This window comes from Butyribacter sp., assembly GCF_056818865.1.
On record NZ_DBLYGC010000014.1, the window covers coordinates 1 to 57,671 of the forward strand.

The following is a 57,671-nucleotide window of genomic DNA, read 5'->3' on the forward strand; positions in this document are numbered from 1 at the left end:
AGTTGTCAACTTTTCAGCTTAGAATTTGTGCTTTTCACAAATTCATCCCTATTTTCAGTTAAGATTGCAAACAAGCTTAGCGAGTTTCGCAATTACCTATTGTTATTATTACTTTATCGAATGCAGCAAAGTATTTTTCCAATCCGGTAATTCCCCTTATACTTGTTTGCAACATCCATAATATTTTGAGTTTTGCCTTTATAAATAACATTACGGTTCTTTTTGAAACGGATCACAAACTTTTCATTAACATCTTATCAATACTATAGGCTCCACCAAATGTAAAGAAGCGTGTCCCATCTATCTCAAAAACCTGTCCTCTCATCAAATGGATTATTTCATTCTCAATAAAGTGGACTTTACCGCCATTCCATATGTCAACATCATATGCATTGAGTTGTTTAAAATTTTCATGATTCCCATCCACAAATTAATGTAGTAACAGGAAGACTTCTAAATACACTCCTGGTTTCAGCCTCTTCTGATGTTGAAAAACCACATACACCTATGTCACCGCATACCACAAGATAGTCTTCCGATGTATATTCATCCTCATGCTCATCAAAGAATTTAACAATCTTGCCTATATCAATAGTTCCGTGCGTATCTCCAGATATAATAAAGCTCATAATTTTCCTCCTTCCTTTTCATTGGATGTTGAATAATACTCTGCCAAATCGAAAACCTACGCTATCGTATGATATCTCAATTATTTTAGCAGCAAATCTACTCTCCCATTCCTTTGCTATATAATACATTTCGTTTGAAGTCGGAGTCGAGTTCCATCCTCCCCAATAATTTCCAAGCAACAAAAACAATTCATATGTGTGCTGAATATTTTTAAATTCAACTTCCACACCCGGATTGCCATATGTTACAGCTTCTCCATTACAATAAAACTCGTTTTTTTCTGTTTGATGCACATATTTTTTAAAAACATCTCAATATGAAAACCTTTTTTAATGCTATGAACATGTCGTATTGTCCATCTCTTCCCTGTTTTTACGCAACTCTACATTGGTCATAGGTCTGTGATGTGAATTTACAAATGATACTGCCCTCTTTATTGCTTTAATCATTTGAATCTCCTGTTCTGAATATTCACCATAGTCCGTCACTATATCTACGTGTTCCGGATCTTTCAAAACAATAGCTAACACACCAGCAAATCCATGGACGTAATCCATCTCTCCATTATACATGAAATGGTATGTTAAGCCCATGCCAGAGAACTCCGCTGCAATACAATCAACCTCTCCACTTTCAAAACCATGTCCCGTCTGCACACACCAAATACCTGAAGCATCATCTCGAACCGGAATATACTTATCAAGATATCTTTGCTCTAATAAATCATCTGAGCCTCCTGTATATTCAGGCTTATCACCTACTTCAATCATAATATTCTTTTTACTGTAAAGATTCGTTAGATAGTTGAGATACGCCCTTCTTTCATCTTTTTCATTCAAAGTCATACGTTCTATATATATTGGATTAATGTGTTCATGTTCAAACTCTCCCTGATAAGCTACTCCGTCAAATTTTATATCTACGCAAACCTGAACATCTGAATAGTCCCCTTTAAGCTTTTTATAAAGCTCATATTCCTTATCAGAATAACAGAGTATTATTCCTACTTTTTCACATAACTTGTTTGTATTCCAGCCTCCATAAAGACTTCTCACTATATCGCCATGTCTGAAATCGTGTGGAATAAATACAAAGTCAAACAGTGATTCATTATAAGCCAATGCCCCTGATGCAGTATTACTCTTTCTGTAATACTTCCTGTCCTTTTTAATCTGAATTAATGCCTTTGATATTCTTTCTTTTAATGTGGCATCAGATAAATTTCCCATAAATTCATTTAACCATTTTACTTTTTTCTCATATGAAATCATAATGTGATTTGCAACTATAGTAGCCTTTTCCAAGTCCGTGAATTCATAATGTATGCTATGAAGGTACGCTCTTGTATCTTTTGACGGAATAAATTCATCAATAAAATTATTTTTTTCCATTTTGTCCTCCTTTGGTAACTCCACACTTGTCAAACTTTCTAATCGTCTATTCCCAATATTGGTTTTCCCATAAGTTCATGATCTATTGCCACTTTTGTAGCAAGATAATAATTTATGCCTCCATAAATATACATAATTACAGCATTACAGGTTTGCTTTCTTCATACAGAAACCTATATTCAATAAAGTTCTTCTTAAAATATTCTATAATTTTCTTTTTTGCTTGTATCTTATTCATAGTTGCTCCTTATCTTGTAACAATCTCTTTATCTTTTCTTCTGCGCCACTAACTACCAATTCATAGTATCTCACTCTTTACCGTCTCCTAACTGCTCGAACACAACATTTTTTATTCGCCTTTGTCATAAATCCTTCATAAAACCATTAAGCCTTCAAATATGTCCTCCCTTCATCTCTATCCTATCAGAACATTGCAAATTATCATATACTCAATCATGAGTATATGATAATTCACTTTTTCTTTACTTTAAAGCATTATTGTGATATACTTTTCAAAAAGGAGATGTAAGAGAATATGCGAAATTCAAAAAAAACCTTTCTAATTTTTCATTGCGATTGAAAGAGGCAAGAGCTGAAATATATACTCAACAACAATTAGCCGAAAAAAGTGGTGTTAGTCTAAAAACCATTCAAAGATTAGAAAACTTTGAAAGCCTTGTTGCCATGGTCAGAAACATTGCCGGAACATATCCGAAAGCCTGTTAAAGGAACTGACAAATAGGATGGTCAAAAAAGTGACCATCCTTATTTGTCAAGGTACTTATGTTCTACCGTTTACTTTTTTGCTCCTTCATTGTAACAGCCATCCCAACAAAAACAACATTTACATTTTATATATAGATTTAATTTTTGTATGATATTAAACAAAAAACTGCCTCATCCATAGACTGAGACAGTTTTTTATTAACTCTTATATTTATTTACTTCCGCACTACTCCATACTATTTATATTGTCAATAATGCTCTTATAATCATCAGCCGACATACTCGTTCCGACTACGACTACCATAACCAACATAACGATAGCTATAATAATACCGATTGCAGCACATACAAGACCGGCTATTGCCATGCCTCTTCCGGGCTTATTTTTTGTGAGTACAATTATTGCAAATGCTATTGAAAGAATCGCAAATATTCCTGAAATATACCATGCACAGCAGCATACTATTGATAAAATACCAAGCACAAGAGATGCTATTGCAAATCCTGACGGACTAAAAGTGCTATTGCTTGACTGCTGCCCATTTACATTCTGATATCCGGCATTATTCCATGAACCATTCTGATTTCCCATACCGTCAAAATTATTTTGATTTAAATTCTGACCATCATTGTATGGATTGTCAGACTGATTTAAATTATCCTGATTCGGATTTCCGTTGTAAGCATTATTATACGAACCGGCATTTTCGTTATTAGTTACTTCGTTATCATTTTTTTCCAAAGAAACCTTGTTGTTTTCATTATCCATTATATATAATCCTCATTTCTGCACACATTCTTTATGCATAGCAAAATTCTTTACACATAACAATTTGTGTCAGGTGTGCACAGACACAAACTTATTTTAATAAATCTATTCCACAAACTATCAAAAGATAGTTCTTGACTAAAAACTGTACCAAAAGCACAGCCACTCCGACATACACATACCACATTCTAAATTTCATATATCCTTTGTTTTGATTAAATATGTATGCCCATGTTCCTTTTACCATAAATAATATGTAAAAACATATACAATATAACACAAAAGGATGAAAACGAAAAGACCTTAATATCTCTCCTTTAAACAAATACACAACTGCTCTCGTCCCGCCGCACCCCGGGCAGTAAAGTCCGGTCAGTGCATGAAATGAACACCTTATAATATGCAGAATATCAATATGCAAAACCTTTATTATACATAGCAGCAATATGACACCTGCACCTATTAACAGCCCGGCTTTATACAGCCGTTTTTCAAATAATTCATTCATTTTCCACTGACATTATCCTCTCAGCAAGTTCACGCTCCTTTGGTGTAAGCTCAGCTTTTTCTATTAAATCAGGTCTTCTTTTTGCTGTTCTGATAACAGACTGTTCTCTGTACCACTCGGCAAGTTTCTTATGATTTCCCGATAAAAGCACAGGCGGTACAAGTTTTCCCTCCCAGTTTTCAGGTCTTGTATATTGAGGATATTCTAAAAGATTGTCCGTGAATGACTCTGTCTGCGCCGACATGTCATTATTTAAAACACCCGGAACAAGTCTCGATATTGTGTCCATCATAACAAGTGCCGGAAGTTCCCCACCCGTAAGCACATAGTCTCCTATTGAGACATAGTCAGTAACTATCTCCTCAAGAACTCTCTCGTCTATGCCCTCATAATGGCCACAAAGAAATATAAGATTTTCTTCTTTTGCGAACCCTTTTGCCATTTCCTGATTAAATGTTTTTCCCTGTGGTGACAGGTATATTACTCTCGTTTTATTTTCATCTGCTAAGTCTTCACCAGCATTTACAACACTTCCGGTCGAAATCTCTTCTTCTATAGCCTTATAGCACCTGTAAACCGGACCTGCCTGCATAACCATCCCGGCTCCTCCGCCATAAGGATAATCATCGACCCTGTTGTGCTTATTTTCTGAAAAGTCTCTTATGTTTACGGCATTTACAGCTATATGCCCCGCTTTTATTGCTCTTCCTGTTATACTTTCTGACATAGCATTATTTATCATATCAGGAAATAATGTCATTACATGAAAATTCATCATAAATCAAGCAATCCTTTCATTATATGAACTGTTATTATTTTATTCTCGTCATCCACTTCTTTTACACAATCCGGAATATCCGGCAAAAGAACTTCTTTTCCATCATGTTTGACAACAAACACAAGATTTGCACCTGTTTCAAGTATATCCACAAGTTCTCCGAATTCTTCTCCGTCTTCCGTTACAACTTTTGAGTTCATAATATCGGCAAGATAAACCTCACCTTCTTCTAAAGGTATTGCATTTTCCCTTGTCACATAAAGGTCACAGCCTTTATATTTTTCTATATCATTTATATTATCAATTCCCTTGAATTTTACAATAACAAGATTTTTGAAAAATCTCACACTTTTAACTTCAAGATCTATTTTTTCTTTTCCGGTATCCAAAATAACATCTTTTAATTTTTTAAATCTTTCCGGTTCCTGTGTAGTCGGGAAAACTTTTACCTCTCCCCTGACACCATGCGTATTCGCTATAACTCCTACTCTGAATAAATCTGTCATATTTCCTCCATATGATTTTACACTTTCCACAAAGATGATGTTGGTGCAAAAAGTATTTTTACCCCAACTAATGCCACGGATTGCTTCATTGCTTTTGACCCTTGCATCATAAAGATTACTATACAAAATAAGCCCATACCCAAGATGGTACAGGCTAATATCTATTACTGTATTATTGTTCTATCTCAACAATAACTTTCTTATCAGTACGTGAAGCCGCCGCTTTCACCATAGCACGTATTGCTTTTGCAATGCGTCCCTGTTTTCCAATAACTTTTCCCATATCTTCTGAAGCAACCTTCAAAGTCAAAAGGATTTCATTATCCTGCTCAGTCTCTGTAACAGTTACCTGCTCCGGATGGTCAACGAGGGATTTTGCAAGAACCTCTACTAATTCTTTCATAAACCTGAAACCTCCTCTTTTTGGCAATCAGTTTATAAACGACGAAAAGACAGTCTTAAAACTGCCTGTCCGTCATGAAACTATATCAGGAAATTACTCCATGATACCTGCCTCTTTTAAAAGCTTGCCTACTGTCTCAGTTGGCTTTGCGCCATTTGCGAGCCATTTCTTAGCGCTCTCCTCATCAAACTTGAATACGCTAGGATCCTGATTTGGATCATAAGTACCGATTTCCTCGATGAACTTACCGTCTCTAGGACTTCTTGAATCAGCAACAACTACTCTATAGAAAGGTGCTTTCTTCTTACCCATTCTTCTTAATCTGATCTTTACTGCCATGTTTTCACCTCCTTAAAATAATTCATCTATATCAAATTCCACATATCTTAGCTTGTGCACAGCACAAATGTAAAATCTGAAAACAATTTAAAAGCCAAAAGGTAATTTCGGCATTGAAAATTTACCTTTTTTCTTTCCCTTGCCACCCATCATTCCTGACATTTGTTTCATCATCTTCTTTGACTGTTCATACTGCTTCATAAGTTTATTTACCTCTGCAATATTTACACCTGCACCCTTTGCAATACGGCGCTTTCTTGATGGATTTATAATAGCCGGGTTTCCTCTTTCCTCAGGTGTCATAGAATAAATAATAGCTTCTATCCCCTTAAAAATGTCATCATCTATCTCAAGATCAGCAGGCAGTCCCATTCCGGGAAGCATGCTCAAAATGCTTTGAATGCCGCCCATTTTTTTCATCTGCGCCATCTGATCAAGGAAATCATTAAAATCAAATTCAGCTTTACGGAACTTACGCTCCATCTCCTTAGCTTTGTCCTGATCTATCTCCGCCTCTGCCTTCTCAATAAGTGTAAGTACATCACCCATACCAAGAATTCTTGAAGCCATACGGTCGGGGTAAAATTGTTCCAAATCTGACAACTTTTCACCCATACCTACATAAAGAATAGGTTTTCCTGTAACCGCTCTGATTGAAAGAGCCGCACCACCTCTTGTATCACCGTCAAGCTTTGTAAGAATAACTCCGTCAACACCAATCTTTTCATTGAACGTAGTTGCAACATTTACCGCATCCTGTCCTGTCATGGCATCAACTACAAGAATAGTATCATCTATCTCTATGTTCTCTTTTATCTCCTGAAGCTCAGCCATCATATCCTCATCTATATGAAGACGACCTGCCGTATCAAGAATAACAACATTAAGATTGTTTTTTGATGCATGTTCTATAGCCGCTTTCGCAATATCAACAGGCTTGTGGTTTGTTCCCATTGTGAACACTTCAACTTCCTGCTTTGCACCGTTTTTCTGCAACTGCTCAATAGCTGCCGGGCGATAAATATCACATGCGGCAAGCAGAGGTCTTCTGCCTTTTTTCTTAAGCTTACCTGCAATCTTTGCTGTCGTCGTTGTTTTACCTGCACCCTGTAAACCACACATAAGTATAACTGAAATCTCACTTGATGGTTTAAGAGTAATCTCGGTAGTATCACTTCCCATAAGATTAACAAGCTCTTCATTAACCAGCTTGACTACCATCTGTCCGGGTGTAAGACTGTTTAGTACATCCTGTCCCACAGCTCTTTCCTGAACTGTCTTGACAAAATTCTTTACTACTTTAAAGTTAACATCGGCCTCCAAAAGAGCCATTTTAACTTCTTTTAAAGCAGCTTTTACATCTGCCTCTGTAAGTCGTCCCTTACTACGAAGGTTCTTAAAAACATTTTGTAATTTTTCTGTTAAACTATCGAATGCCATAATAACCTCCTCTTGACTAATATTTGTCAGATATCATAAAAAGAACACTTTCTCTCTGACACCTTGAATAGTATATTACAGCGAAAAACATTTGTCAAGTTTTTTTCTTGACAAATGTTTCGTTTTTTATTCTTCATCTAATATTTCATCAATAATAGAAAAAACTTCTTTAAGTTCCCCATCATCTGTATTCATCTCTTTCAGAATAACATGTAACCTTTTTACGAGTTCCTTTTGTTTCTCAAATTTTGCAACAAGACCAAGTTTTTCCTCATATCCACGAAGCTGTTTACATGCCCTCTTTATCGCGTCATGCACACCTTGTCTCGTAATATTTTCATCCTCTGCAATTTCTGAAAGATTATAATCGTCAAGTATACTTGCTTCAAACATGCGGCGCTGATTATCCTTTAACAGTGCGCCATAAAAATCATATAAAAGAGAGAGTTCAACTCTCTCTTCAATACTGTGTCCGTTCTCCGCCATATTATTTTTCTGCCTTTTGCGGATTTATCTTAAATGAAAAATCCGGGTCATTTATATTAACCTGGATTTCCTTGCCGCTTTCACCTATAATCCTTACATGATCATTCTCTACATGACTGCACTTATAAACCTTTCCTTTCATGTATCCGTCACCGTCAACATAACTTAATGCAAGATTTATAAATGTATTTGATGCCATTAAGGTTCCGGTTGCTTTATTAAATCTTGAACCCTCTGTTTTTTGACTCTGTGTTTCATTGAACGCTTCCGCAAGTCCGTTTATCAATTCACCCTTCAAAGCTGAGTTGTCCATTACATCCTCCATTTTCATATTTCAATCTTTAAATTTATATCTTTAATTCTTTACAAAAATATTTTCACTTTGTAAAATTTATTTATATACCTGTATTTATATTATCAAGTCTTATAGCAATATGTCAATCAACATTTCCGACATATTCCTGCCCAATGTATCAAAAGTTTAATTTACGTTGTACTAATCATCATTTCTTCTTCCGAAAAGCAGCACAAGTCTTAGAAGCTGAAGAAGTGTTGAAACAGTTGCCGTAATATAGGTCATCGCTGCTGCTGTAAGCACTCTTCTGGCTCCTCTGACTTCATCTTTATACAACATTCCACTTTTGTCAAGAATTTTTAGTGCACGTGATGAAGCATTAAATTCAACCGGCAATGTAACTATCTGAAAAACAAGTGTCAAAGCAAAAAGCAAAATTCCAATATTTAACATATTAAATGACCCCAATATAACACCCAATATTATAACAGGCCATGAAAGCTTTGAGCCTAAATTGACTACTGGGACAATCGCCCCTCTTATCTTAATAGGTATATAACCTACATTGTGCTGTATCGCATGACCGCATTCATGTGCTGCAACACCAACTGCTGCTATTGATGTGGAACCATATACACTGTCTGATAAGTTAAGTGTTTTGTTTCCGGGATTGTAATTATCCGTCAAATCCCCGGAAATATGTCTTATCTGCACATCATATATCCCGGCATCATTTAATATCTGCTGTGCTGCCTGTGCACCTGATATTCCTCTTTTACTGCCATATCTGCTGTATTTTCTAAATGCTCTGTTTACATTTGCAGATGCAATCATACAGATAACTGCACCTATTATAACAAGTGAATATGTCGGATCCATCCTGTAAAACATTCCCGGAAATCCATAAAATCCCATAAAACCATTACTTGCGTTTAAAAGACAAGAAACAATCTGCATATATATTCCTCCTTCTGCTTAACATACCAAATGATTGCAAAACTAAATACAGGCTATGATAATTGCACAATTCAATCATATTTTATGATAGTCTTACAAACTTCTGCTTAACATATACTGCAGTTTATATATTATTTAAAATTCTTAACTACTGCTTAATTTTAAAACACGCCAGACAAATCAATGTCTGGCGTACTATTTATTATTATCGTAACGAAGTTTCGCTAGAAACTTCTAAGATGAAACCTTCAACTTCAACACATAATTGAGTTTCTTTGAAACTCCTAATATGAACCCGCAGGGTTCATTATTTATACCGGATAAGCCTTGTTTTCTGTATCCGCTGCTGAAGCGTCAACCTTATTCTGCTGAGCTTCTCTGTATTTGAAGAACTCTGTAGCAACCTGTGGGAATAATGCATATGAAAGCACATCCTCATCCTGCTGCTTGTACTGAGCCATCTCTTTCTCAATATCAGCAAGCTGCGGCTTAATAAGGTCAGCCGGACGACAAGTAATAACCTTTGCATCATCACCGAGACATTTCTTCTGTACTTCAGGGTTAAATGGCTTAACAGTCTGTCCAAATTCTCCTGAAAGAAGTTTCTTAGACTCTTTAGTTACCATCTTATATCTCTCACCTGATACTACGTTAAGTACGGCCTGTGTACCTACTATCTGTGATGAAGGTGTAACAAGTGGTGGCTCACCAAAATCTTTACGTACTCTTGGCACTTCCTCGAGAACCTGCTCATACTTATCTTCCTGTCCCATCTCTTTAAGCTGTGATACAAGGTTACTAAGCATTCCACCAGGAACCTGATAACGAAGTGTCTGGATATTAACACCAAGCACCTTTGTATTCATAAGACCGCTCTTAAGAGCTTCTTCACGCATTGGACGGAAGTAATCAGCGATTTCAGCAAGTTTAGACTGATCAAGACCTGTATCATAAGGAGTTCCCTTAAATGCCTCAACCATAACTTCTGTTGCAGGCTGGCTTGTACCCATTGAGAATGGAGACATAGCAGTATCAATAATATCACATCCTGCTTCTACAGCCTTCATATAAGTCATTGAAGCAACACCTGATGTATAATGTGTATGAAGGTCGATTGGAATGCTAACTGACTCTTTGAGTGCCTGAACAAGCTCTGTAGCCTTTGCAGGAACCAAAAGACCTGCCATATCTTTGATACAAAGTGATTTTGCACCCATATCTTCAATCTGCTTTGCCATATCTTTCCAGTAATCAAGTGTATAAGCATCACCTAATGTATAAGAAAGTGCTATCTGAGCATGACCGTTTTCTTTATTTGCTGCATTAACTGCTGTCTTAAGGTTTCTAAGATCATTAAGACAATCGAATATACGAATAATGTCAATACCATTTGCAATTGACTTCTGTACAAAATATTCTACAACGTCATCTGCATAATGGTTGTAACCTAAGATGTTCTGACCTCTGAATAACATCTGAAGTTTTGTATTTTTAAATCCAGCTCTTAATTTACGAAGTCTCTCCCATGGATCTTCTTTAAGGAAACGAAGTGAAGCATCAAATGTTGCACCACCCCAGCACTCTACTGCATGAAATCCAACCTGATCCATTTTATCTACTATCGGAAGCATCTGCTCTGTTGTCATACGGGTAGCAATAAGAGACTGATGCGCATCACGGAGAACTGTCTCCGTAATCTTTAATGGTTTCTTTTCTATATCTGCCATGATAATCCTCCTATATTTTTAAGTTAAGCGAACTGCCAAAACGGATATAATATCCGCTTCAACATCTTTTATGAATCAAGGAAATCCCCCACCATTATTGCTCTGTGCAATATAGATGGTGAACTTCCTTAATAGTATTAAATTCCGAATATTGCCATAAATACACCGGCAGCAACTGCTGTTCCGATAACACCGGCAACATTTGGTCCCATCGCATGCATGAGAAGGAAGTTTGTCGGATCTGCCTCCGAACCAACTTTCTGTGAAACCCTGGCAGCCATAGGAACGGCAGATACACCTGCTGAACCAATCAATGGGTTTACCTTTCCGTGTGTAACCTTACACATAACCTTACCGAAAAGAACTCCCGCTGCTGTACCTACACAGAACGCAATAAGTCCAAGTGCAACAATCTTTAATGTTGTAACTTTAAGGAATGCCTCTGCACTTGTTGAAGCTCCTACTGATGTACCGAGTAAGATAACTACGATGTACATAAGAGCATTTGAAGCTGTCTCTGCAAGCTGTTTAACCACTCCTGACTCTTTAAAGAGGTTACCAAGCATAAGCATACCTACAAGAGGTGCTGTTGTTGGAAGAAGAAGACAAACAATAATAGTAACGATAATAGGGAATAAAATCTTCTCAAGCTTTGATACCGGACGAAGCTGAGACATCTTAATCTTACGCTCATCCTCTGTTGTGAAAAGCTTCATAATAGGCGGCTGAATAATAGGAACAAGTGACATATATGAATATGCAGCCACTGCGATAGGTCCCATATACTCAGTCTGCTTTAATTTACCACAAAGGAAAATTGATGTAGGACCATCAGCACCACCGATGATTGATATTGCTGCGGCTGCCTTATCATTGAATCCTAAAAGGATTGCTATAAGGTAAGCTGAGAAAATACCAAACTGAGCTGCAGCTCCTAAAAGGAAACTTGCAGGATTTGCAATAAGTGGTCCGAAGTCTGTCAACGCACCTACACCCAAGAAAATAAGTGAAGGCAATATACTCCATTCATCAAGTATATAGAAATAATGTAATAATCCTCCGACACCATTTGATGTACTATCAGGATCTGCCATGATATCAGGATAAATATTTACAAGAATCATACCAAATGCGATAGGTACCAACAATAATGGTTCGTATCCTTTTTTAATCGCTAAATAGAGAAAGATACAGCCAACCACGATCATAAGGTAATTTCCTAATGTAAGTGATGTAAACGCGGTCTGACCTGCAAGATTCTCAAGCGTTGTAATAACGTAATCCAAAGTCAGTCCCTCCTAGTTTAATGTTGCAAGTACTGCTCCTGCTTCTACTGAATCTCCTGCTGCTACATTGATGCTTGCTACTGTACCATCCTGTGGTGCAACTACTTCATTTTCCATCTTCATAGCTTCAAGAATTAAAATAACTTCACCTTTCTTTACAGCCTGTCCTGCTGATGCCTTAACTGATAAAATCTTACCAGGCATTGGTGCATTTACCTTAACTGAGCCTGCTGCTCCTGTCGGTGCAGCTGCTTTTGGTGCTGCTTTAGGAGCTGCCTTTGGTGCTGCCTTAGGAGCTGAAGCTGCTGCTCCTGTTGCTCCTTCTTCTACTGTTACATCATAAACAGTACCATTTACGGTAATTGTATAATTTTTCATGAATTTGTCCTCCATTTATTTTTCTTATCTTCTAATAATTGAACGAATAACAAGACCGTCTGCTGACTCTGTCTCACTTGCTGCTGCGATAGCTGCCGTAATAACAGCAACCAGCTCTAAGTCATCAACAAGATTTTCCTCTTCAACAGCAACAGGTGCTGTCTCAACAACAGGTTCTGCCTTAACTTCTTCTTTCTTTGCACCATTCTGGAAATTAGCAATGTGCTTAAACTGTGCAATTATAAGTGCGATAAATATAAGAACCGCAAATACGATTGCCATACTAAGAATAGTATTAAGTCCGGCTTTTGACATTTTCTGACCAAGACTTGTATACTCTTCTACTTTCCAAGAAGATGTCTGACCTTTTTCATCATATGTTACTGAGAATATGAGTTTCTTTCCTGATGAAGTAGTATATGTCTCTACAACTGTTGCAGAATCACTACTTATAGTGAAATCAGTATCAACCTTTTTACCCTGTTTTCCATATTCTTTTTTCAACTGTACAGACTCTTTATACTGATTGACCGTGTCCTCATCAACTTCCGTTGACTGTTCTTTCATTGATTTGACTGCACTCTCAAAATCATAACTAAACCAGCTTTTTACAAATGAATCAGCGTTTTTTTCAAGTGTTGCCTTATCAAAATTTTTGTTTGTCTTTGTAAGGCTTAAACTGCAGCCTGCCATCATCAGAATGCATGACACGATACAAAAAATTAAACATAATTTCTTCTTCATATAACGCTCCTTACTTAGATGGTTCCATGTTTTTTGCCGATAGGATATTCGCTTTTTGTAAACAGCATCTCAAATGCAAATAAAAGCTGTTTTCTCGCAGATTCAGGAGCAATAACAGAATCTATATATCCTCTTGCTGCGGCTGCCTCAGTACCTGACTGAGCTTCAAACTCTGCTGCTTTTGCTGCAACATCCGTATCTTTGTCATCAGCATACATAATCTTTGCTGCGACATTTGAATCCATCATACCAACTTTTGCATCAGGAAGTGCAAATACCATGTCTGCACCAATATGCTTTGAGTTCATGGCTACATATGCGCTGCCATATGCATTTCCTGCAATAAGATTAACCTTAGGTACATCTGCCTCAGCAAATGCGCTTGTAAGTTTAGCTGCTGCACAGGCGATAGTTTTCTCTTCCTCAACTGTTGTGGCAAATCCCTCAACATTTGTAAGAGTAAGTACAGGAATATTAAATGCATCACATTTCTTAACAAATGCTGCTGCTTTTTCACAACCTGCTGTTGTAAGACGTGCATCATATTTTGCTGCGACTTTTCCGTCCTCATCAAACTCTGCTGTACGGTTTGCTACTGCACCTACTGTCATTCCGTCAAGGCAGATAAATCCTGTAACCATCTCTTTTGCATAACCTGCTTTTTCTTCAAGGAAGAAATTGTTATCACCGAGATCTGCAAGTGCAACTGCCGGATCTGCAACTTCTGCTGCAAAGTTATCAACCATACGGTTAAGGTCATCCATACACTCATCCGAAATTCCTGTTTCATTGTTATTCTGCGGAAGAATGCTAATAAGTTCTCTAACACTGTTAAGAACTTCCTCTTCACCCTCAATAACAAAATCAACTGTCGAAGCTGTTTTCTGGAACTTAGCTGAAGCTGTATCAAGCTTATCTGCATAGTTTCCTTCAAGTGTATTTGGCGAATTAACAAAAAGTTTAGCGTTTTTTTCTTCCATGAATGTGAAATCACTCATAGCTGCAAGAACTGCCACGCCACCACCGCAATTTCCAAAAACAGCACTTATCTGTGGTACTATTCCTGATGCATCAGACTTAACTTTATAAATTTTTCCAAAGCCTGCAAGTGCATCTGTTGACTCCTGAAGGCGCATACCTGCACAATCAATAAGTCCTATAACCGGCACTCCTGTCTTCATAGCAAGCTCATATACATGCGCAATCTTCTTTGCATGCATCTCACCGATTGTACCATTCATTGCGGATGCATCCTGACTGTAGATATAGACAGGATTATTCTGAATAAGTCCGTATCCTGTGATAACTCCATCAGCCGGTACAGACTTTTCCTGCATGTTGAAATCTGTACTTCTCTTTGTTATCTTAGCACCAATTTCAACAAAACTGTTTTCGTCAACCAAAGTCTCAATACGAGCTTTTGCTGACAAAGCATTTGTGTTACTCATGTTCAGCCCTCCAATAATAGTAGAATATATTTGGTAAATCTAGTTTTAATAATAAAAATAAACAAATTTACACCAATGATAAGTTTATTACTTTTGCTCAAAAATAGCAACCTTTTTTTAGCATTTATGCCAAAAAAAACGCATATTATGTTACTGTTCATGTCACTGCCGTAAACAGCAGTAACATAACATGCAAATAAATAGCAGGAGTAATAACCATGAAATCACAATTAAATTTTATACTGTGTTTACTAAGTCTCACAATATTAAGCATTTTTCTATATAAAGCATGCTGTAAAAGTTTAAATGCAAAATACTTTAACAACACACAAAAACAACACCACATAAACTGTGTAATAAAAAAAGTTAAAGCAAATAACTGTGGTATACAAAAGCAGTCAGAAAAACCTTCCACGCTCTCCTCAACAGCCTGCTGTTTAATAGAAAAAAACAGTGGTCAGATATTATATAAAAAAAAATCATTTAAAAAACTTCCTATGGCAAGTACAACAAAAATAATGACCTGCATACTTGCACTTGAAAATGGCAAACCCGATGATATAGTAAAAGTTTCAAATTATGCGGCATCAATGCCGAAAGTAAAACTTTACATGAAGTCAGGTGACACATTCAGGCTCGGAGATTTATTGTATTCCCTTATGCTTGAATCTCATAATGATACCGCCGTAGCCATCGCCGAGCATATAGGAGGTTCCGTAAAGAATTTTGCAAAACTCATGAACCGTAAAGCATCTGAACTTGGCTGTAGCAGCACCCATTTTGTAACACCCAACGGTCTCGATTCCAAAGGACATTATACAACTGCGTATGAACTTTGTAAGATAGCCTCCTATGCATTGGAAAACAAAAATTTCAAAAAAATAATAACCACTTCAACATACAGTTTTTCCAATACAAACGGTTCTAAACAATACAATGTTTCAAATAAAGATGCTTTTCTCTCCCAATATAACGGTGCAATCGGTGTCAAAACAGGTTTCACAGGAAAAGCCGGCTATTGCTTCTGCGGAGCAGCAACAAGAAACAATACTACACTTATATCTGCTGTATTAGGCTGTGGCTGGCCTCCAAACAAAACATACAAATGGCAGGACACAAAAAAACTTATGGATTATGGCTTTAACAACTTTTCAAAAGTAAACTTCAAACCTGAGGAAAAAACATTTAAAATCAATATCTTAAAAGGACAGACAAATTTCACCAATGTAAAAGTTTTCGATAAACCATGTATTCTTATGTTGTCAAAAAACGATGAAATAACATACAAAATCAAACTTCCGTCCACTCTTACGGCACCCGTCAGCAAAAATGACATACTCGGTTTTGCAAAACTGTACGTAAACAATAAACTATATCGTCAAACCCCATTAAAAGCCGAACATGATATAGATGCCGTAACCCCTGGCTATATAAGGAAAATTCTCATAAGAATGTTATGCGTTATTCCATTATAACATTATGTTGGTGGACAAAAAATATTTTGCCCCCAAACAATACCACGGATTACTGCAGCAATGCCTTATCAAACTCTCCTTTTTGTGCAAAGTCAACTGCTGAACATATCCTGTTATATACTATAGAAGATATCTCTACTGATTTTTTATCCTTATACTCATCGTAAAACATTGGTTTTAAATAAAAAACTTCTGTCTTTACCTTTCTTAAACTCCATAAATCGAAAACTTTCCACGAGTCAACTATTGCAACCGGAACAATGGGGGCTTTCGCCCTCATTGCGCTTTTAAATGCACCGGGCTTAAATTCATCAACATAATTTCCATTCCTATGCTCATAACCGCCGGACGGAAAAATTATAAACTTACGTCCCTTTTTCACTTCCTCTGTAACTTCTTTTATTATGCCTGCCGCCTGTTTTAAATTGTCAAGTTTAAGTCTCTTGCCTTCAACCAGATCTATAAACTGCTTCACCAGAGGTCCGTGGCTTCTCGCATCATCCATCACAACAGAACATGGGGTATCATGTGTATGCATAATTCCAAGTGCATCATATTTGCCCTGATGATTTGAAAACATGACATATCCTCCATCTTTCGGAAGATTTTCCATTCCGAATCCTTCTGTTGTAATTCGCCCTGTCTTTTTCATAAGATTTATGGCATATCTGTCGTATTCATAGCGAAACCGTTCAGAATATTTCTCAGGATGTCTCGAATAATACCCCATTTTTGGAATCATCCATGCTCTATATAAATTACCTGCTATCACATAAATAAATCTCAACAAAATATTTCACCTTTTCCCTATTCACTAATTTTTAGCATCCCCTCTGTTTCATTTCAAAAAAACCGCAATATACAGTAACACAATTTGGAAAAATTTACAACAGATATTTTTTATGGCTGAACTGTTTCTATTGGAATCAAAAGATATTTTACCCCTTGCGTAATGTTATAAAATCACCATAAACAAAGATGTTCTTGAATAATATGTCCATTTTGTTTAAAATATTATTTATCCTATTTAAAAAGAAACGAGGTTATTTATATGGCACTTGATGGAATTGTTATATCAAGTCTTGTCAATGAACTTGATACAAATATAACAGGCGGACGCATCACAAAAATTGCCCAGCCTGAAAAAGACGAACTGTTACTTACGATAAAACAGAGTAAAACAGACGAAAACGGCAAAACGGCAAGAAGCACAAAAAGACTCACTATATCAGTAAACCCAAGTCTGCCTCTTATCTACCTTACAGATACAAATAAAACATCGCCTCTTACGGCACCGACGTTCTGCATGGTATTAAGAAAGCATCTGAACAATTGCAGCATAGTCTCTATATCACAAATCGGTCTTGAAAGAGTTATCCGTTTTGAACTTGAACATTTAAACGAGATGGGCGACCTCTGCAAAAAATATCTTTATGTAGAACTTATGGGTAAACACAGCAATATAATTTTCTGTGATGACAGCAATAAAATAATCGACAGCATCAAACATATATCACTTCTTGTAAGTTCTGTAAGGGAAGTCCTCCCGGGAAGAGAATATTTTATACCTGATACACAACACAAATATAATCCATTTGCCATTACAGAAAGCGAATTTACGGATAATGTACTCTCTAAGCCGCTGCCGCTTGCAAAAGCAATTTATACTTCAATAACAGGTTTCAGCCCGCTTATGGCAAATGAACTGATATACAGGGCATCGCTTTCTGATAAAAATAATGCGCTTGAATTAAGTGACATGGAAAAACTTCATTTATATAGAAACTTTTCTGAAATGATGAATGATATTTCTGAAAAAAAATTTGCCCCGGTTATCGCATTTAAAAACAATATGCCTGCCGAATTTACAAGTCTCGAACTCACAATGTACCAAAAGGACGACGCATATACGTTAAAAAGCTGTGATTCCGTAAGTAATATGCTCTATGATTACTATGCCACAAAAGAGGTGATGAGCAGAATAAACCAGAAATCTGCCGACCTTAGAAAAATAACAAATACTTTGTTAGAACGAAACAACAAAAAATACGATTTACAGACCAAGCAGTTAAAAGACACTGAAAAACGTGATAAATACAAGGTATACGGAGAACTTCTCACAACGTACGGTTACGAATTAAAAGGCGGAGAAAAAGCACTCACATGCGAAAATTATTATACAGGAAACGAGATAACAATTCCGCTTGACGAAACAAAATCGGCAGTTGAAAATGCAAAAAAATATTTTGATAAGTATGCAAAACTCAAACGAACTTTTGAAGCATTGAACATACAAATCGCCGAAACAAAAGAAGAAATTGAACATCTTGAATCAATAAGCAATTCCCTTGACATAGCACGTCAGGAATCGGATCTTGTTGCAATCAAGCGTGAACTTTCAGAATGCGGATATATCAAAAAACACCATGAAAAAAATAAAGGCAGCAAAAACAGCGAAAAAAGCAAGCCTCTCCACTATATATCATCAGACGGTTTTGATATGTATGTCGGAAAAAACAATTATCAGAATGATGAACTTACTTTCAAAATCGCAACTGGAAATGACTGGTGGTTTCATGCAAAAGCAAGTGCCGGCTCTCATGTCATTGTAAAAACAGAGGGTAAAGAACTTCCTGACCGCACATTTGAAGAGGCTGCACGACTTGCCGCACACTACTCAAAAGCATGTGAACAAGGCAAAGCTGAAATTGACTATATACAGAAAAAACATGTGAAAAAGCCAAATGGAAGCAAACCCGGATTTGTTGTCTACTACACAAATTATTCCATGACTATTAGCACAGACATAACAGGAATAAAGGAGGTGACTGAGTAATGTTTTCAGATATTATTCATTCCGACAATCATGTACACACATATTTTTCAACAGACAGCGACACACCTATGGAAGATATGTTAAAAAACGCTATTGAAAAAGAATTTTCTTCCATATGCTTTACTGACCATATGGATTATAATTTTCCATCCGAGGGTGATACACCTGAGTTTCTGCTCGACATAGAGCCATATTTTGAGGAAATGAAAAGACTGAGCGAAAAATACGGTGACAGGATAAAAATCCGAAGGGGCATTGAACTCGGTCTAAAAAAAGACTGCCTTGACAAATGTATTTCGCTTACCGAAGAATATCCGTTTGATTTTGTCATCGGTTCAACACACCTTGTAGACAATATAGACCCGTACTATGATACGTTTTGGAGTGATACTCCTGAAAAAAGCGGAATTTTACGCTACTATGAAACCACCTTAAACAATGTCAATCTCGGTGCTGACTTTGATGTATATGGTCATATTGATTACATAATCCGCTACACTCCTAAAATGAAACAACTGAAATCGCAGGGTCTTTCAGATGACACTTATATAAACAGACTCACCTCAGATTCAATGGATATAATAGAACAAATACTGAAAACACTTATATACAACGGAAAAGGTATCGAAATAAATACCGCCGGGTTCAAATACGGACTCGGACATCCAAACCCTCACGAAAAAATATTAAAACTTTATCATGAACTTGGCGGTGAGATAATCACCATAGGCTCCGATGCACACGAATGTAAACACCTCGCCTACGATTTTGAAAAAGTTACTGAAATATTAAAAAAGTGCGGTTTCAGGTATTATAGTGAATTCACAGGCAGAAAAGCAGAGATGATAAAAATGTGATAGTTTTATTTTTGAAGTCCGGTAAAACTTTATGACCTTTAAAGTTTTACCGGAAACAGCTATCATTCCCTCAAAACACTTACAGCATCTTTTAAAATTTCCATCACACGGTCAACTTCACTTATGGTATTTTCTTCTCCTAAAGTAAATCTTATGGTGCCATCGGCATATTCTTTTGGAACACCAATACTCTCTATCACATGAGAAATTCCCGGCTCCCCTGTGTTGCAGGCTGAACCTGCTGAAGCACAAATTCCGTTCATGTCAAGTATAACAAGTAATGTTTCTCCCTCAATCCCCTTAAAACTTACATTTAAGTTTCCGGGAAGTCTTTCTTTTCCCGGTTTTGGTCCATTTAATCTTACATCCTCAATTTCATTCTCTATTCTCGACAAAAAATAATCCCTTACATTTGCTGTCTTGACATTTTTCTGGTACATATTTTTAAATCCCTCATTTACCGCTGCACCCATACCTACGATTCCCGGCACATTTTCTGTTCCTGCCCTCATATCACGCTCCTGCTTTCCTCCGTAAATAAATTTCTCTATATCACATCCATCCGCTATATAAAGAAACCCTGTTCCCTTAGGTCCGCAAAGCTTATGTGAGCTCACACTCATCATATGTATTCCACTCTTTTTTACATCAATAGGTACATGCATATACGCCTGAACCGCATCTGTATGAAAATAAATGTTATACTTCTTTGCAATCTGCGCAATTTCATCTATCGGCTGTATCGTTCCGATTTCATTATTGGCATACATTATCGATATAAGTATAGTGTCATTTCTTATTGCTCTTTCAAGCTCCCTCAATGAGATAATCCCTCTCTCATCAACCGGGAGATATGTCACCCTGTAACCCTGCTTTTCTAATGCCTTACATGAATTGAGAATTGCATGATGTTCAATGCAGCTTGTTATAATATGCCTGCCTCTTCTTCCCTTATACCTGCAGGCTTCAACTGTTCCAAATAATGCCCAATTGTCACTTTCCGTACCACCGCTTGTAAAATAAATTTCATCTTTAGATGCATTTATACTCTTTGCCACCTGTTTTCTGGCAATCTCTATCTTTTCCTTACACTGCTGCGCAAACTCATATGCCCCTGATGGATTTCCATAATATATTTCCAGACATTTCTTCATCTCAGCAACCGCCTGTGGACAGACAGATGTAGTTGCCGCATGGTCAAGATATATCATACCACGCCTCCGCCCCATATTTAAAATCAATATATTCATCATATTTTTATCTGTGACTTAATAAAATAAATTAATAGGTTTGAACATTCAGAAGCGAGGAATCTTTATGAACTCAGCCGTAAAAACAGAAAAATTTATAAAAAACAGACTCAATAGCAATATCATAAAAGGAACTCTCATACTTTCAGCTGCAAGCATTCTTTCACGCATAATAGGATTTATATACAGAATATATCTTGCTGATATACTCGGTGAAAAACTTCTTGGCACATATCAACTTATATTTCCAATATATGTACTCTGCTTTACAATATATGGTGCCGGCATGCAAAGTGCAATATCACAAGTTACAGCCACATTTTCAGGCAGACCGGATACATCTGTTGACGACAAAACCAGCAAGCATCTTAAACGAAAAAACAACCTAACCTCAAACAATATTCTTTTAACAGGCATAATCATAAGCCTTACACTGGCATTATCCTTATCTGCTATTATCAATTTAAATTCAAACTGGATAGCCTGCCATATTCTTATGGTCCCCGATTGTGACATATATCTTAAACTATTAACATACCTTTTTCCATTTTGCAGTGTATCAGCATGTATATGCGGTTTTCAATATGGACTCGAAAATGCAAAACCACCCGCTATTGCCGGAATTATCGAGCAATTCACACGAATTTTGTTTGTGTTTATCGTACAGGGATTTTTCTCTGATAAAGAAATCTGCTGTCAGATAGCTGTATACGGACTGACTGTAGGTGAATTTTTCGGTTTTATTTACAATATATATTCACTTAAAAATAAAACTCTTAAAAATAAAACCCTCACAAAAAGAAAAAATAAGGTTTCTTTTAGTGAAAGTTTTAAAGTTCTCTTTCCCGTATTTATTTCACTTATGTCAATAAAACTGACAATCTCACTTTTACATAGTGTAGAATCCATATTTATACCTGCCGCACTTGTAAAATACGGTTATACAACGAACGAAGCCCTAAGTGTATATGGTATATACTCAGGAATGGCTATGCCGTTTATACTTTTTCCGGCTACAATTACAATGGCAATATCCACCATGCTTCTTCCGGCAGTTTCAAAAGCACACTCATCAGGAAACAAAAAGCAGATAAAAAAACTCATCCGACGAACTTCCTATTTTTGTCTTGTAACAGGAATGTCTGCAACTGTTTTCTTCCTGCTTTTCGGAAATACCTGTGCAAATCTTTTCTTTCACAATGAACTTGCCGGCAGATACCTCACAATACTGTCCTTTTTGTGTCCGTTCTTATATCTTAATATGACTTACAGCAGTATATTAAACGGACTTGGCAAACCTCATATGACTTTTGTCATAACTGTAATCTGCACTCTTATAAAGATTTTGTCACTTATATTCTTTGTTCCTGACTACGGAATGATAGCTTATATATTTGCATCTCTTGTGTCAGAAATTCTGCTTTGTGTTATGCTAAAACATTATTGTAATCAGGGATAGGAGGTAATCTCCTATCCCTGAAATGGTGAGATTTTTCAAATCACAATTATCACTTGTTTATTTTTACTGATTTCTTTGCACTCCATTTACCATAAACTTTTTTATATGATGAATCATAACCAAATGCTCTCACCTGAATATAATATTTCTTCTTTTTCTTTAATGATGTTAAAGTATATTTTGTCTTTGTAGTAGTCTTTGTCTTACTTGAACCCATCATATTAGACTTTAATGAATATCTTATCTGATATCCATCTGCTTTGTTTATCTTATTATATTGAATTTCAATTTTTCTGCCTTTTACATTTCTTATTTTTTTTATAGTGACTTTTCCTACAGTTATTTTTTTATCGGTACCCTTATTATTTGTATTGTCACTCTTATTATTTGTATTATCACTCTTATTATTATTTAACCTGAAATCATATCTTTTGTTAGCAGAACAATCGTTTCGTAACTGACCTCATATGTAATCTTAACTGTTCCACCATCTGTATCTATATCCTCCCATTGGGCATAACTTAATTTAGCCGGTAACGACTCAATAGAAATCCCCTCTACACGTTGCTGACGGTTTCCTTTTAATTGAGGATATTTATACGAAGAATTTGGATCAATCTCCCATGTATTTTCAAAATCAAAGCCTGTGTACACATTTTTAATCGACATCTGAGTTGGAGTAAGAGCCTTTGCATACTCATCTCCGTCTGCAGCACTTCCTGTCAGGTAATAGTTAGAATTTTCTGTATCTGACCAATCACTAGCACTAGCACATATTGCTGATCCAGATACTGCACCGGCATTATAACAACGTTCTATTGTATTACTACTACTTCTAAGCTCTCCCGTAATTCCTCCAATAAAAATTCTGTCTTTAAATACTCTATCAGCATTTGCACTATTGTCAATTTTTAAAGTATTATAGCAATCACTAATTTCTGCCCATAAAAAATATCCTGCAATTCCTCCCGCATGAAGCCAATCATTCTCCTCATTAATATTTGGACACACAATCTTTCCACTCGAATAACACTTTGATATTGAACCACCCTCTACTACTCCTGCAATAGCTCCAATATCATTATCATAATATTCATTTTCGTCCAAATTTCCAATATTTACATCCACCATTCCAAGATTATATACTTTTCCGCCACGAGCTATACCGCCAAACAATCCTACATATTCTCCAGGATTTCCATAAATATTCATCCCTTTAATACGATAACCGTTTCCGTCAAACTCATCGCTAAATTCTTTCAAAGGTGTCCAGCCATGTCCCGTATCCCACGAACCGCCTTTTGCTGTTTGCGCCGATATGTCAATATCATTCATCAGCCTGTAATTACCTTTCGGATTATTATTGATTCCATACAAATCCTCAATAGTCCATATCTCAGTAAATTCTTTCACCGTCTCTTCTTTTGCATCTGCTTTAATTGGAACAGCCGTCAGGCAGAGTGCAACCGTCAAAATTATTGAAATAATCTTTTTAATCTTCATAATATCTTACTCCCTTCATTCTTTATTTCAGCTATCAAAACTTTCAATCATTATCTGAATTTTCAATATGTGTAAGTTCTATTTTCATTTTTGAACTTATACATACATCTATTTATTTTTCAATCTCTTATATGTTCCTCCCATGTCTGTATACATTCCTTCTGTATAACCTTTTTGTTTTATTACAATCTTATTTTTATATACTTTAACCTTTACACTTGCTTTGCCTTTTTTACCCTCATAACTGTTTTTTCCGACTTTATAAATGGTCATACTTATGTCACAAACCACCCTCGTATCACCATCTCCTCTTAAATATGTACTTTGTTTTGAAAGATGTATTTTTCCTTTATAAGCACTTTTCTTTTTCATATATATAGAATACTCCTGCTCATATTCCTTATCCTTTGTGTGTTTATAGTAATACCCTGTATAGTTTATCTGAGCCTTTGCTCTATCACAGATTAGCCTCTGACTACCCTCTAGCAACAACATCAATGATAATAAAACACATATAATTTTTTTAATTTTCATAACTTCATTCCTCCATCACACTTTTTCTTCAATTATACAATGCACTCACGACACTATCTTTCATTGCGTGTATTTTATATTCCAAAGAGTATTACCGCAAACTTTCGTTATATCACACTGTATAAATATATCCAACAAAACACACCATTCGATATCATGCTTTAAACTCTTTGTTTAAAACATAATAACAAATGGTGTGTTGTATTTTGTAGTAGTGATTTTCTTATTAAACCAAATGTGTTTATTATGATATTTTTCTTTTAATCTTTATCCCTGAACAATCAGCACTTCCTTGCCTTTAAATGCGAAACCATAATATCTGACTTTTTCTTTTCTCACGCCCCTTTTTATAAGTTCCGAATCATAGTTTTTTTCTTTTATCTGTCTCAATGCATTCTCAGCCGTTTCCTCTAAAGTATCTTCCTTCTTTGCATTAAAAACCTTAAACTCTATCACAACTCCAGGAAAACTTTCATTATTTTTGTCTATAGGCTCAAGCATTATATCATATCTTCCAAATCCACTTTCTCTATTTGAAGTTATAATATAATTATCTGCCTGGTCTACCATTAACCCCAGCACAAAGCCGTGATAAAAATTTTCAGGTGCCCTTTTTTCAGATACTTTTTTCCCTGCATCGAATAAACTAAATGTGTTTAACGCCACATCATTCATATACTCATTCATGCTTTCAATATCACCCACAAGAAGTGCTTTTATAAAATTGTTGTATGCAGATAATGATCTGTTAAACCATCCCTTGAACATCTTTACAAACATGCTCCTTACTTCCCTGTTTGTAATTCTGAGTGAATATATCGGGAAGTCCAAAGTCTCTCCAGCGTTGTCCTCGCTTTTAACAAATTCCACTTTTAAATAACCGCTTGCAAGCAACAGACTCCATACTGCATTTTCGTCCATATCAAGCTGGTCAAACACTATCTGCTCGTCAATGTATGTTTCTATACTTTCTCCGGAAATAAGTCTTTCCATCTGTTCTTTTATTTCTCCGGGAGCCGTCCTTATTAATTTATTCACAAGCGCATTGGAACTTGAGTCCGCCCAATAAAGCTTATATTTTTTTTCATCAAGAAAATTAGTTATTGACCAAGGATTATAAATATCTTTCTTGTCTCCAAACGTAAATCCATCATACCACGCCTTTACCTTCTCCTTCTCATCTGACATTCCCTGTTCGTCAAGCGCAGTAAATACTTCTTCCTCAGTAAACCCAAATGCTGTAGTATACTGATTTGATGTTGTTGTAACAACAACGAGATTATTTAAATCCGAAAAAATGCTTTCTTTTGACACCCTTGTAATTCCAGTCATTATACCCCGTTCAAGATAAGGATTTGTCTTAAATGCAAAGTTGAACAGACTCCTCGTAAGTGCTGTAAGCTCATTCCAGTAACCATTTACATATGCTTCCTGCATCGGTGTGTCATATTCATCAAGAAGAATTATCACTTTTTTTCCGTAATACTTATACATAAAAGTACAAAGTTTGTTCAACGATGTACTGATAATTGCATCAGACATATTCATACTGACACTTTTATAAAAGGTTTTCTCACTTTCACTTAATATATCACCCTCAAGCAAATATCCGTTTTCTTCATATAAGTCCAATATCTTTATACATATCTGCTGGCGTGCCATTTCAAAAGTATTTCCTTTAATTCCCGCAAAACTCAGAAATATCACAGGATATGTCCCTTGTAATTTCCTATACTTCTCGTCATTCCAAATATCAAGTCCATCGAACAAATCATTTCTGCCGTGATATTTATTTGAGAAAAAACACTTTAGCATATCCATATTTAATGTTTTTCCAAAACGGCGCGGACGGGTGATAAGTGTCACAATATCTCCCATATCCCACCAATCTTTTATAAATCTTGTTTTATCTATATAAAATCTATTGTCGGATCGTATTGCTTCAAAACTTTGATTTCCCACACTGATAACTCTTTTCATAATATCCCTCCAACACAACTCTAACACATTTTTACTTACGAATCCATTCTAATGTGATTATGATAACATTCCCACTAAACAAAGTAAAGACAATCATCACCAAAAGGCAATCATCACACCTATAACCGTAACTATATCACCTGCTTTAACACAGCCAAGCCACTTATCTAACAATACTGGTTCTAAATATACTTTTATTTGTCTAAATAGAGATTGTTACCTTATTTAACCCACACCGCAATACACTTTTTTACTGCTGCCATAGCACATACCCTCCTTTTACCACATCAAACAAAACCGTCCTGTCACAGCCTTTCTGCATCTTTTCTTCTGCCAAAAAAGCCCTTATATCTGCTATATCTCTTTGAATTGTCCTTGTTCCTACATGAAATTCGCTTTCAGCCTGAGCCATACTGACACATTTTACCCCTTCAAGCCATGTATACAGTCTTAGCAATCTGTAACTTCTACTTATTTTCATGCCACGCCTCCTCTTGGTTCTCTTTAAGAGATAATGTATATCCCGTACAGCTAATCGTTAAGCTGTCATTCTCATTATAATGTTGTTTTCGACACTTCCGAAGACTCGAAACTTCTTCTGAGCACTATCAATCTTTTAAAACAATGCTCTAAAAGAGATTTAAATATCATCAATGACATGCTGCATGCCATGCGTAAATATGAATAATATCCACGAATAAATATTGGTAAATATATTTTCACGAATAAATTTCTTCATATTTACGCCTATTTTTATTGTTTCTGATTTCTTACCCTTACTAACAAATCATAATTATAATATTCAATATCATTCAGATATTTTTTTACATTACTGTAAAACTTTTTAGAGTCATATAACAGTGTATACCAGTCTTTATTTTCAAAGTATTCTTTCAATTCAGGATATTTTGTATTACTTTTATGATCAAGAAATTTTCTTCCATTTTTGGCGCATATCTCATTTATTGCAAACTGAATCGTTTTCAGATTTAGTTTTTCCACATCACTCTTTTTCAATTTCTCTACATCTGAATACGGCAATATATAAGAATCACTGTCATCCCATCTGGCATCTATTGCCTCCTGCGATATGTCATCGTCAGCTCTAAAATAATTCCAGTCTTCACCATCACAATACTGCCACAATACCTGCTCATAGCTAAGATTTTCATAATTATCATAATGTGCTTTTTTTGCCATGTTTATATAAGTTGAAGAATCAAGTGTTTTTGTATTTTTTTTTAAATATCTGTTATACGTGGCAAGTACAGCAATTATTACCAGAAAACATACCATAATCACTTTTGCGGCAAGCCATAAATTGTACTTTCTATTTGTCTCTACTGTATTTGATTGATACTTTGCATAACCCTGAGTTACATTTTCAACTTTCCAGCCACATCCACTACAAAAGTGCTGTCCGGAATTTAATGATTTTCCACATTTAGGACAAAATTTAATTTCATCTTCTTCCATATACTTCCCCTTTTTGATGTTTTTTCTTATTGCTTATCTTCTGAAAAATAATAATTTAAGTACTGCAACCGGAATAAGTATCCAGCCAAACATAAAACCTACTACTAATTTCTTTGTCATAATACTTTGCATTGTAAACAATATTGTTTGAGTTACTAAGTCTAATTTTTGTATTTGTTCCCGTGAGAGTAATCGCTCTCTTAAATCTTCGTCATACAATTCACTCTCCTTTTTTGTAATTTTATTTTCACATATAAAAAGAGAAGAATATTTCCACATTCTTCTCATATTTGCACCATACAATAGCTTTATTTTATTGTCTTTTGTCATTTACGCCACTAATTTTTATTTACGCCACTTTTACACCAATTACCCATTGAAATATATATAATTTCGTGGAATTTTATAATTTTTAACATTTTGACAAAAAACTTATTTTGCGCTGTTTTCTCGGTTTCTAATCCCACGAATAAGGTGTATTCTGATAAACGTAATAATTAAGCCAATTGCTAAATAATGCGTTTGCAGCTCCTCTCCACCGAAGCTTTGGTCTCTGCTCCGGGTCATCATTTGGATAGTAATTCTCAGGAACATCAATAGCAAGTCCTTTTGCCCTGTCCCTTTTATATTCTGAATCAAGTGTCATTCTATCGTACTCAAGATGACCAAGAACAAATACTTTTCTGCCATCATGAGATAATAAAATAAGTTCTCCCGCTTCCTCTGATTCAGCGAGTACCGTCAAATCTTCACATGCTGCTATCTCATCATGACTGACACCTGTATGTCGTGAGTGCGGTGCATAAAACACATCATCAAATCCTCGTAACAAAGGCTCTTTTCTGTGATGTACATTGTGTTCATATATTCCGAATTTTTTCTTTGGCAGCATATATTTGTGTATTCCAAAATGATAATAAAGTCCTGCCTGTGCTCCCCAGCATATGTGAAGTGTCGAGGTAACATTTGTATTTGACCAATCCATTATCTTTGTAAGCTCATCCCAATACTGAACATCCTCATATTCCATATGTTCAATAGGTGCTCCGGTAATTATCAAGCCATCAAATTTTTTGTCTTTTACATCCTCAAATGTTTTGTAAAACTCATTTAAATGACTTGCCGGTGTATTTGTTCCAATATATGTTGCTGTTGTCAAAAAAGTTATCTCTATCTGAAGCGGTGTATTTGAAAGACTTCTAAGAAGCTGCACCTCTGTTTCTTCTTTTAGCGGCATTAAATTCAAAACTGCAATGTACAAAGGTCTTATATCCTGAGATACCGCCCTTGTCTCGTCCATCATAAATATATTTTCCTTTTCCATTATCTTCTTTGCCGGAAGATTGTTTTGAACTTTAATTGGCATATTTAACGCCCCTTTCCTGTATTATATATTCTTTATATTCTGTCCCATTATTTTTTAATAGCTATTCAATATATCAATTATTTGTTGTACCAGTGTGAACGGTAACTATTATACTACAATTTAACAGAAAACATATCAATAAATTCATCTTCTGTTATTATCTGCACTCCTAGCTCTTTTGCTTTTTTATTTTTTGATGAATTACTTGTGCTGTCATTATTTATAAGGTATTTTGTTTTTGATGTCACACTGCCCGTAACTTTTCCACCTCTGCTCTCCACAAGCTCTTTTACCGCACCTCTATTTGAAAAATGGTTAACTGAGCCTGTTATAACGAAATTCATTCCTTCCATATCATTTTGAACAGATGACTCACTATCTTCTATTTTAATGATTTTAAGCAAATCATCGACTACATGATTGTTATTCTCTTTTTCAAAAAAGCGCACAAATGAGTCAGCTAATACTTCTCCGACTCCATCAATCTCAATAAGTTCTTCCCTTGAAACTTTTCTTATCTTATCAAAATCATTATCAAATGCTTTGCATATCATCTTAGCATTTGAAAGACCTATACCTGAAATACCAAGACTGTATATAAACTTTGCCGTAGTTGTCACCTTCGCTGCATCTGCTGCCTTTATAAGCTTTTCATAGGACTTTTCTCCAAAGCCTTCCATTGATATAATTTCATCTTTATATCGCTCAAGTTTAAATAAATCAGCAAGTTCATGAAGGAAACCTCTTGCTATAAATTTTTCAATCGTTGCCTCTGACATTCCGTCTATATTCATCGCATCTCTGCTCACAAACAAAGAAATTGATTTTATTTTCTTTGCCAGACAATCGGGATTTTCGCAGAATAAAACTTCTACATCATTTTCTTTGTGAATAACTGTCTTTTCTCCACATACAGGACATTTATCCGGTATTTCAAGACTACCACTTTCCGTAAGATTTTTGGCTATCTGAGGTATTATCATGTTCGCCTTATAAACCTCAATTTCATCCCCGATTCCAAGCTTTAATTCCCTGACGATACTAATATTGTGCACACTCGCTCTGCTTACTGTTGTGCCTTCAAGTTCAACCGGCTCAAAGATTGCAACCGGATTTATAAGCCCTGTTCTTGATGCACTCCATTCCATTTCCAAAAGTCTTGTTTTTGCCACTTCATCTGCCCATTTAAATGCAATGGCATTTCTTGGAAATTTTGCCGTTGAACCCAGTGAATCTCCATATTCTATATCATCATATAATAAAACAAGTCCATCTGACGGGAAATCATTTGTCTTGACTTTATCTGAAAACCACTCAACTGTTTTAGCTATGTTTTCTCTTGTAACAAGCTTATATTCAACTACCTGAAAGCCTTGCTTTCGCATAAACTCCATCTTATTTTTCTGAGAATTTTCAAAATCTACACCCTCTGCCTCAACAAGCGTAAATGCGTATAACTCAACATTTCTCTTTGCTGTTATCTCATTGTTCAACTGTCTGACAGAACCGCTGCATAGGTTACGTGGATTTTTATATTGTTCTTCCTCAGAAAGTGACGCATTTATTTTTTCAAATTCGGAATATGTGATTACAGCTTCACCCCTTAATACCATATGTCCTTTAAACGGTATACTGATTGGTAATTTTTTAAATACTTTAGCATTGTTGGTGATAACCTCTCCAACTACGCCGTTCCCTCTTGTCACAGCATTTAAAAGCTGTCCGTTTTCATAGGTGAGCACTACTGTCAATCCGTCCATCTTCCACGATAAAAGCCCCTCTTTGTCTCCAAGCCAGCTTTCAAGCTCGTTGACCTGTTTGGTCTTATCTAAAGAAAGCATCGGAGACGGATGAGTCTGTTTTGGGAGTTCACTCAAAATCTCATATCCAACTTTCTGCGTCGGACTTCCTGCAAGTACCAGTCCACTCTCTTTTTCAAGAGATACAAGCTCATCATACAATTTATCATACTCAAAATTGCTCATTATCTCGTCTTTACCCTGATAATAAACAGCTGATGCCCTGTTTAATATATCAATAAGTTCTTTCATCCTGCCGATATCTGCCATACATCATTTCCTCCATAATATTAATCAAAAATATTGTTATTCTTACTCCGGTGCAACGAATAATTAAACTGCCAAATATCTTACCAGTAAACTTTTACAACATTCTTTTCAATTCCGATATTTCTTTTAATGTCAGCTTACGATACCGACCTTTTTTTAATCCGGCAAGAGTTATGTTCATTATCCTGTCTCGTCTGAGATGCACAACTCTGTACCCAAAATATTCACACATTCGTCTTATCTGTCTGTTTAATCCCTGAGTGAGTATTATATGAAAGCTTTTATCGTCTTCTCTCCATACTTTGCATGGCTTTGTCACTGTATCAAGTATAGGTACTCCCTCTCCCATTTTTTTCAAAAATTCATCTGTTATATTGTGATCTACTTTAACAAAATATTCTTTTTCATGTCCATATCGGCTTCTTAATATTTTTTCCATTATTTCACCCTGATTTGTCATGAGCAAAAGTCCCTCTGATGCCTGATCCAATCTGCCAACCGGATATATTCTCTTATCATAATTTATATACTCGACAACATTTTTAATTTTCTCACCGTTTTCTTCTGTTGCCGTAGTACAAACTATTCCTTTCGGTTTATAAAATGCCAGATATATCTCCTCTTCCTCTTTTCTGACATTCTTTCCATCAAGCGTTACATCCTGTCCTTCAAAAACTTTTGCGCCTGATACTGCAACGACACCGTCAATACATACTCTTCCCTGTTCAACCATTCTGTCTGCTTCACGTCTTGAACAAACACCTGCTTCACTAAGATATTTATTTATCCGCACTCCGTTTGTACTTGTTTTTTCATCCATATATATCACCATGCCTTTCAGTATCCTGCACTTTTTAATCCCTCTAAAAACAATCTGACCTGCTCATCCTTGGCTATAATATCTTTCATCCGCTTTTGAACAGAATCCTTCAATAAAACTATTTCTTCACTTTTATCCATATTTTGAATCTGTTTCTGTAAACTGCTGCCAATCTTTCCCAAAAAAATCTTATAATCTCCATCCTGCCTGATAACATAATATGACGCTAATGACGGCAGCTGCTGTTCTATATCGAACAGTTTCATATCGTAATATGCATAAACTCTGTATGTATCCTTTTTTTTACATTCTTTTATTATACACTTTATATTGCTGTATGATTCCACATACTGATTTTGTTTCAGAATTTTTTTTTCGTCAATAAATTCAGAATCATTTACATATGTATTTATTGCAGAAATATCATCCGCAAGTTTAGCATTTAAATACCCACTTATAAGGCTTTCTATCTGTTCATTTACATAAGTCTCTGACACATCCTGCTGTGTTTTTTTTACAGATGTTTTAGTTTTGTCTGACACCTCTTCTTGTACATCCGTTCCCATAGCAGACAATATCGTATATATGGCACCGCTTCCAATCAACAGTACACCTATGATAAAAAAAACAATCATTTTTCTATACTTAATCATAAAATTCTCTTTTCTAATTTACAGCTTTATGCCTACATTTCATAAAGTATAATTTTAGCACAACACAAAGTTATTGTAAAGTTAGCTGAATAATTGTCATCCACACCCCATGCATTAACCATACCCCTCAAACAATTATATATGACCAAATGCTGACCAAATCATCGCTAATCACTTTACAATAACAATGCGGTATGCTAGAATAATGAATTGTATTTATACGCACTCGTAGCTCAGTGGATAGAGCAACAGCCTCCGGAGCTGTGTGTCGAGGGTTCGAATCTCTTCGAGTGCGTTTTTTTATTATCCCAATTTATTATTTTTTTATTACTCTGTATGTTTTATTTCCCTTATTTTTAAATATTTTTCTGTATTTCTTTATTTTTTTCTTATTACATACTATTTTAAGTTTTCTGTTTGTTTTCTTTAATGAGTTTTTACCTGTCTTTCGCAAAATCTTTGATTTTACGGTTATCTTTTTCAATTTATGGCAATTTTGGAAACAATTTTTGCCTATTAATTTTACATTTTTTCCTATAGTAACATTTTTGATTTTTTTACAGTTTTTAAATGCGCCTGAAGAAATAACCGTAATTTTATATTTTGTGCCCTTGTATTTTACAGTAGCAGGAACTACAGCTTTTTTAATCTTTTTATTGCGTACTCTCTTTAGTGTAACTGTTTTTCTTTTCTTATTGTAGTTACTGTACTTAAAAATACTCTTGGATTTATTTGTGCTATTATTTTTATTCTCTCCTTTACCTGTCCCCTGCGATTGATGTGGTCTGGATGTTGTTATGTCAAACGGTTCATTTGTTGATTGTCCTGGTTCCTGACTAGTCACCGGTTCATTGCTTACTGTAGGACTTGGCGATATTGTCCCTCCCTGTTCATTATCCATATCCGGTGCTAAGCTTTCCTGTGGCTTATTACTCTCCAATGGTGTCATACTCTGCTCCGGTTGGCTGCTTTCAGTCGGTACAGGTGTGTTAAAATCATTTTTTTCATCAGGCAGCCATTTTGCATAAAACTTCTTATCCCCGGTATCACTTGCAGTAATTGTCGTTACCATTTGCCCTGTGCACTTCTCATTCAGATACCAGCCCGCAAAACTATATCCCTTTTTTGTTACATTCTCCGGAAGTCTTGTACCTGTTCCGTATAAATACGCTGTTGCTTTTTGTGCATCTTCTATACTTCCGCCATCTGTTACATAAGTAATATTATAACTTGCTGGAACCCATACAGCATAAAAAATCTTATCTCCCGTATCATTTGAAATAATTCTTGTAACATCTGCATTATTTGAATTTTGATATATACTCCAGCCCTTAAAAATATAATTCTGTCTTTCTACATCTGTAGGCAGATTGATATTATCTCCAAATTTATATGTTTTTACCACTTTAGAATTGTCTTTAAAAGCACCTCCGTTTGTCTCAAATTTGACACTGTATTCTGCCGGTTTATAGTTGGCATTTAATTTTATATCACCGTGTGAGCCTTTCTTTATTATGACCTTTTTACTTAATTTATCACTACCAGCTTCACTCCATCCGATAAATTCGTACCCATGTTTCTTTGGTTCTTTTATTTCAAAATCTTCCGTTTCGCAATTATACTGCAATGAATTTTCACTGTATGATAATTCTCCGCCGTCAGGATTTAAATAAATATTATACATAACAGGTTTCCACTGTGCATAAAGTATTATCTTTTCATCCTGTATTTCAGAAAGCTGTTTTACATGCTGCCCTGCACTAAAACTTTCTCCTCTTCCGTCATATCTTGTATTCCATCCCGCAAATACATAATATTCCTTTGTTCCCTGATTTTCAGGTATAATGTAATTGTCATTATATAATACAGATACACTTTCAGGTATTTTTCCTACACCGCCGTTCAAATTATATTCTATACTATAAGAATTTTCATCCCACTGTGCATAAAGTTTTACAGTCTGTCCTCCATTCTGAGTGAGATTTTTTATTTTATCTCCGGCTTTGTAAATGCCAGCCTGTCCATTTTCTGAGACACTCCATCCGGTAAAATGATATCCCTCCATCATAAACTCACTGTCCGGTGCCAAAAATTCGCTGTCATACTCAACATCTTTTAACATACTCATATTTCCTTTGGCCCCGTTTGCATCAAATAAAACATTGTATTTTTCTGCACTCCATACTGCTTCAAGAGCTTTGTCACCAATCATATCCTCTTCTGTTTTTAATTCTTCCCCTAAAACAAACTCTCCCGATGCATTATAATACTGCCTGTCTCCGTTATAATATCCCTTAAAGACATACCCTGCCTTTTCAGGTGAAATTACAGCCGGCATATTCATTCCCGGATACGCATATATTAATTCTTCACCTCCAGCTCCACCTTGTTTATTAAAACCTATAATATATGAAATACCTATCTGACCAAACTTCTTATTATTTTTCTCACAATATGTTCTTACCGTTGAATTGCTCCATCCTTTTATCTCAGTGTTATCACTGATTGTCTTTTCCTTATCTGATATAACACAATTAGGATTACCGATGACAAGTTCTTTTAGATTGTCACAACCTGAAAACGAATTATCTTCAATCACAGAAATTTCAATATTTTCATCGCATTCAAACTTTTCAAGCATACTGCAGTTTAAAAATGCCGAATTGCCTATTTTTATTTCTTTTATTATGCTATTTTCTGACGTAATTCCTACATACTCTAATCCTGTGCAGCCTGCAAATGCAAACTCGTCTATCTTATTTATCTCATCTCCGATTATGACTGCTTTTATCTCAGTATTGTTCTTATAATCTCCTGTTATCTCTAATTTTGTTTCATCATCAAATCCGACAAGTAAAACAATTTTATATCCGTTTTCTTTTGCAAAATCATATACCGGACTTCCCGCATAGCATCCTATAAAAGTATTTTCATCTATTGCCGTCTTATCTTCAATATTTGTATCCTTTCCCTCAAATTTCATTTGAGCTATCTTTTTATCATTAAAAAAGGCTCTCTCTCCGATTTTTTTCACTGAAGCAGGTATTATTAAGACTCCTGTCTGTTTTTTTGAAAAATCCCTACCATACTCTAACGATACACAGTTCTCAAATGCACTTTTTCCTATTGATTTTATCTTTCCGAGATTTATTTCCTTCAGATTGCCACATTCTTTGAATGCATTGTCACCTATTGTCTCAACATCATCTGGTATTGAGAACTTGTTCAGATATATCTCATCACAAAAGAAATCATCATAAATAATTGTTATATTCTCAAAAGCTTTATGATTTTTCTTTGAATATGTCTGAGCCGAAGACCCTGAAAACCCTCTTATTTTCGTCTTTTCCGGAATTGTGTCATATGACTCATCAATTTTGCATTCCGGATTTTTAATTTCTATCATCTCCAAAGAAGTGCAACCTTTAAAAGCGTCCTTTCCAATACTTTTTACCGAATATGGCAGAATTATCTTTTTCAAACCTGTACAGTTTTCAAATGCTTTATCTCCTATTTTTGTCAAGGTTCCGTTTTTTATTTCTACTGTTTTAACATCAGTATTTCCCTCAAAAGCTCCTTCCCCTATTACTTTGATTTCATCAGGAATTATTATATCCTCTGATTTTCCCGACACTTTTTCCAACGTATCTCCTGCGATTACGGCTTCCGTCAATCCGTATTTTTTAAAATTTTTAAAATATCTCTTTACACTAACAGCCCCCGAAACGGTTATAGCAGCATCACTGTATAAATAACGTAATCCCGGATAATATGCACCTAATGCATCATCTTTTCCAAAATTTTCACCTGAAACCATCTCACCGCTTTCAACCTCCATTGTTTTGTTATTATTGATACTGTCAATTACACTTCCGTCTTCATAACAGTCAACACATGTAACAATGTACTTACACTTTTTCCATTGTGCATATAATCTCACTGTCGATGTTGAGATATTTTTTACTGCCTGTCCGTCTTTATAACTTGTTCCCGTTCCGTCTTCTTTTGTATTCCAGCCTGTAAAATAACAACCTTCTTTTGCAAAGGTATTCTGTTTTAAAACTTCATTTGAATCATAATTTACGATCTGGCTTCCTATATTCCCAACACCACCATTAGCATCATACTCAATCTTATATGTAAATTTATCATCATAATACGCACCGCATACACATGAATGTCTCGTATATCCCTTTGAAACCGCTGTAGGTGCAACAACTTTATCCGAAACATATTTATGTGCTGTCACATCTCCATCCTCTTTTGTGTTCCCACATGTTTTACAATATAAAATCCTGCGGCTGGTACATGTCGCAGCCTTTTTTTCAGCCCAGTTATGTGCACCGTATTCTCCTGTAGTTATTGTACTGTTGCACATTGTACACTTATAAACAACCAACTCAGCACATGTAGCCGCATTATATCTAATCGAATAGTCATGTGCTATCTTATAAGTCTCCGATTTTGTCGCACCACATGTCAAACAAGCATACTCATTTCCATGCTGACATGTGGCAGCCGATGTCAATGCCCACTTTGATGAATCAGTTATATGGTCACATTCCCACCTGATAAAAAGTGCTCTATGACTGCTGCTATCACCAAATATCATGCTTTTTGCAGTATCAAGCGGCACTTCTTCTGCTCTGCTTGTAATACCCGGTCCACATGCCACACTTGATTTTATATGATAACCATTTCTGTATACAGTTGAACTGTCTATAGCACCGACAATTGACTTATATTGTGCCGCAAAATCTGTTGTACTCAACATATCCACCTGCAGATACGAACTGTCATCAATCTTTTTTATCCCACTGTTGCTTGATGCCAGACCGTCAATCAGTCCCTCCAGTCCCCCTTGCAGTACATGTGGCTTGTTTATAACTACAAGATATTGATGAGTCTGCGTTTCGGCAGCCTTTACCTTTTTTATGTTTGCAAATGAACCGTCTGATATTGTTATCGCCAGCAACATAACGGCAAAAAACAGATTCTTTATTATCTTTTTTATTCTCTCCATATTTTTCTCCTTTTTGTTTTCTCTGGTTATTATGCTATCATCTCCAATGAATTGTATATTAAATTGTATTTGTACACATTGTCTGACAAATATTCATCTGGCAGAAGATAATTCCTGTTAATATCTTCCACCATCTTTTTTAGGCTCTTTTCATCGACATCTTCACTTGCCGATACTACAAGAACCTCATGAATGCTGCTCGGAAGAACATAAAAGTCTCCGCCTAATTTTGCCGCTATCTCCCTCAGCATATCAGGATATAATATTACGCTTGCCCCATTTATACCTATATTGTTTGTAACAACATACGGTTCACTGCGTTCTTCATAAATTTGATTGGCCTTTTCAGAACGTATTTTACTGATATCAATATTAAACTCTTCAAACATTTTGCTCATCGGCATAACTTTTTCTTCAAAAATTCTTTTTGAATTATCCGAAGCAAGAGTATATAGTTCCTTAACATCCGTTTTCCAATCATTCATAATTTCATTTGTTATTCTTATGGATGCAATACCATTCTGATCATTATCTGCCAGAAAATAAAATACTACTGCCATATCAAGAAAAGGGATATACGGCGTCTCCTCAAGCATCTTTTTATTCTTTTCAAACGATATAAGCCTCATTACTATTTTCTCCTGACAGTCAGCATAATCTAATGACAAATTTTCATATTTTTCACTGTCATATGCACTTTCATATTTTTGTACTATCTCTGACACAAGACTGTCTAATCCGATACCGTCAACATATCTGCTGTACATGCCCTGCAAATAAAAATTAGGAGTAACATTTCTCCCCGGCTCATTAATTATAAGCGAGTCATATTCCATCGAATTATTTTTTACGACCTTGTGAACTTCTACTGATACCTCCTTATCAAAGCACATTTTTACTCTTTTTGCCATTTCATCAATAAACTCAAAATATTTCATCTTTTTCCTCCATTTCTTCCTATTGAAAATCTCCTGTTCCGTGTCAAATCCTACCTGTTGTTCTCATCTTAAACTGTATAAATTTATGTATGTCTCCTTTCTCATTTTTTTTACTCTCTTTGTTTACTCTCAATAAAAAGATGGGAATTTTTTTGAAAACTTTATGATTTTACGGGTAATTTACTGCTAAATTGATTTTTATTTTATGTAGAATTTTCTCACTGATATTTATCTTGTACTAAAATCTCACAGATTTTTTAGAACAATTAGATACCTCAGAACTAAGAGATTTTCTGAATATATGGTAACAAAGCATTAACTTTAGAACAATATTGAGAATATCTAAATATCACACCGATTCTTTTAACTTTTCGACATTATATATTTTTATAGAATATTATTTTTTGTATATATTGTATTATTTGACTTATTTTTTTTGGTCATAATTCACATATTTTCGGGGTATAAACTGTCTCAATCCCCCTGTTTATCGTTGTTTGTGAACTTTTTTAATATTTTTATGAAAATACTGCTTCTTTTATCAATGTACTTAATCAAAAAAACAGACAGACTTTTTAATTTTCATATGAAAATATTTCAAAGTCTGTCTGCTCAATATGCATATATTAAATGCACTTATTATTTACTTAAAAATTCATGAATTCCCTTAGCTGCTGCCTTACCTGCACCCATTGCAAGAATAACCGTAGCTGCTCCCGTAACAGCGTCTCCGCCTGCATATACAGCTGCCTTAGATGTCTTTCCTGTCTCTTCCTCAGCAACGATACATTTTCTCTTGTTGATTTCAAGTCCCTTTGTTGTTGATGAGATAAGTGGGTTAGGACTTGTTCCGAGTGACATAATAACGGTGTCAACATCAAGTACAAACTCAGAACCCTCAATCTCTACAGGTCTTCTTCTTCCTGATTCATCAGGCTCTCCAAGTTCCATGCGGATGCACTTCATTCCCTTAACATTTCCATCTTCGTCCTCAAGAATTTCTACAGGATTTGTAAGAAGTTCAAAATTGATTCCCTCTTCTTTTGCATGATGTACCTCTTCAACTCTGGCTGGAAGCTCTGCCTCACTACGACGATATACAATATGTACATCTGCGCCGAGACGAAGTGCTGTTCTGGCTGCATCCATTGCAACGTTTCCACCACCGACTACAGCAACTTTATTTCCCGGAATGATTGGAGTATCATAATTTTCATCAAAAGCTTTCATAAGATTGCTTCTTGTAAGGTACTCATTTGCTGAGAATACACCGTTTGCATCCTCTCCCGGAATACCCATAAATCTTGGAAGACCTGCTCCTGAACCAACGAATACTGCATCAAAACCTTCGTCATTTAAGAGTTCATCAATTGTAACAGCTTTTCCTACTACAACGTCTGTCTCAATCTTTACTCCAAGTGATTTTACGTTCTCAACTTCCTTATCTACAACTTTGCTCTTTGGAAGACGGAACTCAGGAATACCATAAGATAATACTCCGCCTGCCTTATGAAGTGCCTCAAATATTGTCACATCATATCCAAGTTTTGCAAGGTCCCCTGCACATGTAAGTCCTGCGGGACCTGAACCAATAACTGCAACTTTCTTTCCGTTTAAGCTGTCAGCCTTTGCAGGTTTGATCCCCTCTTCTCTTGCTGTATCAGCAACATATCTCTCAAGTTTACCGATAGATACAGCATCACCTTTGATTCCGCGGATACATTTTGACTCACACTGGCTCTCCTGTGGACATACACGACCACATACAGCCGGAAGTGCTGAATATTCGCTGATTACATGATAAGCTCCCTCAACATTTCCTTTTACAAGTTCGCTGATAAATCCAGGTATATTTATATTTACAGGACATCCCTTTACACACTGTGGATTCTTGCACTGAAGACAACGTGTTGCTTCTGCTGTTGCTTCCTCTTTGTCATATCCTAAACAAACTTCCTTAAAATTCGTTGCACGAACTTTTGGTTCCTGCTCACGAACAGGAATTCTCTTCATAACATCAACTTCCATGATTTTTTCCTTTCTCTACAACTCTATCTCTATGTTTTTCTACAGATGTTTTTTAGCCGTTACACTGACCACATCCACCGTGATGTGTATCTCCTTCTTCAAGCTTAAGCATTGCTCTGCCCTCTTCTGTTTTATACATTCTCTGACGACGCATAGCCTGATCAAAGTCTACAAGATGTCCATCAAATTCAGGTCCGTCTACACATGCAAATTTAATCTCATCGCCTACTTTAAGACGACAGGCACCACACATACCTGTTCCATCAACCATAATAGGGTTCATACTTACTATTGTAGGGATATTAAGTTCTTTTGTAAGCATTGCTACAAATTTCATCATAATCATAGGTCCAATTGCTACAACTCTCGTATATGTCTTGTTTAAGTTCTTTACAAGTTCATTTATCTGGTCACATGCATTTCCCTTAAATCCATAAGAACCGTCATCTGTTGCAATATAAAGATTTCCTGCAACTTCACGCATCTCATTTTCAAGTATCATAATATCTTTTGTACGTGCACCAATGATTACATCAACATCAATGCCATGCTCTTTCATCCATTTTACCTGTGGATATACAGGTGCTGTACCAACACCACCGCACACAAATAAAAGTTTTTCTTTCTTTAATTCTTCTACAGGCATTTCGATAAGTTCTGATGCACATCCGAGAGGACCTACAAAATCCATGAAACTCTCTCCGACTTCATAGCGTGACATCTCAGTTGTAGATGCACCAACTGTCTGAAATACTATTGTAACTGTTCCTTTTTCTCTATCATAATCGCAAACCGTAAGGGGAATTCTCTCTCCTTCTTCATCTGTCTTTACAATAACAAACTGTCCGGGCTGACATGATTTTGCTACTCTTGGTGCCTCAACATCCATAAGCCAGATGTTGTTGGCAAGATACTCTTTCTTTAAAATCTTAAACATAATGAGCCTCCATCTTTTTATTCGTTTTTTATAAAAATACGCTTAAATCGTTACACTTTGAGAGATAACTGTTTGCGTATCGTTTATCATCACTTACATTTTCGCCAAACCAGTCTGGCGGTACAAAATTTTTGGCGTCGTCTTCACTCTCAAACTCTACTTCAATAAAATAAAGCCCCTCAAGGACACCTCCAAAAACATCAAGTTCCCCTGTATGTCCATCTTCAAGAGGTATAATATACCTGGTCTTGATGATGAGATTATCGTCAACCTTTTCTTTCAGATGTTCATACCCTTCTTTTGTCAGGAAAACTTCTATTTCATTGTTTATTCTAAAATCAGTATTCTTATCGTCACTGCCTGCGGCAAGTGATTTATAAGTAAGAATATACCTGTCATTGCTTTTTCTTATCCTGACAATCGGATTGACGCAGAGATACCCCTGCTCAATATGCTTCTGCTCATATCCATCCAAATTGTCAGGAAGCTGTTTTACCTTGAATTTTTTTTCGATTTCCATTTTTCTGCCTTTAAAACTTTTTAAGACTCCGGTGACAATCCACCGCTATGCAATTGCCACGTTTTATTTTTTCTTGGCAATACCCATGCTGTCTGTCTTCTCATTTTTTGATTTGCGCCACTTTATTCCGCATAATATAGCGACAAATGCAAGTCCTATACTAACAAGAAACTTAACGAGATACCATAAAAATGCTCCTCCAAATGTAAGGTCTGCAAGACCTTTTAACAGTAAAACTCCTGTCATATTTTCACCATACCTTTCTATCTGCGGTTGACAAGTTCCTTTGTTATATCACTCCAGTCAATATCACATTCAGCCATAAGAACCATCATATGATAAAGAAAATCTGAAATCTCATATTTAAGTTCTTCTGAATCAGGATTTTTGGCAGCAATGACAATCTCTGTTGCCTCTTCACCGCATTTTTTCAAGATTTTATCTATTCCCTTATCAAAAAGATAATTCGTATATGAGCCTTCTTTTGGATTTTCTTTTCTATCCATGATAATTTTATAGTCTTCAAGCAATACTGTCAATGGATTTGTTTCAATATATTCCTTTTTTGCAAGTTCCTTAAAGAAGCAGGTTCTGCTTCCGGTATGACATGCGGCACCAACCTGGCGAACCTTTGCAAGAATTGTATCATTGTCACAATCAAGCATAAGTTTCTTTACATACTGATAATGGCCTGACGTATCACCTTTGAGCCACAGTTCCTGTCTGCTTCTGCTGTAATAAGTCATCTTTCCGCACTCTATAGTCTTTGCATATGACTCCTCATTCATGTAAGCAACCATCAAAACTTCATTTGTACGGTAATCCTGAACTACTACAGGTATAAGGCCGTTATCCATAAGTTTAAAGTCAGAAAAATCTATAAGACTTTCAAATACTTCTACATTTATGCCTTTATCTTTTAATGACCTTTTTGCTTTGTAAATATCTCTGTCCTCGGTATCCTCAAAATAATTTGTTGATACGGCATCTGTCTTTTCAAATGATAAAAGCTCTGCAAGGTCATTTCTTATAAGTCCGTCTCTTATCATAATATCCATTTTTGTATTATTTATGGCATCAGTAAAACTCTTCGTACAGTCAATGTGCTTAAGCATTGCACTGCCTACACCCATATCATAATATTTATCAAGTGCCTCGGCGTCCATAAATGCAGCTTTCATATCAACTTCAAGCATAAGCTTGTCTTTATCAAATCTAGAAGTAATCTCATCAATAACTTCCTGTTCAGGCAAAAGTGCATTTCTGATTACAAGCTTATATGCTCCGGTATAAAGAGCTTTCTTGGCATCCTCAAATCTTTCAATATACATTCCTATCATAAACGGAATATCTATCTGTTTTTCAATTGCTCTTGCCGTACTTAAAAACTCTTCCCTCGAAGCTTCATCACCGGTATAGTTATAAATAAACAGCTCATCTGCCCCCTTGCATGCGTACTCATCTGCAAGTTTTATAATATTTTCCGGATATTCATTTTCTGCATTTATAAATGGAATTATTTTTTTCTTTTTCATATATCCTCCGTTTATTCTCCCAAACTGCCCTTTGTGGACAATACATCGCTTATTCTCTCATCATACATTACGGCCTTGTCAAGTGCCTTTGCAAATGACTTAAATGCAGCCTCTATAATGTGATGGTTATTTGAACCATCAAGCATTTTTAAATGAAGATTCATCCCTGCCGAATAACTTACAGCATAGAAAAACTCATGTACCATCTCAGTATCAAATTCTCCTACATTTGGCACACTAAATTCCATGTTTTCAACAAGATAAGGTCTTCCTGAAAGGTCAAGTGCGCAGAGCATAAGGGTCTCATCCATCGGAAGTATGCACTCACCGAATCTCTTAATGCCCTTTTTATCACCTACAGCTTCTTTTATTGCCTGTCCTAATACAATTCCCGTATCTTCAATAGAATGATGACAGTCAACTTCCAAATCTCCCTTAACCTTTACGGTAAGGTCAAAAAGTCCGTGTCTTGCAAAACTGTTCAACATATGGTCAAAAAAACCTATTCCTGTGTCAATATCTGCCTGACCGCTGCCGTCAAGATTTATCTTTACCAAAATGTCAGTCTCTCCAGTCACTCTTGAAACCTCGGCAGTTCTTTTATTTATATTATCACTCATAATCAAACCCAAACCTTTCACAAAAACTTATTCAAATCTTACCGCTATTGAATTTGCATGCGCTGTAAGTTTCTCAGCCTTTGCAAAGTCCTCTATATCAGTGTGAATAAGCTCAAGTGCCTCCTCAGAGTATGAAATAATGCTTGATTTCTTTATAAAGTCATCAACTGAAAGCGGTGAGAAAAACTTAGCTGTTCCGTTTGTAGGAAGTACATGGTTTGGTCCCGCAAAATAATCTCCGAGAGGCTCACTGCTGTACTCGCCAAGGAAAATTGCTCCTGCATTTCTTATTCTTGTCATTGTATCAAACGGATTCTTTGTCACAATCTCAAGATGTTCTGAAGCTATTTCATTTGCTGTATCTATAGCTTCTTTCATATCTTTTGCAACAAGTATATATCCATATGAATCAAGCGATTTCTGTATTATCTCTTTTCTTGAAAGAACTTTTACAAAACCGTCAACTTCATCTGATACTTTCTTTGCAAGTTCTTCACTTGTTGTAACAAGTATTGCAGATGCCATCTCGTCATGCTCAGCCTGTGAAAGAAGGTCGGCTGCCACATATCTCGGATTTGCAGTCTCGTCTGCAAGCACAAGTATTTCACTCGGACCTGCAATTGAATCAATACTTACATAACCGTAAACGGCTTTCTTTGCAAGTGCAACAAATATGTTTCCTGGACCTACTATCTTGTCAACCTTTTTGATGCTCTCTGTTCCAAAAGCAAGTGCCGCAATAGCCTGTGCTCCGCCAACTTTATAGATTTCATCCACTCCTGCTTCATGTGCAGCTACAAGTGTTATAGGATAAACTTTTCCGTCTTTTCCGGGAGGTGTTGTCATAACAATCTTATCTACTCCCGCAACTTTTGCAGGTACAATATTCATAAGTACAGATGAAGGATATACTGCTTTTCCTCCCGGTACATACACACCAACTCTTGCAAGAGGTGTAATCTTCTGTCCGAGAAGTGTTCCGTCTGTCTTACTGTCAAACCAACTGTAACGAACCTGTTTCTGATGATAATCTCTTATGTTTACAAGTGCTTTTCTGATTATCTCCACTAGACGCTCATCAACTTTTGTATACGCCTCTTTAATCTCTTCCTCCGTTACTTTGAAAGTCTCCTCAGTAATCTTTACTCCGTCAAATTTTTCAGTATACTCAAATAAAGCCTTATCTTTGTTTGTCTTTACATTTTCGATAATATCATTTACCGTATCTTCAAATTTGCTGTACTGATTTGGACTTCTCTTTAAGAGATTTTCCAATATGTTATTGCGTTCTTTCTCTGTAAGTTTAACTATTCTCATGGCTGCCTCCCTAATTTAGCTTTCTAATCGTCAGGTATAACTTTTTTCAAATCACGAATAAGTTTCGTTATTCTCTCATGCTGCATCTTCATGCTCACTTCGTTTACAACTACTCTTGCTGATAAAGGACATATCTCCTCCAATACCTCAAGACCGTTTTCTTTTAAAGTAGAACCTGTCTCAACTATATCAACAATAACTTCTGAAAGTCCCACTATAGGTGCAAGTTCAACCGAACCGTTAAGTTTGATTATCTCAACTGTCTGGTGTTTTTTATTGTAAAAATAATCTTTTGCAATCCCCGGATATTTACTTGCAACTCTGATAAGTGAACCGTTGTTTAACTGTTCTCTTGCACTCGCCGGTCCTGCAACACACATACGGCACTTTCCACAATTTAAGTCTAACACTTCATAAAGTTTTCTGCCAGCCTCGAGTATTGTATCTTTTCCGACTACCCCTATATCTGCGGCTCCAAGTTCAACATATGTAGGAACATCGGATGCTTTTGAAAGGAAAAACTTAAATCCAAGTTCCTCATTTACAAATATGAGTTTTCTTGTTTTTTCGTCTTTCATTTCCTCACATGTAATGCCAATTTTCTCCAAAAGACTCAATGTATGTTTCGCAAGTCTTCCTTTTGCCAATGCAAATGTTATATATTCCATATGTTCCTCCTATTTAAATGTTATCTCTTCAACAACTGACTTGTCTTTTAAGTATAACAGCTTTTCTTTATTCATTCTCTTCGCATACTCCTTGTACATTTCAATATCTTTCTGTGAAGATTTGCGTACAAGCTGTACATTTTCACCCGATTTTCTAAGTGCTGCTGTTTTGTTTATTGCTTCCTGTCTCAATTCCTTAGGATAGAGAAGAATACAGCCAGATACAAACTTTTCATCAGTAATATCCTGTCTTGTTAGCGCAAGCATAAGCTGGTCAAGCACAATCGCAAGACCTATGGCAGGTGTATCCTTTCCAAACTGTCCGACAAGTCCGTCATAACGTCCGCCCGTTGCAACAGCCTCACCTGTTCCATATGTATATGCCCTGAATATAACACCTGTATAGTAACTGTAATGGCTAAGCATACTGAGATCTATTGTAACGTAGTCGGTAAAACCATATATTTTTAATATATTATTAAGTTTAGCAAGTCTGTCAAGAGCTTTCAAAACTCTCTCGTTTTTGCAGCGTTCTTTTACAAATTCAGCCGCTTTATCAAAATCCTCTAAAAGGTCAGGAAGCTTTAATATCACCTCTTTAAGACCCTCTGACACAGTCAGGTTATCAAGAAGATCCTCAACTCCAAAGAAGTTTTTACTTTCAATCAACTCATGAAGTTTCTCTGTCTCCTCAGGTGTAAATCCTGCTTCCTCGACAATTCCCCTGAACAAATCTGCATGTCCTATCTCAAGCTGGAATCTCTTAAGGCCGCTGCTCAAAAGACTTTCAACTGTAAGAGCTATCATCTCTGCATCGGCATCTGAACTTGCATCTCCAAAAAGCTCTGCACCTACTTGGGTAACTTCCTGAAGTTTTCCTTTATACGGGTCTGTATTTACAAATGTATTTGCAGTATAGCAAAGACGAATCTGCATCTGCTCTTCCCTATAATATTTAGCCACACATCTTGCAATCGGAGGTGTCATATCCGGTCTTAATACAAGCGTATTATTTCCTCTGTCGAAAAATTTAAACATTTCTTTTGAAGAGGCAGTTCCTCTCTCTTTACTGAATATGTCAAAATATTCAAATGTAGGCGTCTGTATATCATCAAATCCATATGATTTCATAACATCATGAACTTTTCCTGCCACATCTAACTTATTTTCACATTCTACACCATAGGTATCTCTTACTCCACCCGGTGTATGAAGCAATTCACTTCCAATATAATCTGTCCCATTTTTAAACTGACTCATCCTAAACCTCCGATTCTTAATTTATTCTCAAACAGCTAAAAAATTGTCATCACACCTTTTCAAAGCGTTTGAGCCAAACATTTTTTCAATTTAATGCAATGCATTAAATTTTTACTCATATAATCCTGTCGGACTTTCCTCTTTCGGGTCATATCCGTGCTTTCTAAGCGCATCTATAATTTCTTTCTTATGCTCATGTCCAAATGCCTCAAGAGTAATTCTAAGTTCAACAGCTGAATTTCTGTTTATGCTTACAAACTGGTTATGCTCAAGTCTTATTACATTTCCTTTAAGCTTAGCAATCACATTTGCGACATTCACAAGTTCTCCCGGTCTGTCAGGAAGCTGAACTGATACTGTAAATACTCTTCCTCTTTCAATAAGTCCGTGCTGTACAACCGAAGAAAGTGTTATAACATCCATGTTTCCTCCGCTTAAGATTGAGACAATCTTTTTACCCTTGCAGTCAAGATGTTTTAACGCCGCAACTGTAAGCAGACCTGAATTTTCAACAAGCATCTTATGATTTTCCATCATGTCAAGGAAATTTACAATAAGTTCATGGTCATCTACGGCAATTATCTCATCAATATTTTTCTGGATATATGGAAATACAATATCACCCGGTGTCTTAACCGCTGTACCATCTGCAATAGTATCAACATTTGGAAGTGTAACAACCTTTCCTGCATCCAATGATGCTTTCATACAGCTTGCACCTGCCGGCTCAACACCTATAACTTTTATGTTCGGATTTAAAAGTTTTGCAAGAGTTGAAACTCCTGCTGCAAGTCCGCCACCTCCGATTGGCACAAGAATTATGTCAACTGTAGGAAGTTCTTTAAAAATCTCCATTGCAATTGTACCCTGTCCTGTAGCTACAACCTCGTCATTGAAAGGATGTACAAATGTTGCCCCCTCTTTTTTTGCAAGTTCAAGCGCATACTGGCAGGCTTCATCATAGACAGAGCCATGAAGCACGACTTTAGCCCCATATCCTTTTGTTCTATTTACTTTAATAAGTGGAGTAGTAGTAGGCATTACCACGGTTGCAGGAACACCGTAAAGTTTTGCTGCATAAGCAACGCCCTGTGCGTGATTTCCTGCTGATGCTGTTACAAGTCCCTTCTCTCTTTCTTCCTCTGAAAGAGTGCTGATTTTGTAGTATGCACCTCTTACCTTATACGCTCCTGTATACTGCATATTTTCAGGCTTAAAATAAACTTTATTTCCTGTCTGTTCTGAAAAATATTCACTATAAATAAGGTTTGTAGGAAGTACAACCTCTTTCACCTTTTCTGATGCCTCTTCAAATTTATCTAATGTCAACATATAATTATTTGCTCCCTTCTGTTTTTCTTAATTTATTTATCCCTTTGTCTCAAATAATGCATCTACAAACGCATCTGCATCAAATTTCTGTAAATCCTCTATGTGCTCTCCGATACCTATATATTTGACCGGAATATTCATTTCAGACTGGATTGCTATTGCGATTCCTCCCTTGGCAGTTCCGTCAAGCTTTGTAAGTATTATACCGGTAATATCAGCAACCTCACTAAACTGTCTTGCCTGTGCAAGTGCATTCTGCCCTGTTGTGCCGTCAAGCACAACAAATGTTTCCCTGCATGCGTCCGGATATTCTCTTTCCACAATCCTGTTTATCTTTTTTAATTCCTCCATAAGATTCTTTTTATTATGGAGTCTTCCTGCCGTATCACATACCAATATATCAGCATTTCTTGCCTTTGCCGCATTTACTGCATCATATACAACCGCTGCCGGATCTCCGCCTTCCTGTCCTGCAATAAGCTCAACACCTGCTCTGTTAGACCACTCCGTCAGCTGCTCTATCGCTGCCGCCCTGAATGTATCTGCTGCCGCAAGAATAACTTTCTTTCCGTCAGACTTAAACTGCGATGCAAGTTTTCCGACAGATGTTGTCTTTCCGACACCGTTTACACCGATAAGCATAACAACCGATTTTTTATTCTCAAAGTCATATGCATCATCATGTACACGCATCTGCTCTTTTATTGAATCAACAAGGAGCTGTCTGCACACTGCAACTTCCTTTATCTTGTTCTCCTTAACTTTCTCCTGAAGATTTTCAATAATTTTTTCCGTTGTCGCAACACCTATATCAGCCATTATAAGAACTTCCTCAAGTTCCTCATAAAAGTCATCGTCTATCTCCGAAAAACCGCTGAAAACATTCTCCAGTCCCGAAACGAAACTGTCTCTTGTTTTAGTGAGACCGTCAATAAGTTTTCCAAAGAAACCTCTCTTCTTGGATTTTTCAGGCTTGTTTTCCTCCGTATTTTCTTCCGGAACTCCAGGTGCAGCTTCTTCACTTTCTAAAATCTCTGAAGCAGTCTCTTTTTCCTTTTCTGAAGTTTCATAAATAACTTCTTCATCATTTTTTAAATTTTCAGAAACTGTCTCTTCCTTTTCTTTGGCATCATCTGAAATATCATCTGGTTTAATTTCCTGTAAATTTTTCTCCTCTGTTTCAGAATCGTCTGTATCTTTGCTTTCCGTACTTTCATCTGTATGTTCTTCTAACCGAACATCTCTCATTTGAGATTCATCTTCTGTTTTTTCTTCGGCCTGTTCTTCTTCATTTACAACAGCTTCTTCCACTTCTTCAACATGTTTTTTTCTTTTAAATTTATTCTTTATACTTTCCCACATAATTCCTCCGTTTTATATTATGATGTTGGTGCAAAAAGGTATTTTTGACCCTTGCATTATATTATTTAATTGGCTATATCTTTCTCATCGAGCAGACTTACTGACACAAGTGTCGAAACACCTTTTTCCTGCATCGTAATTCCGTAAAGAATATCGGCTGCATTCATTGTTCCCCTTCTGTGAGTGATAACAATAAACTGCGTATCCTTGGTAAGCTTATGAAGATAATCTGCATATCTTCCTACATTTGAATCATCGAGTGCCGCCTCTATCTCGTCAAGTAGACAGAACGGTGAGGGTTTCAAACTCTGTATTGCAAACAAAAGTGCTATTGCTGTAAGTGCTTTCTCACCACCTGAAAGCTGCATCATGTTTTGCAATTTCTTTCCCGGCGGCTGAGCGATTATCTTAATGCCCGCCGTGAGAATATCCTCATCTTCCATCAGTTCAAGTGTACCTCTTCCGCCACCAAACAATTCCTTAAAGACTTTATCAAATCTGTTTCTTATTTCTGAAAACTGTTCTTCAAACTGTTTTCTCATCTCTATGTCAAGTTCTTCAATAATTTTTTCAAGAACTTTAGCAGCCTCTATCAAATCATCGTGCTGCGTTGTAAGAAGTTCATACCTTTCTGAAACTTCCTTATACTGTTCAACAGCATTTACATTTACTGAACCAAGTGATTTTATCTGTTTCTTTATCTCACTTATTTTTGCTTTCATACCAGGTATAGTAAGTTCAGTCTGTGTTTTAAGCGAGAGTGCACTGTGATATGTAAGTTCATACTGTTCCCACATATAATTTGTATAATTGTCAATGCTTTCTGTCAGTTTTTCCTTTCTTCCTGAAAGTCTGAAACATTCCATTTTGAGCTCATTTATATTTTTTGACAATTCCTCTCTTTTGTCAAGAAAAGCTTTATTTTTTTGTGAGAGTTCTTCTTTTTCCAAATTTTCTTCTTCTATTTGGTGTTCTAATCTCTCTGTTTCTTTTCTTTTTTCTTTTATTGTATTTTCTGTTTTTATTATTTCTTCTTTTTTCTCGTCTATCTGACTGTCAATATTTTTGCTGTTTTCTGCAGTCTCCTCCAATTGCTTCTCAATAATCTTTTTGCCCTGCTCAATACGGTCTACGTTCTCATCAATAAATCCAATGCTCTGTGTAAGTGAAGTAAGTTCAAGCGTATAATCTGATTCTTTGTTTTCTAAGTCTTCCAGTTGTTTTTTTACACTGTCAAGTTCTGTCTGATGTCTATTTATCTCATCATCAAATTTTTTGGACTCATCTTCACTTTTAAGCAATGCTTTAGTGATATTATCCATCGTGCTTTTTAACTTTTCCTTATCATCTTCTATTCTCATTCCTTCAATCCTGATAAGTTCAAGCTGTTCTTCGCTCTTCTTTAAATCCGCTGACGCACGCTCATATCCTATCTTTGCCGTATTCTGCTTCAACACAAAATCCTGCCTTAATTTATCATTGGCACCGATTTTTTCCCTGAACTTAGCAATTTCATCTCTGCTTTTTTCGATCAGATGCAGCGTTTTTTCAAGCTCAGTCTTTAATTTTGACACATCTTCTTCAAGCTGGCTTATCTGCCTGCGCCTTCCAAGAAGATTATTATTATTTTTAAATGCACCACCTGACATAGAACCGCCCGGATTAAGAAGCTCTCCCTCAGTAGTAACAATCCTTAGTGTATGGTGATATTTTGCGGCAAGCGCAATAGCATTGTCTATGTTATCAACGACTACAAATCTGCCAAGAAGATAATTTACAAGTTCATTGTATTTTTCTTCTGCAAAGACAAGTTCTGATGCCATCCCGATAACACCCTTTTCAGACATAATATTTACGGCATTGTTTGCTGCTCTCTTATGAATATTTGTAAGAGGCAGAAATGTTGCCCTTCCATACCTGTTCTTTTTCAGATACTCTATCATTTTTTTTGCTGTCTGCTCATTGTCCGTTACAATGTTTTGTATATTTCCTCCAAGTGCAGTCTCAACGGCAATCTCATATTCTTTTTTTACACGTATGATGTCGGCAACTACACCTATTATTCCCGGTGTATCACCTTTTCTTTCCATAACATGTTTTATGCTCTGTCCAAATCCCTCATATCGCTCAGTCATATTTTTCAATGAATTGAGCCTTGAATTTTCCATATGATATTTTTGCTGAATATCGCTATGCTCTTTCTGTACATTCTGATTTTGTTTAGTAAGCTCATTTAACGTATTTTGAAGCGATATTCCTGCAACATCTAAAGCATCTATTTTTTCGGTTATCTCATCATATGCTTTCTTATGAGTTATCATATTTTCAGTAAGAACTGAATTTTCCGTTTTGTTTTGAAGTATCCTCTTATTGAGTTCTGCTCTCTTTATATTATTTTGTTCGAGTAAAGTTTTGTATTTTAACTCTTCACTCTTTACATCAGCAGCTGCATTTATGCTTGCAAGTTTTTGTCCCTGTACTTTCCCTATAAACTTTTCAATATCGGATATTTTATTTTTATGAACCTCGATATTTTTCTTATTTTCCAGTAACAAAGCATTTACCCGCTCTATCTTTTTGTTATTATCTTCTCTCTGCCGGACATATTGGCTGTATTCCAGGTCATATTTTTTTATTCTGAGCTGATAATCGTCTATGACCTCCTTATAATGACTTTCACTCTGTTTTATACCACGGATTTTTTCATTTAAAAGCCTTATATCCGCCTCACAATTATTTAATAAAACTCTTGTTGTATTTAAATTTTCTTTATGAGTCTCGATACTTTTTATTTTATCATCTAGTTTTTCCTGTAACTTTTCATACTCTGCCCTGCTTTTTTCATGCTCGGTGTTGGCATTTTTTAAATCGTTCTCAGCAATCTCCTGTTTTTGTTCAAACTCTTTTACTTCATCATGAATACGGTCATATTCTATAAGGAACATATTTACATCCTGTGTTCGTAACTCATCACGAAGCATAAGATACTGTCTTGCTTTTCCCGCCTGTTTCTCCAACGGACCTACCTGTTTTTCTATCTCGGAAAGAATATCCTCTATTCTCTCTAGATTATGTCTCTCTTCCTCAAGATTCTTTTGTGCACTTGCTTTTCTTCTCTTGTATTTGACAATTCCGGCTGCCTCGTCAAAAAGTTCACGTCTTTCCTCAGGCTTTCCGCTTAATATCTTGTCTATCTGACCCTGACCGATTATAGAATATCCTTCTTTTCCTATACCTGTGTCAAATAAAAGTTCCTGAACATCTTTAAGTCTGCATGCTGTTCCATTTAACAGGTATTCACTCTCTCCTGACCTGTAAACTCTTCTTGCTATCTTAACTTCTTCATATGGAACATTTAATTTGTGATCCTCATTGCTTATAGTAATGGCTACATATGCAAAACCAAGTGGTTTTCTCATCTGTGTTCCCGCAAAAATAACGTCCTCCATTTTCGCACCACGAAGCTGCTTTGCACTCTGCTCTCCAAGCACCCATCTGACTGCATCGGCTACATTACTTTTTCCACTGCCGTTTGGCCCTACAATTGCGGTTATTCCGTCATGAAATTCAAATATCAACTTGTTTGCAAATGATTTAAAACCATGTACTTCTAAACTTTTTAAATACATCCGATGTTCTCCTGATTAATTATTTGTGAAGCTTAAGTATAGCCTGATATGCAGCAGACTGTTCTGCCTTTTTCTTTGTTCTGCCGGCAGCCGTCGTAAATCTTTCCCCGCCTATGTTTACAGCAACTGTAAATGATTTATTGTGATCCGGTCCTTCCTCCTTTATAAGCTCATATTCCATATCAAGATGCTCACCCTGAACTATTTCCTGCAATATGGTTTTGCTGTCATAAAAAAGTTTTTTCTTCTCTATATCATTTAATATATGCCTGTTAATATACTCTCTTGCTTTCTCAAATCCCCCATCAAGATAGACTGCACCTATTGTTGCCTCAAGCGTATCTGACAATATGGAGTCTCTCTCTCTTCCTCCTGTCAAATCTTCACCCCTGCCAAGCATAACATAATCTCCGAGGTCTATATCTCTCGCACATAAGGCAAGTGTAGGCTCACATACCCAGCTTGCTCTTATTCTTGTCATGTCTCCCTCAGGTTTTGTCGGATTTTCTTTGTATATCTGCTCACTTGATATCAATTCCAACACGGCATCTCCTAAAAACTCAAGTCTTTCATTACACATGTATTTTTTCAATCTGTTTTCATTTGAATATGAACTATGCGTAAGTGCTGTTATTAGCAAATCCGTATTTTTAAACTCATATCCTGTTTTTTTCTGAAACTCTAATAATTTTTCCTGTTTCATCAGGCACACTCCTAACATTCTTCGTTTTTATACGATGCTTTTCTTAACAGATAATTTCCAACAAATCACCAACCGTAATAACGTCTTTTAATGTCTCTTCATCTATTGATATGTCAAACTCTTTTTCAACTCCCATCAATATTTGAAAAAGCTCAAGAGAGTCTGCTCCAAGGTCATCAATAAAACTCATTTCCTGGACAATATCTGTATCATCAATACTCAAAACCTCTGCAATTATTTTTTGAAGTTTTTGAAATTCCATATTGCACCACCTATTCAATAATAAGATTTTCTTTTATTTTTTCATTTATCTTTTCTTCATTGAACTGTATGCACTGTCTTATTGCCTGTGTGATTTCCACACTTGACGAACTTCCATGTGCTTTTACAACAAGACCGTTAAGACCAAGAAGCGGAGCTCCACCCTGATCTGATGTATCAAACTGTTTAAGTGTTGATTTGAGTGCCGGTTTGATAAGAAGCGCACCTATTTTACTTCTAAGGCTTGACATAAGTCCTTCTTTTACTTTTCCAAGAAGTGTTGATGCAAGACCCTCGTATAATTTTAATATTACATTTCCTACAAATGCTTCACATACTATAACATCAGCATCCCCTTTAGGAATATCTCTCGCCTCGATACTTCCAATAAAATTGATATCCTTACATTCCTTAAGTAAAGGATATGTTTCTTTTACGAGCATATTTCCTTTTTCTTCCTCAGCACCGATATTTACGATGGCAACACGCGGTTTTTCTATTCCGACAATTCTCTCCATATATATCGAACCCATCTTTGCAAATTGAACAAGATGTGATGCTCTTGCGTCCACATTGGCACCACAGTCAATCAGGAGTGCTGGTCCTTTTGCTGTAGGAATAAGCGGTGCGAGAGGCGAACGCTCTACGCCTTTGATTCTACCCACAACAAACTGACCGCCAACAAGTATGGCTCCTGTACTTCCTGCCGATACAAATGCATCTGCCTCGCCATGCTTCACAAGATTCATTCCGACAACGATTGAAGATTTTTTCTTTTTTCTTATCGCCATTACCGGAGGTTCATCAAATCCGATAACATCATCAGCGTGTACAATTGTCACACGTTCCTTATCATATTTATATTTTGCAAGTTCTGTATTGATGTCATCAGTTCTTCCAACTAATACAACATGTATCTTATCATTTTCATTGACTGCATCAATTGCACCTTTTATAGGTGCCTGCGGAGCATTATCTCCACCCATGGCATCAACAACTACCTTAATAATATCACTCATATTTCACCTCATATTGCATTTATTTTCGTCCATACTTATATACACAACCTCCATTTTACTAAAAAACTCACAATTGTGCAAGATTAAAAGCAGCCCACTAATGAGCTGCCTTTTTATAGAAAAATGATTTATATGTTGAAAATCCTGATTCTCCCGGCGATATAATCTGTTCTGTACTTCCCACGAACAAAATACCGTCATTTTTAAGGGACGCATTAAATTTCTTGTATATTTCCGCTTTCGCTTCCTCTGTAAAATAAATCATAACATTTCTGCAGACAATCATATTGCAGCCTGTAGGATAGGTATCTTTAAGCAGGTTGTGCTGTTTAAATTCAACGCGCTTCTTTATTTCATCTGAAATTTGATAACTTCTTGTTCCTACTTTAGTAAAATACTTTGTTATGTACTCTTTTGGAAGTCCCTTAAGACTCTTTTCATCGTAAATTCCTACCTGTGCTTTTTCAAGTACAACCCTGTCTAAATCGGTGGCGATGACTTTAATCTTGTTTAAAGGAATAAACTTCGACAGTAACATTACGAGTGTGTATGGCTCATCTCCCGTAGAACATGCCGCACTCCATATTTTAAGGTCATTACCGAAAAATTCAAAAAGATATGGTAAAATTTCATTTTCCAAAAGTTTCCACTGTTCAGGGTTACGGTAAAACTCAGAAACATTGATTGTCAGATATGTTACAAAATCATCAAGCATCTTTTTATCTTGTTTTATTGCTTCAATATATTCATCATAACTCTTTATCTTGTTTTTTGTTATCAATGAATCAATACGCCTTTTCATCTGTCTTTCTTTGTAACTGCTCAAGTCTATCTTTGTGAGCTGATATACTTTTTCTTTGAACTTTTCATAATCTCCCAATTTCCATCCCTCCTTTATATTAAAATACGCCAATCCGAATAACCGGATTGGCGTATTTAAGAACATCCTGCGTTCTTATTGCAAAACATGTATCAGCTTTGCTGACAATTTCATTTACACATTTATGCAATCCAGCAGAGCTTTTACTCTGTAACTTCTTCCTCTTCTTCTGACTCGTTATCATTTAAGAGAGCTTTAATGCTTAAGCTTATCTTGTGATCATCAGGGTTAAAGTCAACTACTTTTGCTTCAATCTCCTGTCCAACCTTCAATGCATCTGATGGCTTGTCAACATGCTCTTTTGAAATCTGTGAGACATGAAGTAATGCGTCAACGCCCGGCTCAAGCTCGATAAATGCACCGAAATCTGCCATTCTTGCGACTTTGCCTGTAACTACAGAACCTACGCTGTACTTATCAGCAGCATTTAACCAAGGGTTCTGATCCTCAAATTTAAGGCTGAGTGCAATCTTGTCATCTTTAATATCTTTGATAAGAACTTTTGTCTTATCTCCAACATTGAATACTTTTCTAGGGTTCTCAACACGTC

55 protein-coding genes and 1 tRNA gene (1 of these 56 running past the window's edge) are annotated in these 57,671 nt (G+C 36.1%); 6 read left to right on the forward strand and 50 right to left on the reverse strand.

Features of this window, described 5'->3' with window-relative positions; translation table 11 throughout:
* Nucleotides 1–410 precede the first annotated feature (410 nt).
* Genes ACZLXV_RS07845 through ACZLXV_RS07855 form a run of 3 tightly spaced genes read right to left on the reverse strand, consistent with a single transcriptional unit; the run spans nt 411 to nt 2,021 of the window.
* Nucleotides 411–629, reverse strand: a complete 219-nt coding sequence (locus ACZLXV_RS07845; RefSeq protein ID WP_482383040.1) for a hypothetical protein — start codon at nt 627–629, stop codon at nt 411–413.
* An 18-nt stretch (nt 630–647) separates the two neighbouring features.
* The gene (locus ACZLXV_RS07850; protein WP_482383041.1) at nt 648–923 is read right to left on the reverse strand and encodes a DUF4253 domain-containing protein; all 276 of its coding nucleotides are present in this window, start codon (nt 921–923) and stop codon (nt 648–650) included.
* A 42-nt stretch (nt 924–965) separates the two neighbouring features.
* Nucleotides 966–2,021: a hypothetical protein gene (locus ACZLXV_RS07855; protein WP_482383042.1), complete on the reverse strand. Its 1,056-nt coding sequence runs from the start codon at nt 2,019–2,021 to the stop codon at nt 966–968.
* Between the two features lie 576 nt (nt 2,022–2,597).
* On the opposite strand from ACZLXV_RS07855, the gene ACZLXV_RS07860 reads away from it, so the two are divergent.
* Nucleotides 2,598–2,747, forward strand: coding sequence for a helix-turn-helix domain-containing protein (locus ACZLXV_RS07860; RefSeq protein WP_482383043.1), 150 nt, complete (start codon nt 2,598–2,600; stop codon nt 2,745–2,747).
* A 226-nt stretch (nt 2,748–2,973) separates the two neighbouring features.
* On the opposite strand, the gene ACZLXV_RS07865 is transcribed toward ACZLXV_RS07860, so the two are convergent.
* The 15 genes from ACZLXV_RS07865 to ACZLXV_RS07935 all read right to left on the reverse strand — a co-directional run bounded on the left by ACZLXV_RS07865 (nt 2,974) and on the right by ACZLXV_RS07935 (nt 14,811).
* Nucleotides 2,974–3,516 (reverse strand): DUF4190 domain-containing protein, encoded by a 543-nt coding sequence (locus tag ACZLXV_RS07865; RefSeq protein WP_482383044.1) that lies wholly within the window; start codon nt 3,514–3,516, stop codon nt 2,974–2,976.
* Between the two features lie 91 nt (nt 3,517–3,607).
* Nucleotides 3,608–4,024 carry a DUF2752 domain-containing protein gene (locus ACZLXV_RS07870; protein ID WP_482383045.1) on the reverse strand — a complete coding sequence of 139 codons (417 nt, stop codon included), beginning with the start codon at nt 4,022–4,024 and terminating at the stop codon, nt 3,608–3,610.
* Nucleotides 4,017–4,799 carry a tRNA (guanosine(37)-N1)-methyltransferase TrmD gene (trmD, locus tag ACZLXV_RS07875; protein WP_482383083.1) on the reverse strand — a complete coding sequence of 261 codons (783 nt, stop codon included), beginning with the start codon at nt 4,797–4,799 and terminating at the stop codon, nt 4,017–4,019. The genes ACZLXV_RS07870 and trmD overlap by 8 nt, the downstream gene beginning before the upstream one ends.
* Nucleotides 4,799–5,308: a ribosome maturation factor RimM gene (gene rimM / locus ACZLXV_RS07880; protein ID WP_022225081.1), complete on the reverse strand. Its 510-nt coding sequence runs from the start codon at nt 5,306–5,308 to the stop codon at nt 4,799–4,801. Before rimM ends, trmD begins: the two co-directional genes overlap by 1 nt.
* Nucleotides 5,309–5,480: 172 nt before the next feature.
* The gene (locus tag ACZLXV_RS07885) at nt 5,481–5,711 is read right to left on the reverse strand and encodes a KH domain-containing protein (RefSeq protein WP_022225080.1); all 231 of its coding nucleotides are present in this window, start codon (nt 5,709–5,711) and stop codon (nt 5,481–5,483) included.
* 93 nt (nt 5,712–5,804) lie between these two features.
* Entirely contained in the window at nt 5,805–6,050 is a 246-nt protein-coding gene (gene rpsP, locus ACZLXV_RS07890; protein WP_022013948.1) for a 30S ribosomal protein S16, read from the reverse strand.
* Between the two features lie 87 nt (nt 6,051–6,137).
* Nucleotides 6,138–7,490 (reverse strand): signal recognition particle protein, encoded by a 1,353-nt coding sequence (ffh, locus tag ACZLXV_RS07895; protein ID WP_022225079.1) that lies wholly within the window; start codon nt 7,488–7,490, stop codon nt 6,138–6,140.
* 126 nt (nt 7,491–7,616) lie between these two features.
* Nucleotides 7,617–7,976, reverse strand: coding sequence for a YlxM family DNA-binding protein (ylxM, locus tag ACZLXV_RS07900; protein ID WP_482383046.1), 360 nt, complete (start codon nt 7,974–7,976; stop codon nt 7,617–7,619).
* 1 nt (nt 7,977) lies between these two features.
* Nucleotides 7,978–8,289 (reverse strand): hypothetical protein, encoded by a 312-nt coding sequence (locus ACZLXV_RS07905; protein ID WP_482383047.1) that lies wholly within the window; start codon nt 8,287–8,289, stop codon nt 7,978–7,980.
* Nucleotides 8,290–8,472: 183 nt separating this feature from the next.
* Entirely contained in the window at nt 8,473–9,186 is a 714-nt protein-coding gene (locus ACZLXV_RS07910; protein WP_482383084.1) for a zinc metallopeptidase, read from the reverse strand.
* Nucleotides 9,187–9,539: 353 nt separating this feature from the next.
* The gene (locus ACZLXV_RS07915; RefSeq protein ID WP_482383048.1) at nt 9,540–10,955 is read right to left on the reverse strand and encodes an oxaloacetate decarboxylase subunit alpha; all 1,416 of its coding nucleotides are present in this window, start codon (nt 10,953–10,955) and stop codon (nt 9,540–9,542) included.
* Nucleotides 10,956–11,092: 137 nt separating this feature from the next.
* Nucleotides 11,093–12,241, reverse strand: a complete 1,149-nt coding sequence (locus ACZLXV_RS07920) for a sodium ion-translocating decarboxylase subunit beta (RefSeq protein ID WP_022225074.1) — start codon at nt 12,239–12,241, stop codon at nt 11,093–11,095.
* Between the two features lie 12 nt (nt 12,242–12,253).
* Complete coding sequence (locus tag ACZLXV_RS07925) at nt 12,254–12,619, reverse strand: biotin/lipoyl-containing protein (protein WP_482383049.1); 366 nt, start codon at nt 12,617–12,619, stop codon at nt 12,254–12,256.
* A 24-nt stretch (nt 12,620–12,643) separates the two neighbouring features.
* Complete coding sequence (locus ACZLXV_RS07930; RefSeq protein ID WP_022225072.1) at nt 12,644–13,363, reverse strand: OadG family protein; 720 nt, start codon at nt 13,361–13,363, stop codon at nt 12,644–12,646.
* A gap of 14 nt (nt 13,364–13,377) precedes the next feature.
* The gene (locus ACZLXV_RS07935; RefSeq protein WP_022225071.1) at nt 13,378–14,811 is read right to left on the reverse strand and encodes an acyl-CoA carboxylase subunit beta; all 1,434 of its coding nucleotides are present in this window, start codon (nt 14,809–14,811) and stop codon (nt 13,378–13,380) included.
* A 218-nt stretch (nt 14,812–15,029) separates the two neighbouring features.
* Between ACZLXV_RS07935 and ACZLXV_RS07940 the strand changes: the two genes are divergently transcribed.
* Entirely contained in the window at nt 15,030–16,286 is a 1,257-nt protein-coding gene (locus tag ACZLXV_RS07940) for a D-alanyl-D-alanine carboxypeptidase family protein (protein ID WP_022225070.1), read from the forward strand.
* 49 nt (nt 16,287–16,335) lie between these two features.
* Here ACZLXV_RS07940 and ACZLXV_RS07945 read toward each other — a convergent pair whose 3' ends face one another.
* The gene (locus ACZLXV_RS07945; protein ID WP_482383050.1) at nt 16,336–17,076 is read right to left on the reverse strand and encodes a lysophospholipid acyltransferase family protein; all 741 of its coding nucleotides are present in this window, start codon (nt 17,074–17,076) and stop codon (nt 16,336–16,338) included.
* Nucleotides 17,077–17,337: 261 nt separating this feature from the next.
* Between ACZLXV_RS07945 and ACZLXV_RS07950 the strand changes: the two genes are divergently transcribed.
* Complete coding sequence (locus tag ACZLXV_RS07950) at nt 17,338–19,122, forward strand: Rqc2 family fibronectin-binding protein (protein WP_022225068.1); 1,785 nt, start codon at nt 17,338–17,340, stop codon at nt 19,120–19,122.
* Nucleotides 19,122–19,979: a histidinol-phosphatase HisJ family protein gene (locus tag ACZLXV_RS07955; protein WP_482383051.1), complete on the forward strand. Its 858-nt coding sequence runs from the start codon at nt 19,122–19,124 to the stop codon at nt 19,977–19,979. Before ACZLXV_RS07950 ends, ACZLXV_RS07955 begins: the two co-directional genes overlap by 1 nt.
* Nucleotides 19,980–20,041: 62 nt before the next feature.
* On the opposite strand, the gene ACZLXV_RS07960 is transcribed toward ACZLXV_RS07955, so the two are convergent.
* Nucleotides 20,042–21,190 (reverse strand): cysteine desulfurase family protein, encoded by a 1,149-nt coding sequence (locus ACZLXV_RS07960; RefSeq protein ID WP_482383052.1) that lies wholly within the window; start codon nt 21,188–21,190, stop codon nt 20,042–20,044.
* A 106-nt stretch (nt 21,191–21,296) separates the two neighbouring features.
* Here ACZLXV_RS07960 and ACZLXV_RS07965 point away from each other — a divergent pair, with 106 nt between their 5' ends.
* Nucleotides 21,297–22,688 (forward strand): oligosaccharide flippase family protein, encoded by a 1,392-nt coding sequence (locus ACZLXV_RS07965; protein ID WP_482383053.1) that lies wholly within the window; start codon nt 21,297–21,299, stop codon nt 22,686–22,688.
* A 49-nt stretch (nt 22,689–22,737) separates the two neighbouring features.
* Here the strand turns inward: ACZLXV_RS07965 and ACZLXV_RS07970 are convergent, their stop codons facing one another.
* The 11 genes from ACZLXV_RS07970 to ACZLXV_RS08020 form a co-directional block, all read right to left on the reverse strand.
* Nucleotides 22,738–23,031: a fibronectin type III domain-containing protein gene (locus ACZLXV_RS07970; RefSeq protein WP_482383085.1), complete on the reverse strand. Its 294-nt coding sequence runs from the start codon at nt 23,029–23,031 to the stop codon at nt 22,738–22,740.
* Nucleotides 23,032–23,099: 68 nt separating this feature from the next.
* Nucleotides 23,100–24,191, reverse strand: a complete 1,092-nt coding sequence (locus ACZLXV_RS07975; RefSeq protein WP_482383054.1) for a hypothetical protein — start codon at nt 24,189–24,191, stop codon at nt 23,100–23,102.
* A 108-nt stretch (nt 24,192–24,299) separates the two neighbouring features.
* Nucleotides 24,300–24,725, reverse strand: a complete 426-nt coding sequence (locus tag ACZLXV_RS07980; protein WP_482383055.1) for a hypothetical protein — start codon at nt 24,723–24,725, stop codon at nt 24,300–24,302.
* 267 nt (nt 24,726–24,992) lie between these two features.
* A complete protein-coding gene (locus tag ACZLXV_RS07985; protein WP_482383056.1) occupies nt 24,993–26,705 on the reverse strand; it encodes an AAA family ATPase in 1,713 nt (570 codons plus the stop codon).
* A gap of 250 nt (nt 26,706–26,955) precedes the next feature.
* Nucleotides 26,956–27,186 (reverse strand): hypothetical protein, encoded by a 231-nt coding sequence (locus ACZLXV_RS07990; RefSeq protein WP_482383057.1) that lies wholly within the window; start codon nt 27,184–27,186, stop codon nt 26,956–26,958.
* A 272-nt stretch (nt 27,187–27,458) separates the two neighbouring features.
* Nucleotides 27,459–28,181, reverse strand: a complete 723-nt coding sequence (locus tag ACZLXV_RS07995; RefSeq protein WP_482383058.1) for a hypothetical protein — start codon at nt 28,179–28,181, stop codon at nt 27,459–27,461.
* A 33-nt stretch (nt 28,182–28,214) separates the two neighbouring features.
* Nucleotides 28,215–28,511 (reverse strand): hypothetical protein, encoded by a 297-nt coding sequence (locus tag ACZLXV_RS08000; RefSeq protein WP_482383059.1) that lies wholly within the window; start codon nt 28,509–28,511, stop codon nt 28,215–28,217.
* Nucleotides 28,512–28,638: 127 nt separating this feature from the next.
* The gene (gene metA, locus ACZLXV_RS08005) at nt 28,639–29,547 is read right to left on the reverse strand and encodes a homoserine O-acetyltransferase MetA (protein WP_367334950.1); all 909 of its coding nucleotides are present in this window, start codon (nt 29,545–29,547) and stop codon (nt 28,639–28,641) included.
* A 113-nt stretch (nt 29,548–29,660) separates the two neighbouring features.
* The gene (gene ligA / locus ACZLXV_RS08010; RefSeq protein WP_482383060.1) at nt 29,661–31,616 is read right to left on the reverse strand and encodes an NAD-dependent DNA ligase LigA; all 1,956 of its coding nucleotides are present in this window, start codon (nt 31,614–31,616) and stop codon (nt 29,661–29,663) included.
* Between the two features lie 94 nt (nt 31,617–31,710).
* On the reverse strand, nt 31,711–32,436 hold the full coding sequence (locus tag ACZLXV_RS08015; RefSeq protein ID WP_482383061.1) for a pseudouridine synthase: 726 nt from the start codon (nt 32,434–32,436) through the stop codon (nt 31,711–31,713).
* Between the two features lie 17 nt (nt 32,437–32,453).
* A complete protein-coding gene (locus ACZLXV_RS08020; RefSeq protein WP_022225418.1) occupies nt 32,454–33,089 on the reverse strand; it encodes a hypothetical protein in 636 nt (211 codons plus the stop codon).
* A 222-nt stretch (nt 33,090–33,311) separates the two neighbouring features.
* Here ACZLXV_RS08020 and ACZLXV_RS08025 point away from each other — a divergent pair.
* A tRNA-Arg gene (locus tag ACZLXV_RS08025) sits at nt 33,312–33,384 on the forward strand.
* Nucleotides 33,385–33,405: 21 nt separating this feature from the next.
* Here ACZLXV_RS08025 and ACZLXV_RS08030 read toward each other — a convergent pair.
* The 19 genes from ACZLXV_RS08030 to rpsA all read right to left on the reverse strand — a co-directional run.
* Nucleotides 33,406–38,112 carry a leucine-rich repeat protein gene (locus tag ACZLXV_RS08030; protein WP_022225417.1) on the reverse strand — a complete coding sequence of 1,569 codons (4,707 nt, stop codon included), beginning with the start codon at nt 38,110–38,112 and terminating at the stop codon, nt 33,406–33,408.
* 29 nt (nt 38,113–38,141) lie between these two features.
* Nucleotides 38,142–39,050 (reverse strand): DUF5688 family protein, encoded by a 909-nt coding sequence (locus ACZLXV_RS08035; RefSeq protein WP_482383062.1) that lies wholly within the window; start codon nt 39,048–39,050, stop codon nt 38,142–38,144.
* Between the two features lie 639 nt (nt 39,051–39,689).
* Entirely contained in the window at nt 39,690–41,078 is a 1,389-nt protein-coding gene (gltA, locus tag ACZLXV_RS08040) for an NADPH-dependent glutamate synthase (protein WP_482383063.1), read from the reverse strand.
* A 52-nt stretch (nt 41,079–41,130) separates the two neighbouring features.
* Nucleotides 41,131–42,015, reverse strand: coding sequence for a sulfide/dihydroorotate dehydrogenase-like FAD/NAD-binding protein (locus tag ACZLXV_RS08045; protein ID WP_022225414.1), 885 nt, complete (start codon nt 42,013–42,015; stop codon nt 41,131–41,133).
* 28 nt (nt 42,016–42,043) lie between these two features.
* On the reverse strand, nt 42,044–42,535 hold the full coding sequence (locus ACZLXV_RS08050) for a CYTH domain-containing protein (protein WP_482383064.1): 492 nt from the start codon (nt 42,533–42,535) through the stop codon (nt 42,044–42,046).
* 63 nt (nt 42,536–42,598) lie between these two features.
* Nucleotides 42,599–42,781: a hypothetical protein gene (locus ACZLXV_RS08055; RefSeq protein ID WP_367334942.1), complete on the reverse strand. Its 183-nt coding sequence runs from the start codon at nt 42,779–42,781 to the stop codon at nt 42,599–42,601.
* Between the two features lie 17 nt (nt 42,782–42,798).
* Nucleotides 42,799–44,070 (reverse strand): bifunctional phosphoribosyl-AMP cyclohydrolase/phosphoribosyl-ATP diphosphatase HisIE, encoded by a 1,272-nt coding sequence (gene hisIE / locus ACZLXV_RS08060; protein ID WP_482383065.1) that lies wholly within the window; start codon nt 44,068–44,070, stop codon nt 42,799–42,801.
* A gap of 11 nt (nt 44,071–44,081) precedes the next feature.
* Entirely contained in the window at nt 44,082–44,690 is a 609-nt protein-coding gene (gene hisB / locus ACZLXV_RS08065) for an imidazoleglycerol-phosphate dehydratase HisB (RefSeq protein ID WP_022225410.1), read from the reverse strand.
* Between the two features lie 27 nt (nt 44,691–44,717).
* Entirely contained in the window at nt 44,718–46,007 is a 1,290-nt protein-coding gene (gene hisD / locus ACZLXV_RS08070) for a histidinol dehydrogenase (protein ID WP_482383066.1), read from the reverse strand.
* Nucleotides 46,008–46,030: 23 nt separating this feature from the next.
* Nucleotides 46,031–46,675: an ATP phosphoribosyltransferase gene (gene hisG / locus ACZLXV_RS08075; RefSeq protein WP_022225408.1), complete on the reverse strand. Its 645-nt coding sequence runs from the start codon at nt 46,673–46,675 to the stop codon at nt 46,031–46,033.
* 9 nt (nt 46,676–46,684) lie between these two features.
* On the reverse strand, nt 46,685–47,935 hold the full coding sequence (gene hisZ / locus ACZLXV_RS08080) for an ATP phosphoribosyltransferase regulatory subunit (protein WP_367334940.1): 1,251 nt from the start codon (nt 47,933–47,935) through the stop codon (nt 46,685–46,687).
* Between the two features lie 111 nt (nt 47,936–48,046).
* Complete coding sequence (gene ilvA / locus ACZLXV_RS08085; RefSeq protein ID WP_022225406.1) at nt 48,047–49,267, reverse strand: threonine ammonia-lyase; 1,221 nt, start codon at nt 49,265–49,267, stop codon at nt 48,047–48,049.
* A 36-nt stretch (nt 49,268–49,303) separates the two neighbouring features.
* A complete protein-coding gene (gene ftsY / locus ACZLXV_RS08090) occupies nt 49,304–50,200 on the reverse strand; it encodes a signal recognition particle-docking protein FtsY (RefSeq protein ID WP_482383086.1) in 897 nt (298 codons plus the stop codon).
* Nucleotides 50,201–50,694: 494 nt separating this feature from the next.
* Complete coding sequence (smc, locus tag ACZLXV_RS08095; RefSeq protein ID WP_482383067.1) at nt 50,695–54,258, reverse strand: chromosome segregation protein SMC; 3,564 nt, start codon at nt 54,256–54,258, stop codon at nt 50,695–50,697.
* 19 nt (nt 54,259–54,277) lie between these two features.
* Nucleotides 54,278–54,961 carry a ribonuclease III gene (gene rnc, locus ACZLXV_RS08100; RefSeq protein ID WP_482383068.1) on the reverse strand — a complete coding sequence of 228 codons (684 nt, stop codon included), beginning with the start codon at nt 54,959–54,961 and terminating at the stop codon, nt 54,278–54,280.
* 43 nt (nt 54,962–55,004) lie between these two features.
* The gene (locus ACZLXV_RS08105) at nt 55,005–55,223 is read right to left on the reverse strand and encodes an acyl carrier protein (protein ID WP_022225400.1); all 219 of its coding nucleotides are present in this window, start codon (nt 55,221–55,223) and stop codon (nt 55,005–55,007) included.
* 10 nt (nt 55,224–55,233) lie between these two features.
* Entirely contained in the window at nt 55,234–56,241 is a 1,008-nt protein-coding gene (gene plsX / locus ACZLXV_RS08110; protein ID WP_482383069.1) for a phosphate acyltransferase PlsX, read from the reverse strand.
* A gap of 97 nt (nt 56,242–56,338) precedes the next feature.
* Entirely contained in the window at nt 56,339–57,121 is a 783-nt protein-coding gene (locus tag ACZLXV_RS08115; protein WP_022225397.1) for a CheR family methyltransferase, read from the reverse strand.
* A 143-nt stretch (nt 57,122–57,264) separates the two neighbouring features.
* Nucleotides 57,265–57,671 carry the final stretch of a 30S ribosomal protein S1 gene (gene rpsA / locus ACZLXV_RS08120; protein ID WP_022225396.1) on the reverse strand. The gene runs 688 nt beyond the window's last position, so 407 of the gene's 1,095 nt are visible here — the last part of the coding sequence; the start codon falls outside the window, past its right edge; the stop codon is at nt 57,265–57,267.

Coding starts and splice junctions, on each gene's coding strand:
- ACZLXV_RS07845 (WP_482383040.1), bottom strand. CDS start 629: ATGAGCTTTATTATATCTGGAGATACGCACGGAACTATTGATATAGGC.
- ACZLXV_RS07930 (WP_022225072.1), bottom strand. CDS start 13,363: ATGAAGAAGAAATTATGTTTAATTTTTTGTATCGTGTCATGCATTCTG.
- hisD (WP_482383066.1), bottom strand. CDS start 46,007: ATGAGAATAGTTAAACTTACAGAGAAAGAACGCAATAACATATTGGAA.
- ACZLXV_RS07885 (WP_022225080.1), bottom strand. CDS start 5,711: ATGAAAGAATTAGTAGAGGTTCTTGCAAAATCCCTCGTTGACCATCCG.
- ACZLXV_RS07925 (WP_482383049.1), bottom strand. CDS start 12,619: ATGAAAAATTATACAATTACCGTAAATGGTACTGTTTATGATGTAACA.
- ACZLXV_RS07985 (WP_482383056.1), bottom strand. CDS start 26,705: ATGAAAAGAGTTATCAGTGTGGGAAATCAAAGTTTTGAAGCAATACGA.
- rpsP (WP_022013948.1), bottom strand. CDS start 6,050: ATGGCAGTAAAGATCAGATTAAGAAGAATGGGTAAGAAGAAAGCACCT.
- ACZLXV_RS07935 (WP_022225071.1), bottom strand. CDS start 14,811: ATGAGTAACACAAATGCTTTGTCAGCAAAAGCTCGTATTGAGACTTTG.
- ACZLXV_RS08045 (WP_022225414.1), bottom strand. CDS start 42,015: ATGTTTAAGATTTTAAAGAAAGAGTATCTTGCCAACAACATCTGGCTT.
- ACZLXV_RS07960 (WP_482383052.1), bottom strand. CDS start 21,190: ATGATATATCTTGACCATGCGGCAACTACATCTGTCTGTCCACAGGCG.
- trmD (WP_482383083.1), bottom strand. CDS start 4,799: ATGAATTTTCATGTAATGACATTATTTCCTGATATGATAAATAATGCT.
- ACZLXV_RS07905 (WP_482383047.1), bottom strand. CDS start 8,289: ATGGACAACTCAGCTTTGAAGGGTGAATTGATAAACGGACTTGCGGAA.
- rnc (WP_482383068.1), bottom strand. CDS start 54,961: ATGAAACAGGAAAAATTATTAGAGTTTCAGAAAAAAACAGGATATGAG.
- ACZLXV_RS08055 (WP_367334942.1), bottom strand. CDS start 42,781: ATGACAGGAGTTTTACTGTTAAAAGGTCTTGCAGACCTTACATTTGGA.
- ffh (WP_022225079.1), bottom strand. CDS start 7,490: ATGGCATTCGATAGTTTAACAGAAAAATTACAAAATGTTTTTAAGAAC.
- ligA (WP_482383060.1), bottom strand. CDS start 31,616: ATGGCAGATATCGGCAGGATGAAAGAACTTATTGATATATTAAACAGG.
- ACZLXV_RS08105 (WP_022225400.1), bottom strand. CDS start 55,223: ATGGAATTTCAAAAACTTCAAAAAATAATTGCAGAGGTTTTGAGTATT.
- ACZLXV_RS08035 (WP_482383062.1), bottom strand. CDS start 39,050: ATGAAATATTTTGAGTTTATTGATGAAATGGCAAAAAGAGTAAAAATG.
- smc (WP_482383067.1), bottom strand. CDS start 54,258: ATGTATTTAAAAAGTTTAGAAGTACATGGTTTTAAATCATTTGCAAAC.
- ACZLXV_RS07855 (WP_482383042.1), bottom strand. CDS start 2,021: ATGGAAAAAAATAATTTTATTGATGAATTTATTCCGTCAAAAGATACA.
- ACZLXV_RS07955 (WP_482383051.1), top strand. CDS start 19,122: ATGTTTTCAGATATTATTCATTCCGACAATCATGTACACACATATTTT.
- ACZLXV_RS07865 (WP_482383044.1), bottom strand. CDS start 3,516: ATGGATAATGAAAACAACAAGGTTTCTTTGGAAAAAAATGATAACGAA.
- hisG (WP_022225408.1), bottom strand. CDS start 46,675: ATGGAATATATAACATTTGCATTGGCAAAAGGAAGACTTGCGAAACAT.
- ACZLXV_RS07965 (WP_482383053.1), top strand. CDS start 21,297: ATGAACTCAGCCGTAAAAACAGAAAAATTTATAAAAAACAGACTCAAT.
- ylxM (WP_482383046.1), bottom strand. CDS start 7,976: ATGGCGGAGAACGGACACAGTATTGAAGAGAGAGTTGAACTCTCTCTT.
- ACZLXV_RS08030 (WP_022225417.1), bottom strand. CDS start 38,112: ATGGAGAGAATAAAAAAGATAATAAAGAATCTGTTTTTTGCCGTTATG.
- ilvA (WP_022225406.1), bottom strand. CDS start 49,267: ATGTTGACATTAGATAAATTTGAAGAGGCATCAGAAAAGGTGAAAGAG.
- hisZ (WP_367334940.1), bottom strand. CDS start 47,935: ATGAGTCAGTTTAAAAATGGGACAGATTATATTGGAAGTGAATTGCTT.
- gltA (WP_482383063.1), bottom strand. CDS start 41,078: ATGGAAGTTGATGTTATGAAGAGAATTCCTGTTCGTGAGCAGGAACCA.
- ACZLXV_RS07995 (WP_482383058.1), bottom strand. CDS start 28,181: ATGGAAGAAGATGAAATTAAATTTTGTCCTAAATGTGGAAAATCATTA.
- ACZLXV_RS07870 (WP_482383045.1), bottom strand. CDS start 4,024: ATGAATGAATTATTTGAAAAACGGCTGTATAAAGCCGGGCTGTTAATA.
- ACZLXV_RS08020 (WP_022225418.1), bottom strand. CDS start 33,089: ATGATTAAGTATAGAAAAATGATTGTTTTTTTTATCATAGGTGTACTG.
- ACZLXV_RS07975 (WP_482383054.1), bottom strand. CDS start 24,191: ATGAAGATTAAAAAGATTATTTCAATAATTTTGACGGTTGCACTCTGC.
- ACZLXV_RS07980 (WP_482383055.1), bottom strand. CDS start 24,725: ATGAAAATTAAAAAAATTATATGTGTTTTATTATCATTGATGTTGTTG.
- hisIE (WP_482383065.1), bottom strand. CDS start 44,070: ATGAAAAAGAAAAAAATAATTCCATTTATAAATGCAGAAAATGAATAT.
- ACZLXV_RS07940 (WP_022225070.1), top strand. CDS start 15,030: ATGAAATCACAATTAAATTTTATACTGTGTTTACTAAGTCTCACAATA.
- ACZLXV_RS08015 (WP_482383061.1), bottom strand. CDS start 32,436: ATGGATGAAAAAACAAGTACAAACGGAGTGCGGATAAATAAATATCTT.
- ACZLXV_RS07990 (WP_482383057.1), bottom strand. CDS start 27,186: ATGAAAATAAGTAGAAGTTACAGATTGCTAAGACTGTATACATGGCTT.
- ACZLXV_RS08050 (WP_482383064.1), bottom strand. CDS start 42,535: ATGGAAATCGAAAAAAAATTCAAGGTAAAACAGCTTCCTGACAATTTG.
- plsX (WP_482383069.1), bottom strand. CDS start 56,241: ATGAGTGATATTATTAAGGTAGTTGTTGATGCCATGGGTGGAGATAAT.
- rimM (WP_022225081.1), bottom strand. CDS start 5,308: ATGACAGATTTATTCAGAGTAGGAGTTATAGCGAATACGCATGGTGTC.
- ACZLXV_RS07910 (WP_482383084.1), bottom strand. CDS start 9,186: ATGGGATTTTATGGATTTCCGGGAATGTTTTACAGGATGGATCCGACA.
- ACZLXV_RS08000 (WP_482383059.1), bottom strand. CDS start 28,511: ATGACAAAAGACAATAAAATAAAGCTATTGTATGGTGCAAATATGAGA.
- ACZLXV_RS07950 (WP_022225068.1), top strand. CDS start 17,338: ATGGCACTTGATGGAATTGTTATATCAAGTCTTGTCAATGAACTTGAT.
- ACZLXV_RS07915 (WP_482383048.1), bottom strand. CDS start 10,955: ATGGCAGATATAGAAAAGAAACCATTAAAGATTACGGAGACAGTTCTC.
- hisB (WP_022225410.1), bottom strand. CDS start 44,690: ATGAGTGATAATATAAATAAAAGAACTGCCGAGGTTTCAAGAGTGACT.
- metA (WP_367334950.1), bottom strand. CDS start 29,547: ATGCCAATTAAAGTTCAAAACAATCTTCCGGCAAAGAAGATAATGGAA.